43 protein-coding genes (2 of these 43 running past the window's edge) are annotated in these 57,671 nt (G+C 65.6%); 19 read left to right on the forward strand and 24 right to left on the reverse strand.

The features are described 5' to 3' along the window. Positions 1 to 102, forward strand: the 3' end of a protein-coding gene (locus LDO41_RS25295; RefSeq protein ID WP_377743177.1) for an AMP nucleosidase. It extends 1,386 nt beyond the left edge of the window; only the last 102 of its 1,488 coding nucleotides appear in the window; its start codon lies off the left edge, out of view; it ends in the stop codon at positions 100 to 102. Here LDO41_RS25295 and LDO41_RS25300 read toward each other — a convergent pair. Continuing rightward, positions 99 to 770 (reverse strand): OmpW/AlkL family protein, encoded by a 672-nt coding sequence (locus LDO41_RS25300; RefSeq protein ID WP_223993313.1) that lies wholly within the window; start codon positions 768 to 770, stop codon positions 99 to 101. The two genes, LDO41_RS25295 and LDO41_RS25300, sit on opposite strands and share 4 nt — an antisense overlap. Before the next feature lie 261 nt (positions 771 to 1,031). Beyond that, positions 1,032 to 2,735, reverse strand: a complete 1,704-nt coding sequence (gene leuA / locus LDO41_RS25305; protein WP_223993315.1) for a 2-isopropylmalate synthase — start codon at positions 2,733 to 2,735, stop codon at positions 1,032 to 1,034. A 561-nt stretch (positions 2,736 to 3,296) separates the two neighbouring features. Here leuA and LDO41_RS25310 point away from each other — a divergent pair. From LDO41_RS25310 to LDO41_RS25320, 3 genes are all read left to right on the forward strand, one after another. After that, positions 3,297 to 4,694, forward strand: coding sequence for a hypothetical protein (locus tag LDO41_RS25310; protein ID WP_223993317.1), 1,398 nt, complete (start codon positions 3,297 to 3,299; stop codon positions 4,692 to 4,694). A 126-nt stretch (positions 4,695 to 4,820) separates the two neighbouring features. Further along, a complete protein-coding gene (locus LDO41_RS25315; RefSeq protein ID WP_223993322.1) occupies positions 4,821 to 6,092 on the forward strand; it encodes a filamentous hemagglutinin N-terminal domain-containing protein in 1,272 nt (423 codons plus the stop codon). 103 nt (positions 6,093 to 6,195) lie between these two features. Next, a complete protein-coding gene (locus tag LDO41_RS25320) occupies positions 6,196 to 7,947 on the forward strand; it encodes a filamentous hemagglutinin N-terminal domain-containing protein (protein WP_223993323.1) in 1,752 nt (583 codons plus the stop codon). On the opposite strand, the gene LDO41_RS25325 is transcribed toward LDO41_RS25320, so the two are convergent. The 10 genes from LDO41_RS25325 to LDO41_RS25370 all read right to left on the reverse strand — a co-directional run bounded on the left by LDO41_RS25325 (position 7,934) and on the right by LDO41_RS25370 (position 19,236). Next, a complete protein-coding gene (locus tag LDO41_RS25325) occupies positions 7,934 to 8,716 on the reverse strand; it encodes a heme ABC transporter ATP-binding protein (protein ID WP_223993324.1) in 783 nt (260 codons plus the stop codon). The genes LDO41_RS25320 and LDO41_RS25325 overlap by 14 nt on opposite strands. Positions 8,717 to 8,737: 21 nt before the next feature. Beyond that, complete coding sequence (locus LDO41_RS25330; RefSeq protein WP_223993325.1) at positions 8,738 to 9,739, reverse strand: FecCD family ABC transporter permease; 1,002 nt, start codon at positions 9,737 to 9,739, stop codon at positions 8,738 to 8,740. Between the two features lie 11 nt (positions 9,740 to 9,750). Next, positions 9,751 to 10,629, reverse strand: a complete 879-nt coding sequence (locus LDO41_RS25335; protein WP_223993326.1) for a heme/hemin ABC transporter substrate-binding protein — start codon at positions 10,627 to 10,629, stop codon at positions 9,751 to 9,753. Between the two features lies 1 nt (position 10,630). Beyond that, the gene (locus tag LDO41_RS25340) at positions 10,631 to 11,677 is read right to left on the reverse strand and encodes a hemin-degrading factor (RefSeq protein WP_223993328.1); all 1,047 of its coding nucleotides are present in this window, start codon (positions 11,675 to 11,677) and stop codon (positions 10,631 to 10,633) included. Between the two features lie 60 nt (positions 11,678 to 11,737). Continuing rightward, positions 11,738 to 13,042: an HmuY family protein gene (locus tag LDO41_RS25345; protein WP_223993329.1), complete on the reverse strand. Its 1,305-nt coding sequence runs from the start codon at positions 13,040 to 13,042 to the stop codon at positions 11,738 to 11,740. A 22-nt stretch (positions 13,043 to 13,064) separates the two neighbouring features. Continuing rightward, positions 13,065 to 15,074 (reverse strand): TonB-dependent receptor plug domain-containing protein, encoded by a 2,010-nt coding sequence (locus LDO41_RS25350; protein ID WP_223993330.1) that lies wholly within the window; start codon positions 15,072 to 15,074, stop codon positions 13,065 to 13,067. Between the two features lie 299 nt (positions 15,075 to 15,373). Next, positions 15,374 to 15,718 carry a DUF6587 family protein gene (locus tag LDO41_RS25355; RefSeq protein WP_223993331.1) on the reverse strand — a complete coding sequence of 115 codons (345 nt, stop codon included), beginning with the start codon at positions 15,716 to 15,718 and terminating at the stop codon, positions 15,374 to 15,376. Positions 15,719 to 15,761: 43 nt separating this feature from the next. Continuing rightward, entirely contained in the window at positions 15,762 to 17,621 is a 1,860-nt protein-coding gene (gene feoB, locus LDO41_RS25360; protein ID WP_223993332.1) for a ferrous iron transport protein B, read from the reverse strand. A 57-nt stretch (positions 17,622 to 17,678) separates the two neighbouring features. Beyond that, positions 17,679 to 18,002, reverse strand: a complete 324-nt coding sequence (locus tag LDO41_RS25365; protein ID WP_223993451.1) for a FeoA family protein — start codon at positions 18,000 to 18,002, stop codon at positions 17,679 to 17,681. A 328-nt stretch (positions 18,003 to 18,330) separates the two neighbouring features. Further along, positions 18,331 to 19,236: a LysR substrate-binding domain-containing protein gene (locus tag LDO41_RS25370; RefSeq protein WP_223993333.1), complete on the reverse strand. Its 906-nt coding sequence runs from the start codon at positions 19,234 to 19,236 to the stop codon at positions 18,331 to 18,333. A 132-nt stretch (positions 19,237 to 19,368) separates the two neighbouring features. Here LDO41_RS25370 and LDO41_RS25375 point away from each other — a divergent pair, with 132 nt between their 5' ends. From LDO41_RS25375 to LDO41_RS25390, 4 genes are all read left to right on the forward strand, one after another. Then, complete coding sequence (locus LDO41_RS25375) at positions 19,369 to 21,171, forward strand: acyl-CoA dehydrogenase family protein (protein WP_223993334.1); 1,803 nt, start codon at positions 19,369 to 19,371, stop codon at positions 21,169 to 21,171. Between the two features lie 44 nt (positions 21,172 to 21,215). Then, on the forward strand, positions 21,216 to 22,208 hold the full coding sequence (locus LDO41_RS25380; protein WP_223993335.1) for a Bug family tripartite tricarboxylate transporter substrate binding protein: 993 nt from the start codon (positions 21,216 to 21,218) through the stop codon (positions 22,206 to 22,208). A gap of 16 nt (positions 22,209 to 22,224) precedes the next feature. Then, positions 22,225 to 23,370 (forward strand): CaiB/BaiF CoA transferase family protein, encoded by a 1,146-nt coding sequence (locus tag LDO41_RS25385; RefSeq protein ID WP_223993337.1) that lies wholly within the window; start codon positions 22,225 to 22,227, stop codon positions 23,368 to 23,370. A gap of 135 nt (positions 23,371 to 23,505) precedes the next feature. Next, on the forward strand, positions 23,506 to 32,700 hold the full coding sequence (locus tag LDO41_RS25390) for an autotransporter outer membrane beta-barrel domain-containing protein (RefSeq protein ID WP_223993342.1): 9,195 nt from the start codon (positions 23,506 to 23,508) through the stop codon (positions 32,698 to 32,700). A gap of 4 nt (positions 32,701 to 32,704) precedes the next feature. Here LDO41_RS25390 and LDO41_RS25395 read toward each other — a convergent pair whose 3' ends face one another. Beyond that, positions 32,705 to 33,760: an AI-2E family transporter gene (locus LDO41_RS25395; protein WP_223993343.1), complete on the reverse strand. Its 1,056-nt coding sequence runs from the start codon at positions 33,758 to 33,760 to the stop codon at positions 32,705 to 32,707. A 180-nt stretch (positions 33,761 to 33,940) separates the two neighbouring features. On the opposite strand from LDO41_RS25395, the gene LDO41_RS25400 reads away from it, so the two are divergent. Continuing rightward, positions 33,941 to 35,323, forward strand: coding sequence for an ethanolamine ammonia-lyase subunit EutB (locus LDO41_RS25400; RefSeq protein WP_223993344.1), 1,383 nt, complete (start codon positions 33,941 to 33,943; stop codon positions 35,321 to 35,323). 9 nt (positions 35,324 to 35,332) lie between these two features. After that, positions 35,333 to 36,109 (forward strand): ethanolamine ammonia-lyase subunit EutC, encoded by a 777-nt coding sequence (gene eutC, locus LDO41_RS25405; protein WP_223993345.1) that lies wholly within the window; start codon positions 35,333 to 35,335, stop codon positions 36,107 to 36,109. Here eutC and LDO41_RS25410 read toward each other — a convergent pair. Both LDO41_RS25410 and LDO41_RS25415 read right to left on the reverse strand, forming a co-directional pair. Then, complete coding sequence (locus LDO41_RS25410; RefSeq protein ID WP_223993347.1) at positions 36,095 to 37,012, reverse strand: LysR family transcriptional regulator; 918 nt, start codon at positions 37,010 to 37,012, stop codon at positions 36,095 to 36,097. The two genes, eutC and LDO41_RS25410, sit on opposite strands and share 15 nt — an antisense overlap. Positions 37,013 to 37,081: 69 nt before the next feature. Continuing rightward, a complete protein-coding gene (locus LDO41_RS25415; protein ID WP_223993349.1) occupies positions 37,082 to 38,410 on the reverse strand; it encodes an MFS family transporter in 1,329 nt (442 codons plus the stop codon). A gap of 305 nt (positions 38,411 to 38,715) precedes the next feature. Between LDO41_RS25415 and LDO41_RS25420 the strand changes: the two genes are divergently transcribed. Continuing rightward, positions 38,716 to 39,069 (forward strand): hypothetical protein, encoded by a 354-nt coding sequence (locus LDO41_RS25420; protein ID WP_223993351.1) that lies wholly within the window; start codon positions 38,716 to 38,718, stop codon positions 39,067 to 39,069. 286 nt (positions 39,070 to 39,355) lie between these two features. Then, positions 39,356 to 40,204 (forward strand): IclR family transcriptional regulator domain-containing protein, encoded by an 849-nt coding sequence (locus tag LDO41_RS25425; protein ID WP_223993358.1) that lies wholly within the window; start codon positions 39,356 to 39,358, stop codon positions 40,202 to 40,204. Positions 40,205 to 40,285: 81 nt separating this feature from the next. Here LDO41_RS25425 and LDO41_RS25430 read toward each other — a convergent pair whose 3' ends face one another. From LDO41_RS25430 to LDO41_RS25440, 3 genes are all read right to left on the reverse strand, one after another. Further along, entirely contained in the window at positions 40,286 to 41,035 is a 750-nt protein-coding gene (locus LDO41_RS25430) for a flagellar brake protein (RefSeq protein WP_223993359.1), read from the reverse strand. Between the two features lie 276 nt (positions 41,036 to 41,311). Then, positions 41,312 to 41,848, reverse strand: coding sequence for a methylated-DNA--[protein]-cysteine S-methyltransferase (locus tag LDO41_RS25435; protein ID WP_223993361.1), 537 nt, complete (start codon positions 41,846 to 41,848; stop codon positions 41,312 to 41,314). Beyond that, positions 41,845 to 43,350 (reverse strand): DNA-3-methyladenine glycosylase 2 family protein, encoded by a 1,506-nt coding sequence (locus tag LDO41_RS25440; RefSeq protein ID WP_223993366.1) that lies wholly within the window; start codon positions 43,348 to 43,350, stop codon positions 41,845 to 41,847. The genes LDO41_RS25435 and LDO41_RS25440 overlap by 4 nt, the downstream gene beginning before the upstream one ends. A gap of 175 nt (positions 43,351 to 43,525) precedes the next feature. On the opposite strand from LDO41_RS25440, the gene LDO41_RS25445 reads away from it, so the two are divergent. Then, on the forward strand, positions 43,526 to 46,369 hold the full coding sequence (locus tag LDO41_RS25445; RefSeq protein WP_223993367.1) for a M16 family metallopeptidase: 2,844 nt from the start codon (positions 43,526 to 43,528) through the stop codon (positions 46,367 to 46,369). Between the two features lie 264 nt (positions 46,370 to 46,633). After that, positions 46,634 to 47,056: a PHA-granule associated protein 4 gene (locus LDO41_RS25450; RefSeq protein WP_223993369.1), complete on the forward strand. Its 423-nt coding sequence runs from the start codon at positions 46,634 to 46,636 to the stop codon at positions 47,054 to 47,056. Here LDO41_RS25450 and LDO41_RS25455 read toward each other — a convergent pair. The 3 genes from LDO41_RS25455 to LDO41_RS25465 all read right to left on the reverse strand — a co-directional run bounded on the left by LDO41_RS25455 (position 47,008) and on the right by LDO41_RS25465 (position 51,217). Beyond that, positions 47,008 to 47,568 (reverse strand): hypothetical protein, encoded by a 561-nt coding sequence (locus LDO41_RS25455; protein WP_223993371.1) that lies wholly within the window; start codon positions 47,566 to 47,568, stop codon positions 47,008 to 47,010. The genes LDO41_RS25450 and LDO41_RS25455 overlap by 49 nt on opposite strands. A 28-nt stretch (positions 47,569 to 47,596) precedes the next feature. Further along, a complete protein-coding gene (locus LDO41_RS25460; protein WP_223993373.1) occupies positions 47,597 to 48,754 on the reverse strand; it encodes an acyl-CoA dehydrogenase family protein in 1,158 nt (385 codons plus the stop codon). A gap of 135 nt (positions 48,755 to 48,889) precedes the next feature. Next, positions 48,890 to 51,217 (reverse strand): patatin-like phospholipase family protein, encoded by a 2,328-nt coding sequence (locus tag LDO41_RS25465; RefSeq protein WP_223993374.1) that lies wholly within the window; start codon positions 51,215 to 51,217, stop codon positions 48,890 to 48,892. A gap of 68 nt (positions 51,218 to 51,285) precedes the next feature. Between LDO41_RS25465 and LDO41_RS34310 the strand changes: the two genes are divergently transcribed. From LDO41_RS34310 to LDO41_RS25480, 3 genes are all read left to right on the forward strand, one after another. Continuing rightward, the gene (locus tag LDO41_RS34310) at positions 51,286 to 51,642 is read left to right on the forward strand and encodes an oxidoreductase-like domain-containing protein (RefSeq protein ID WP_318036302.1); all 357 of its coding nucleotides are present in this window, start codon (positions 51,286 to 51,288) and stop codon (positions 51,640 to 51,642) included. Further along, positions 51,639 to 52,499 carry an NAD-dependent protein deacetylase gene (locus LDO41_RS25475; RefSeq protein ID WP_223993375.1) on the forward strand — a complete coding sequence of 287 codons (861 nt, stop codon included), beginning with the start codon at positions 51,639 to 51,641 and terminating at the stop codon, positions 52,497 to 52,499. Before LDO41_RS34310 ends, LDO41_RS25475 begins: the two co-directional genes overlap by 4 nt. Positions 52,500 to 52,868: 369 nt before the next feature. Next, complete coding sequence (locus LDO41_RS25480; protein WP_223993376.1) at positions 52,869 to 53,810, forward strand: DMT family transporter; 942 nt, start codon at positions 52,869 to 52,871, stop codon at positions 53,808 to 53,810. Here LDO41_RS25480 and LDO41_RS25485 read toward each other — a convergent pair whose 3' ends face one another. The 3 genes from LDO41_RS25485 to LDO41_RS25495 all read right to left on the reverse strand — a co-directional run bounded on the left by LDO41_RS25485 (position 53,811) and on the right by LDO41_RS25495 (position 55,174). After that, a complete protein-coding gene (locus LDO41_RS25485) occupies positions 53,811 to 54,344 on the reverse strand; it encodes a DUF1439 domain-containing protein (protein WP_223993454.1) in 534 nt (177 codons plus the stop codon). 117 nt (positions 54,345 to 54,461) lie between these two features. Continuing rightward, the gene (locus LDO41_RS25490) at positions 54,462 to 54,665 is read right to left on the reverse strand and encodes a SlyX family protein (protein ID WP_223993377.1); all 204 of its coding nucleotides are present in this window, start codon (positions 54,663 to 54,665) and stop codon (positions 54,462 to 54,464) included. Positions 54,666 to 54,742: 77 nt separating this feature from the next. Continuing rightward, positions 54,743 to 55,174: a VOC family protein gene (locus tag LDO41_RS25495; RefSeq protein ID WP_223993378.1), complete on the reverse strand. Its 432-nt coding sequence runs from the start codon at positions 55,172 to 55,174 to the stop codon at positions 54,743 to 54,745. A gap of 205 nt (positions 55,175 to 55,379) precedes the next feature. Between LDO41_RS25495 and argG the strand changes: the two genes are divergently transcribed. Further along, positions 55,380 to 56,705, forward strand: coding sequence for an argininosuccinate synthase (gene argG, locus LDO41_RS25500; protein ID WP_223993379.1), 1,326 nt, complete (start codon positions 55,380 to 55,382; stop codon positions 56,703 to 56,705). 99 nt (positions 56,706 to 56,804) lie between these two features. Continuing rightward, positions 56,805 to 57,671, forward strand: partial view of an aldo/keto reductase gene (locus tag LDO41_RS25505; RefSeq protein WP_223993387.1) — the 5' portion only. Its footprint extends 144 nt past the window's final position; 867 of the gene's 1,011 nt are visible here — the first part of the coding sequence; it begins with the start codon at positions 56,805 to 56,807; its stop codon lies beyond the right edge, outside the window.

A 57,671-nucleotide genomic window follows, 5' to 3' on the forward strand; every position in this document is an offset into this window, starting at 1 on the left:
ATGACGATCGGGCTGGAAGCCGTGCGCATCCTGCGCGAGAGCGGCGTGGAAGCGCTGCATTCGCGCAAGCTGCGCAGCTTCGACGAGCCCGCGTTCCGCTAGAACCGGTAGCCCACGCCCGCGCTGAACAGCCACGGATTGAGCTGCACGGCGGACACCTTCGTGCCGCCCGCATAGACGTTGCTCGAGATCCACGACTTCTTGGCATCGAGGTTCAGGAACCAGTTCTTTGTGAGCTTGTAGTCCATGCCGATCTGCAGCACCGGACCCACGCTCCAGCGATCGAGCGTCAGCGAATTGTTGGCAAGATTGGCGCCGTAGATGCGCGTCACGTTCACGCCGGCCCCCACATATGGCCGGAACGTGCCCTCGGGCAGGAAGTGATACTGCAGCGTGAGCGCCGGTGGCAGATGCCGGAACGTGCCGATCTTGTTGCCGTCCAGACTCACGTCCTGGCTTTGCGGCACCGTGGCCATCAACTCCACCGCGATATGCGGCACGATGAAGTAGGTCACGTCGATCTCGGGAATCCACTTGTTGTTGACGCCGATCCGATCGGCTGCGCCCACGCCGCCGATTGGATCGGACTTGTCCGCCATGTTGAGATACGTCGCGCGCAGCCGCACCAGCCAGTTGCCCTGCGTGGCGTCATCGGCCGCGTTGGCGCCCAGAGGCAGCGCGCCAATCAGGGCGGCAACGAGTGAAAAGGCAATGCGGGAAGGACGGCGAGAATTAACGCGAGAAGAAAAACCCTGAAGAGAGATGGTCATTTTGGTCTTCGCTTTTTATCGTAAAACAGCGAGACCAGTGTGGCGCGATCGGCATTCGCCGATATTGACCCAACTCAACTGCGTGTGATGTCGTGGTAATTCCGCTTCTATTCACATGCGGAATTATTCGTGGCGCGGCCACGTGGCGGCCGGTACGCTGTGTCCACGTGGTCTTGTACCGCGCATGTCGTGGGCGTCCGCAAGGGCGTCTTTCGCGGTGTGCCCCATGGGGGTGGGGCACACCCGTTTTTCTGACACAACCTACGCGGCCTTCGCCTCGGCAGATTCGGTGATCTCGGACGCCGTCGTCGCCAGATGGCGATTGACGCCCGATATCACCGCGCGCAGCGAAGCCGTAACGATGCTCGCATCGACGCCCGCACCGAACCCGGTCGGCGACGTCCCGACGCGGACTTCCACATAGCAGGCCGCCTTGGCATCGGCACCGGCCGACAGCGCATGCTCGTGATAGTCCATCACGCGCACTGGCACATCGAGTTCTCGCACGAACGCATCGACCACCGCATCGATCGGACCATTGCCGGCGCCGCGCACGCGTACCGTCTCTCCATCGCGCACCAGCTCGATATCGATCTCCACCGCGCCGTCCGCGGCCGAGGTCATCTGGTGCGTCACGTAACGCAGCGGGGCCTCGCGATCGAGGTATTCGCGGCGGAACAGCGCATAGAGATCCTCGGCACTTGCCTCGAGACCGGTCTCGTCGGTCATCGCCTGTACTGCGCGGCTGAATTCGATCTGGAGGCGGCGCGGCATGTAGATGCCATGCACCTGTTCGAGCAGATAGGCCATGCCACCCTTGCCCGACTGGCTGTTGACGCGGATCACCGCATCGTAGCTGCGGCCGAGGTCCGCCGGGTCGATCGGCAGGTACGGCACCTCCCAGATGGCATCGGGCCGCTGCTGCGCGAAGCCCTTGCGGATCGCGTCCTGGTGCGAACCCGAGAAGGCCGTGAACACGAGATCGCCAACGTACGGATGACGCGGATGCACGGGCAGCTGATTGCAGTGCTCGACGCACTGGCGCACCTCATCGATATCCGAGAAATCGAGGCCCGGTGCCACGCCTTGCGTATAGAGGTTCAGCGCGAGCGTGACCAGGTCCACGTTGCCGGTGCGCTCGCCGTTGCCGAACAGGCAGCCCTCGACGCGATCGGCGCCCGCCATCACGGCCAGCTCGGCCGCGGCCACGGCGGTGCCGCGATCGTTGTGCGGGTGCACTGACAGTACGATATGTTCGCGCCGCGCGAGATGGCGGCTCATCCATTCGATCTGGTCGGCGAATACGTTGGGCGTGCTGCATTCCACCGTGGTCGGCAGATTCAGAATCATCTTGCGGCCTGGGCCCGCACCCCACGTCTCGGCCACCGCGTCGGACACCTCGAGCGCAAAGTCGAGTTCGGCCTGGCTGAAGGTCTCCGGCGAATACTCGTAACCCCAGTGCGTGCCGGGCTGCGCGTCGGTCAGCTCGCGAATCAGCCGCGTGCCGGTGACCGCCACCTCGCGAATTTCTTCGCGCGACGCGTTGAACACGATGCGGCGCCATGCGGGCGCGATCGGGTTGTACAGGTGCACCGTGGCGCGGTGGGCATCGCGCACCGACTCCACGGTACGGCGAATCAGGTCTTCGCGCGATTGCGTCAGCACGATGATCGTCACGTCATCGGGAATGCGTTTCTGCTCGATCAGCATCCGCACGAAGTCGAAGTCGGTCTGCGAGGCCGACGGAAAGCCCACCTCGATCTCCTTGAGCCCGATCTTCACGAGCTGCTCGAAGAAGCGCAGCTTGCGCTCGGCGCTCATGGGCTCGATCAGGGCCTGGTTGCCGTCGCGCAGATCGGTGCTCATCCAGAGCGGCGCACGCGTGATCTGGCGCGAAGGCCAGGTGCGGTCAGGCAAATCTACGGCGGTGGCGGGGCGGTACTTGACGGCGGGATTGGACAGCATGAGTTTTCCTTCCTCGCGGAAGCTCCATGACGGAAACGGGATATCGGGGATGACGGGTACAGCGGATAACGCAAACGCGTGGCGACAGGTTGCCGAACTGCCACAGGCACTAGGCCCGGCAACCGATCACTAGGGTTAGCGATAGCGCGAGAAGGAGGGGGAATGCCGCACCGCCGCATGACGGCTCACCAGACGCGCGCGCGTTCGCCACGATGCGTGGAGCATCGGCGAAATCTGCAGCGGCGGCGTGCTTGCGGTTCATCTGGGGGGCATGGATCGAGCGAATGGAGGAGCGTAGTCCAAAACTGCCGGATGCGTCAACCGGGTCGGTGCGGCACCCCACGCCACCTCACGCAGGCGGATCGGGCAAATGGATGAGCGCGCGCGACAGACGACGGGCTTACGCCCGTTGTGTGGCATAGCGCTCAGTCCTCTGACTGGTACTGCCACGCGCGCATCGCGCATAGGCTGGTAACGGCAGGACGGTATGGGAAACGGAAGGGGTAACTAAAAAGCGGGCGGGGCGCGACAGCGCTGCTCCCGAGACCGAGGGGACGCATCATGAGAACACAGACATGGACAACCTGGCTGCTGGCCATCACCACCGCGCTGATGCTCGCGGCCTGTGGTGGAGGCGGCGGCGGTAGCTCGGGAGCAGGCACCCCGACGACGAGCGGCACGGGCGGCGGCGGAGGGAGTGGCGGTAGCGGCGACGGTAGCGGTGGCAGCGCGGCGTCGAAAACTTACGTCATGCAGCTGGGGCTCACTGCCGGGCAGGTCGCCGTCGGCGGCACGCTGCCGATCACCGCGACCGTGGTCGATGGCAATGGCAACGACGTCACCATCTCCACGCAGTTCACCTGGTCGTCCTCGGATAGCGGGATTGCCACGGTCTCCAATGCGAGCGTCCCCGGCAGCGCCAACGTGCGCGGCACCGGTATCGGCGTGGCCACCATCAGCGTGGTCGCAACTGTGACTGCAGCCGATGGCGCGGTGACGCAACTGCCGCTGCAATCCGCGAGCGTGACGGTTCTCGCCGCCGGCGCCACCACCTACAACCTCGCGCTGCCGTATCCGGCGCTGTCGATGACGCATGGCCAGATGCTACCGGTCACCGCGTCGCTGATCGACAGCCACGGTGCCGACCGCTCGGCCGCGGGTACGGGCTGGACGTGGAACAGCAACGGTGCCGCGGTGCAGATCACCAGCGTCGGCAATGTCGGCACGCTGAGCGCGTTCAACACGGCCAGTACGGTTGCGCAGGCACTCGTCAGCGTATCCGTGACGGCGCCGAACGGCGGCGCGCTGTCGGGCATGTTCCCGGTTTCGGTCGTCGCTGCCGGTGTGGCGAGCTATCGGCTGGTGCTGTCGCAGGGTGGCGCGCAGATCAACGCGATCTCTGTGCTCAACGGACGGCCGCAATCGTTCGCGTCGCGCGTGATCCGCAACGACGAGACCGATACCACGAGCGCGTTCGATGGACTGTGGACCTTCACCACGACGTCGCCGACGCTGGCGGTGCAGCCCAATGCCAGCACGCGCATCACGACCATCGGCACCAGCCTGCCGAACGGCGCGGATGCGTACCAGAGCGTGCTATCGGTCAGCGCGGGCAGTCTTACGCTGACGCCGCGGCCGCGCGCGAGCCTGTTCGTCACCGAGCAGCCAACCTGGGCGCTGATCTATAACGGCCCGCAGCCGCTGACGCTGGTCAACCCGATTCCGGCGACGGTGGCGGTGCAGGTGGTCCATCGCGGCATCGACGAAGGCATCATGCAATGCGCGGGATGGAGCTGGACCGCGGGCACGGGCAACATCGTGCTGCTGCCGGTGTTGTTCGCGCCCAACGCGATTCAGATCCAGCCAAGCGCGCCGGGACCATTCTCGGTCACGGTAACGTGCACGGCCGGCGCGGAGGCGGTACCGCTGTCGATGACGATCGCCGGTACTGTGATGTAACGGGTCGTCAGCAGTTTCGGCGTTCGGCTACAGCCGGGACGAGGCATCCATGAGACCGTAGGGTTCCTGACCCAACGGAGCAGTGAGATGCCTCGATCCTTTTCAGTTCGCAGATTCTCCTTTCGTATGGCGGTCCCCGGTCGCATCGCGGCACGGTCGATCCCGCTCGCCGGTCTGCTTGGCCTGACTGCGGCGACTGCACACGCCGTGTCGCCGGCCGACCGCAACACCGGCGTGCGCCACGCGGGAAACGGCGTGACGATCGTCGATATCGCCACGCCCAATACCGCGGGGGTTTCGCACAATCGCCATCATGCCTACGACGTGGCCGCCTCCGGGCTCGTGCTCAACAACGCCGCGCCGGGCCAGGCGCACCAGCCGTCCGTGCTGGCCGGCGCGCTGCAGGCCAATGCGCGACTGCATCGCCCGGCGGACGTCATCCTCAACGAAGTCGTCTCCACGAACCGCAGCCTGCTGGCGGGACCGACCGAAGTGTATGGCGGGCGTGCCGACGTCGTCGTGGCCAATCCGAATGGCATCACGTGCGCCGGTTGTGAGTTCCTGAACACCGAACGCGTCACGTTGACCACCGGTGCGCCCCAGTTCGACGCGGTGGGGGCGCTGGTGGGACTCGATGTGACACGGGGCGACGTTGCGTTCGAGCGGAGCCCGACGGGCACGGGCATGATGCGAGGGCCGACCACGCTCGATGTGGTCGCGCGTGTCATCACGGTAGACAGCACGGTGCAGGCGCGTGACCTGAGCCTGCTCGCCGGCACCAATCGCTACGATTATCGCGCGCGTCAGCTGGTCGGTACGACCAGCCCGACGGACGGGCACGCGCAACCATTTGCGATCGATAGCACCTCACTCGGCGGCATGTACGGCGAACGGATCCGGCTGGTCGCCACGGAGCAGGGCACCGGTGTACGCACGCGTGGCGCCGTGGGTGGCTGGCATACCGAGGTGACGGTGCAATCGAAAGGCGAATACGTGCAGCAGGGGCTGCTGTGGGGCGCGAATCTCGCATTGTCCAGCGACGGACATATGAAGCTGGAGAGTCTGATCAGGGCGGGCAACACATTGCGCGTCAGGGCAAAGGGTATCTTCATTGGCGGGCAAGCCTCGGTGTGGGCCGGCAACATTGACTTTGCGGCGGAAGGGCGTCAGCCAGGGGTTATGCCGCTGCTTGGCGATGGCAAGCTCCTGAACCTGGGAGACGTCGTCTCGGCCACGCGGATTCAGGTCGCGGCGGACCTTGGGGTGTATAGCCCCGGCAGGTTGTTTGGCTTTGGCGATGTCCGCGTCCAGGCGCCCTGGGTAATGGGCGATCGCAGCAGGATGGGCATGCTGTACGTGAACGGATCGCTCACGGAGCGATCTGGAGGAATCCGATGATTGCATTTCAGTAATCGGTGACAGCGCCGCAGTCATCCGGGTGCCACATTGATTGAGGAGCGTCCCGCTTTGGACGCTCCGCCAATCAACCGGAGATGCAAGCATGGATCGTGTCTATCGCGGGGGCCACGGACTCGTTGTCGTGATGGCGTGTCATTTGGGGATGATGCCCTTCTTAGCCGCCGCACAGTCGGCGGTGGTCGCGGAAGGGCGTACGAATACCAGGGTGACGGTGGCAGATACCGGCGCCACGGTGATCGATATCGCCACGGCTAATGCGGCGGGGCTGTCGCACAACCGGTACGCTCGCTTCGATGTCGATGCGGCGGGCCTGGTGCTTAATAACGCCGTGCAGGATGTCGCGCAGGTCCGCGCCCGGGTTGGCTCCGAAGCCACGGCTCTCGCCGGCGGTCTGGTGCCCAACGCCAATCTGACGGCGCCCGCCAGCGTGATCCTCAACGAGGTGATGGGCCCCCATGCCTCGCACTTGCGCGGCATGTTATCGGTGCATGGCGCCACCGCCGACGTGATGGTCGCCAATCCTTACGGCATCACATGCTCGGGCTGCAGCTTCCTCAACACGGATCGTGTCGTGCTGACGACCGGAGTGCCACAGATCGACGATAACGGTGCCGTCGAGACATTCCTCGTCCGGCAGGGCACCGTGACCGTCGACGAAGGGGGGATGGACGCCAGTGGGCAGAAGTCGCTCGACATCATTGCGCGCGCCATCAATATCGAAGGCGACATCCAGGCGCAGGCCCTGTCGCTCCATGCCGGCAGTGGCGAGGATGCCGCCCAGGGAGAGATGCAGGGGGACGCGGGTCGTCCGGCGCGCATGATCGGCAGCGCGCCGTTGGGAGGTGCCCACGGCGATCGGATTCGATTGTCGGTGTCGCGGCTGGGGGTGGGCGTGCGTGGCTCCGAACAGGCACCACAGGATGTGGAGAGTGAGGACGGGCTGAACGCCCCGGGCAGTGAAGGCCGCCTGCGCATCGTTCGCAAGATCACCGCGACGGGCGACGTATCGCTGAGTGGCGGAGCAATCGGCAACTCCGGACGCATCGAAAGCAAGGGGGATATCCGAGTGCTGGGCCGATCCTTCGTCAATCGAGGGGATGTGGTGGGAAACGGGCACGTCCTCCTGTCCGCTACTGCCATCGTCAACGGGCTAAAGCAGCCCCGCCGCTTATGGCTGCCTCCGTCCCACCGACGCACCTTCAGACTCGCGCGACCTTCGGTGATGTCACGCCTGTCGCTGTACGAGCCGGTCGAGCGACACTGGCGGGAATCGCAGGTTTTTGCGGAAGCGGACCGCGTTCAGGCACCAGTGATCTCTGCGGGCAAGACGATGCGGATGACGTTCTTCGTCGGCAAGAATGTCGGCGGGAGACTGGAGAGTGCCGGCACGATGTCCCTCACGGGCCTTGGCCGCGGCATCATCCAGCCGGTGTTCCATAACAACCCGCTATTGCTGGAGACCCGACACTTCGTCGAGCGCGCATGGCGCCCGCGCGGGTGGCTGAGATTGTTCATGCCGCAACAGCCCTTTCATCAGGCAGGTATGCCGCCGCCGCCCCGGCCGGAGCCAGCTTCGGTAGAGACACACAACACGCTCGCGGCCGGTATCCGCGCGCCTGTGTTGCAGACCACGGACTTCGAGCTGAGCAACATCGGGGGTATCGAACAATCGGGAGAGCAGGCAGGCGTCGTGACCGACAAGCTGATCGTGGGGAAAGTCGCGGAAGCGGACATGCGTGTCTTGAAGCGCGGAGAGATCCCACCGCCCGAAGCCGATGCGGAAATGGTGCCCAAGGTGCGGACCGGGACGAGGGTGACGCTCAATCCAACGTAAAGGTCACCGAGGGGCCCGCATCGCTGTGCGTCACCTGTGCGGGAAGCCCATACACGTGACTGAGTGCATCGGGCACCAGCACCTCGGCGGGCGTGCCCTGCGCAATCGCACGTCCGTTTGCGAGCAGCAATAGCCGGTCGCACCAGCGCGCGGCAAGGTTGACGTCGTGCAGCACCACAAGCACCGCCAGCCCTTCGTCGCGCGCGAGCGTGCGCACGGCACGCAACAGCAGCAACTGGTGACGCGGATCGAGACTCGAGGTCGGTTCGTCGAGGAACAGCACGCGATACTCGTTGCGCGTGAGGCCAGTCAGTGCCTGCAGCAACGCGCGCGCGAATTGCACGCGTTGCTGTTCACCGCCAGAGATGCCCAGATAGCGCCGATCGCGCAGCGCGGTGACATCGGCCAGTTGCAGCACCTGATCCATGCGAACGGCAACATCTTCAGCATCGACCTCGGGAAACGGGTAAGCGCCCATCTCCACGACCTCGCGCACCGACAGATCGAAGGCGAGGCTCGGCGATTGCGGCAGTACCGCGCGCCGGCGCGCGAGCGCCTGCGTGGACCACCGTGCAAGTGCCTGCGCGTCGAGCGTGACGGCGCCACCGGTCGGCGCAAGTTCACCCGCAAGCGTGCCAAGCAAGGTTGACTTGCCAGCGCCGTTGGCGCCGAGCACGCCCACCACTTCACCGGCATGCAGGTCGAGGTCGATCGCATGCAGCACCGTGCGATCGTCGCGCGCGCATGTCAGTTGTCGGGTCGATAGCATTCGCGCCCCAATGACGTCATATTATTTTCGCGTGAGCATCCACAGCAGGAACGGACCGCCGACGAGACTGGTCACGATGCCAATCGGTAACTCCGCCGGAATCACCACGATTCGTGCGAGCCAATCCGCGAGCGTCAGTGCCATCGCACCGCCGGCGATCGTATTGGGCAGCAGCCACCGGTGATCGGCACCGAGCGGTAGCCGTACCAGATGCGGCACGACAAGTCCGACAAAGCCGATCGTGCCGGTCACCGCAACCAGCGGGCCCACCAGCAGCGCCGTCAGCACGATCAGGCGGCGTCGCACGCGGCGGATGTCGAAGCCGAGGTGATGCGCCTCGCGTTCACCAAGCAGCAATGCGTTCATCACGCGCCAGTCACGCAGCAGCAACACGCACAGTACGGCGACCAGGGGCACGATCCACGCAAGCATGCTCCACGTGGCACCGGCCAGGCTGCCCATGTTCCAGAACGTCAGGTTGCGCAACTGCACGTCGCTGGCCTGATAGGTGAAGAACCCGACCACACTTGCGCAAATCGCGTTGATCGCGACGCCCGCCAGCAACAGGTTGGCCACGCCGGGCCGGCGTGTTCCGAGTTTGTAGGCAAGCGCGGTGGCAATCAGGCTGCCGAGAAACGCCAGCGGTGCCACGCCCCAGAGCCCTTCGGCACCCAGCACGATGGCGATCACCGCGCCGGCGGCACCGCCGAGTGAAATGCCAACGAGGCCGGGCTCCGCCAGCGGATTGCGAAACAAGGCCTGCATGACCGCGCCCGATAGCGCCAGCGCGGCACCGACCACCACCGCCAGCACGATACGCGGCAGCCGCACTTCGATCAGCACGTTGCGCCAGATCGTGGCATCCGGGTCCAGATCGGTCGACCACAGCAACGACAGCAGTCGGCTGCGTGGAATCGCGAGCGCGCCGCTGGCCGATGCGAGCAGCGCGACCAGCACCACGAGTGCGCACAGCACGAGGAAGACCTGGGCCGGCGACAGATATCGCAAGGCCCGCAGTTTCATCACAGCTTGGATCATCGGGCCGCGAGCGGTGCGAATCCCGCCTGCAGCTGGCGTAGCGCTTCGGGCAGGCGCGGGCCAAAGCCGAGCAACAGCAGATCGTCCATCACGACGATGCGCTTGTTGCGGGCCGCGGGCGTCGCGTTGAGGCCGGGCTGCGCGAGAAAGGCTTCCACGCTGCCCGAGGCCTGAATCGACATCGTCGTGGTGACGATCACGTCAGGCCGCAGTGCGGCCGCGGCTTCGGCCGAAAAAGGCTTGTATCCAGTCTGGTCGCCGAGCACGTTGGTGGCGCCGACAAGCTTGAGCATGGCGGCACCCGCGGTGTCTTCCCCGGCCGCCTGCATCTTGCCGGTGTGCGCGCTGACCATCAACACGCGCGGAGGTTTGACTGTGGGTTTGATTGCATCGAGCTCGGCATGGATCCGATCGACCAGCGCCTTGCCTTGCGTGCCGCGCTCGAGCGCGGTGGCCGCGCCGAGAATGCGTTGGTCGAGCGCCGCCACCGTCGGTGCGGATGGCAATACCACCACCTTGCTGCCCAGCCGTTTCAGCTGCTCGAGCGATTGCGGCGGACCGCTCTGGTCGGAAGCCAACACGAGATCCGGCTTCAGGCTTGCGACGCCCTCGACCGAGAACGTGCGGTAGTAGCCGACCTTCGGCAGCTTGAGCGCGGCAGGCGGATAGATGCTCGAGGCGTCCGCGCCCACGAGGCTGTTGCCCGCATCGAGCGCGTAGACGATCTCGGTGACGGCGCCACCGAGGCCGACCACGCGTGCCGGCGGCGCGGCTTGCGCGACAGGGATGACGAATGCGACATGAGCGAGCCCCGCCACGCACAGCAGCGAAAGCAACGCGTGGCGCGCGGTGCGCAGGGTGACAGCGCGCTTCATGTCAGGCCGCCAGTGCATGGTTGCACAGCGACTGCAGCAACGTGCGCCACGCCGGCAGTTCAGGCTTGCCGGGTTTGCGCTCGCCGAAGAACTGGACGATCAGTTCACCATTCGCGCCATACAGTTCGAGCGATGTCACCCAGCCATCGGTGGTGGGCTTGTTGACCACCCAGCTGCTCGTCACGGCCTGCGTATTCAGGTGCAGGTTGAACGTCGGGTCGAGCACGTTGAACCAGGGGCCGGTGCGCACCAGCTTCTGGACCGGCCCGGTGTGGATCTGCACGATGCCGCGATTGGCGACGAAGCACATGATCGGCAGCTTCGTATCGGCCGCGCGTTGCAGCATGGTTTCCACAGTGACGTTGTCGACCGCCTGGGCCAGATCGTCGCCAGCGGCGCGCAGCGCGCCAAGGCGCGACACCTTGTACTGTCGCAGCATGCCGAAAAAATCGTGCGTATCGGTCAGGCCACGCCAGTGCGCGCGGAAGGCCGAGATATCGGCGGGCGCGTCGGCCTCGTTGGCCGCCTGCGGAGCCTCGACGATGACCGGCGTACGCGCATCGCTGGCATGGCGCTCGACGTATGCCTGCCACGCAGCCGCGTCGGTGGCTTCCGTGCGGTAGACCTTGTGCACCGCCTCGCCGCTCTTGTCGAAGAATTGAATGCTGTCGCGGCCGTTTTCGGTGACCGCATAGAAATACTTCCAGCTGCTGAAGAACATACGCAGGTCGATATCGGGCCCGAGCACGATGCCAACCGGGCCTTCGGCCTGGATATCGGTGTAGGTGCCATGACGCTCGTGCACGGCAGCGTCGTTGCGCGACAGCGCCATGACGGGACCGAGCGTGCCGAGGTCGCGGAACAGTGCCTGCGCGGGACCGTTCAGCTCGCGTGCGGTCACGCCGCATTCGGCGGCGACGAGCGCGGCTTCCGTTGCGCCGAGCTTGCGCGCGCGGTCGCGAATGCGCAGACCGGGTTCCTGGTCGATCAACTGCTGATGTTGAGCCCGCAGGGTGTCGAAACTGTCTTGTTGCATAGTGGCTTGCATGGTGTCAGGTCCGGCGTGCCGCGGCACACGCCGCGGCACGCTGTGGAGCGCGTCGGAAAATCAGGGCTGCACGTCGTACTGGATGGTCCAGGTCTGCGCGCTGCTCGCATTGCTCGGATCCGCGTACTGGATCTGCGTTACGTGGAAGCGAGCATACGTCGTACCCTCGCCACCGCGCACCAGCGATGCGCTCGCCGCGTTCGCCGCGATCAGATGCGCGACCGCCGGCAGGCCTGCGGCGGTGGCCGCGGCTGCAGTCGGATAGTACGAGAACCAGCCATAGTTTAGGGCGTTCGGGTACGTACCGGTGTACTTCGGATTGAGTGACGATGCCGTCGCATCCTTAACCCATGCGCTTGCCGTGGCCGGGACGGATAGCGTGGTGTCGCTCAGGTCGGCCAGCCTTGTGGTGGCGTTCGTCGCGTCGGTGAACTTCGCGGCCACGGGCTTGTTGCTCGTGTCATAGAAGCCCGCGGGCGTGCGGCCCACGAAGCCGGCCACGGTACCGGTGCCCGATTCGCCGCCGTTCAGCTTGAAGTTATAGCGATTGAAAGCGATGTGCCACGTGCCGGTCGCGGTCGACACAGCACCCGCGTTCAGGTCGTAGTACACCCAATCGGCGGATGCATTGACCTGCGCGGTGCGTACGGTGCCTGGTACCGCGCGATCGACCCATCGGAACGACGGGTTGCCCGAGGTGGTACCGCCGGCGCCGCCGTAGTAGCCGGTGACCTGCAGCGCAAACACCTGCGCGCCCGCGCCGGTCGCGTCCGCCACGGCGCTGTTGGTCGTGATCAGGAACGTGCGCCAGGTCGGGTACAGCAGGTGGTCGGTGGCGCCGCCCACGCCGTATTCGAATGCGGCCGACTGAATGTCGTTGGTGCTGGTGAACACGCCGCTGGCCGCATCCTTGAAGAACAGCGTGGACGGGATCGCGCCGCTGACCGGATCGGTCGTCGCGTTTTTCCACGCCTGCAGTTCGGTCCAGGTGTGGTCGAACGGGCCGCCAAACGCGCCGCCGGCACCGGTGCCGCTCGTGCCGCTGTTGGTCCACAGCGATGCGGTCATGTTGCCGCCCTTGACCTTCAGGTCCCACGCGGTGCCCGTGCAGTCCGCGGTCTGCGCCTGCGCGTTGAAGTCGTAGCAGACCGAGGTGCCATTGGCCGGCAGCGTGAAGGTCCATGTGCCCGACTGCGTGAACGCCGTGGTCGGCGTGACCGGGGTGGTCGGTGTGGTGGGCGTGGTCGGCGTCGTGGTGGCGGGCGCATCGTCGCCACCGCCACCGCAGGCCGCGAGGACCGCGGTTACCAGAGCCAGCATGACGGTGCCAGCCGTCGATGCCGAAAACAATCCATTCTTTTTCATTTGAGTTTTCCTCCCAGTTGAACTAGCGCACCACGTCGACGTTGACGCGCGCGCCGAGGTACACGAATCGGCCTGCCACCGGCCCAAAATCATTGGCGTTCGAAAAATCGCGCTGGCGATCGAACAGGTTGTTCACGCCCACGAAGGCGGTCACGTTGCGTCCGATCTTCTGGTTCAGCACGAGGTCGAGCGTGCCCCAGCCCGCTGAGCGGACGTTGCTCGTGGAGTCGACCAGCTCGCTGCTCTGAAAGCGCGCGCGCGTGGTCAGTTCGGTACCGGGCAGCACGCGCCAGTCCATGCCGACGCGGCCCATGTTGCGTGGCCGACGGGTCAGCTCGGTGCCCGTGTTGAGGTCTTCGGTGTCGGTGTACGTGTAGGCAAAGTTGAAGCGCAGCGCGTCGGTGGCGACCCAGCGCAATGCCGTCTCCGCCCCCTGCGTGCGTGCGCGCGCCACGTTGCGATAGGTGTAGACCGCAATGCCATTCACGAGCGTGAAGTTGGTCATGTCGGTCTGGATCAGATTGCTGACGTGGTTGTAGAACAGGTTCGCGTCGAACACGAGGCGATCGCGCCAGTTCAGCGTGCCACCGAGCTGGAAGCTGTTCGACGATTCGGGTTTCAGGTTCGGGTTGCCGAGCACCATATAGCCGAGCGAGCTGTGGTCGAACAGGTAATAGCGTTCCTTGAGGTTCGGCACGCGATAGCCCTGGCCATAGTTCGCGCGCACCACGCCCTTCCAGTCGTCGGTCTGCAGCAGGTTGCCGCGCACGCCGACCTTGGGCGCGAAGTGGCTGCCGAAGTCGGAGTCGTGCTGGCCGCGCAGGCCCACGATCATTTCCCAGCGTTCGCTGAACAGGATGTCGTTCTGCAGGTAGAGCTCGCCATTGCGGCGCTCGGCGTTGCCGGCGATCTCGGAGACGTTGTTGCTGGTCTGGTCCAGACGCTCGCGATGCAGATCGGCGCCGAACTGCCACAGTTGCGAGTACCAGGCGGGCAGGTCGAACTGCATGGACAGATGATCCGTGCGCTGCGACGACACACGGGTGCCGGTCTGCACCGCGCTCGAGTACTCGCGCGTGGTGCTGTCGTAGCTCTCGGTCATGCCCGCGACGCGCGCGCGCACGCCGCTGTCGAACTTCCACTGGCCGCCACCGGTAAAGCGATTGCGGTCGATGTCCTCGGACTTGCGCTGCGGTACGTAGTTGGGCGGTGCGTAATATTGGTAACGCTGCTCGTCGGTCTCGCGATAGGCGCTCGCATCGACCCAGAAATTGCCGGCAGTGGTGGGCAGCCATTCCAGCCGTCCCGAATACTGCTGGCGGCGCACCTTGTCGCCATGCTGCGTCCAGCCGTCCGGATCGACGGCGAACCCCTTGTTGTCGAGCGCGTCGGCGACCACGCGCGCCCGAAGCTTCTCGGTACCGCCCTCGACGCGCATGCTGCCGTGGAGCAGGCCCGGCGTGCCATCGGCGTTCTGGCCGCCGTAGGTACCGCCATCGGCGACGGCCGCGGCAGAGAGTCCTTTGCCGATCGGCCGGGTAATCACGTTGATCACGCCGCCCATGGCGGAGCTGCCGTACTGCGCGGAACTGGCCCCCTTGACCACTTCGACGCGGTCCACGTCGGCAGTCAGGTACTGCGACACATCGACCGTCGAACCGGTGCTGGCGCTGATCGGCAACCCGTCGATCAGGATCAGGACCTGATCGCTGGTCATGCCCTGCAGCGACACCTCGTATCCGGACTTGCCGTGGATCTCGCGCAATTGCAGGCCCGGCACGTTCTCGAGGGCGTCCTTGAGCGTGCGCGCATGGGTGCGTTCGATTTCCTGCCGGGTCACGACTTCCGTCTTCACCGGCGTCTCGTCGATGTCTTTTTCGGAGCGTGTGCCGGTCACCACGATCGACGGCAGGAGTGGGGCGTCTCCAGTGGAGAACTGCGCCCAGGCTTCGGTCGCGAAGGCGGGACAGAGCAGCGCGCCGGCGACAGCCGCGATACAGCTTCGACGCAGGTTACATGGCGGTACGAGCACTTTGGAATCGTTCTTTTACGAATGGAGGTGCAAATGATAATGGTTAACATTCGCGTGTACAACAGCTTACAAATATAGACATTTCGATACATGAGGCGTAACCGGCTCACCACCGTGTGGTGCGACGCATCGGAAAGGGCCCGCAGAAATGGGTACGCTCTACGCAGAAACGGGTACGCTTGGCGACGCGGCAAGCTTGCGGGTACGCAGAAACGGGTACGCACGCACCCCGCTGTTACTGGCGCGGGGCAACAAAAAAGCGACCTCGAGGGTCGCTTTATCTTGGAGATGACTGGGGGTCAGGGCCGTCGCATAAACCGGATCACCTGCTCGTCATTGCCGCCCGAGGATGGCACGGTGTTCGACGACGCGCTCGACGACCCGTTCGACGACGTGTTCGACCCGCAGCTGCCGCAGCCGCTGTTGGTGTCGCATCCCGTCGCACAGCCCGCTGCCGCGGTGGGGCTCAGCCGCCGGGCGATCCATCCACGCCAGCCCGTTGCCATGGCGCCGCCCAGCATGGTGGCAAGGCTGGCCTTGACCCGCTCACGGGTCCGCGGCAGATAACGTGACGCCACCGAGAGCGCGCACGCAATCACGATCAGCGGGACCAGCAGGGTTTCGAAGGCATGGTAGAGCGTCATGGTCGGTTTGACCGGCGACGGAGTCGCCGGTTCAGGTCAACAGTTAACTCAACATCAGGGCGACACGGTAGGTAACAAACGACGCCAGATACGCCAGACCGGTCAGGTAGGCGGCCGATAGCGCCATGATCTTCCACGAGTTGGTCTCGCGGCGGATCACGGCGAGCGTCGACACGCATTGTGGCGCAAACACGTACCAGGCGAGCAGCGACAGCGCGGTGGCCAGCGACCATTGCGCGGCGATCATCGGTGCCAGTTGCGTGGCCACGGTATCGTCGCTGCCGGACAGCGCATAGACGGTGGCCAGCGCGCCCACCGCTACCTCGCGCGCTGCCAGGCCCGGCACCAGTGCGATGCAGATCTGCCAGTTGAAGCCGATCGGCGCGAATACGTGCTCGAGCGCTTTCCCGATCATGCCGGCAAAGCTGTAGTCGATCGCCGGTCCGGTTGCGCCATCGGGCGGCGCTGGGAACGTAGCCAGGAACCACAGCAGCACCGTCAGCGCGAGGATCACCTTACCCACGCGCGACAGGAAGATGCGCGCGCGTTCCCACAGGCCGATGGCCACGTCGCGCGGGTTCGGAATGCGGTACGACGGCAGTTCCATCAACAGCGGATGATCGGTGCGGTCGCGGCGGAAATACTTGAGCACGTAGGCCACGATCAGCGCGCTGAGGATACCCGCCACATACAGCACGAACAGCACCAGGCCCTGCAGGTTGAAGATGCCGCCCACCGTGCGCTCGGGAATAAACGCGCCGATCAGCAGCGCATACACCGGCAGCCGCGCGGAGCAGGTCATCAGCGGCGCCACGAGGATCGTGGTCAGGCGGTCACGCGGATCCTGGATCGTGCGCGTCGCCATGATGCCGGGAATCGCGCAGGCGAAACTCGACAGCAGCGGAATGAACGACCGGCCCGACAGGCCCGCGCCCATCATCAGACGGTCCAGCAGGAACGCCGCGCGCGGCAGATAACCCGACTCCTCGAGCGTGAGGATGAACAGGAAGAGGATCAGGATCTGCGGCAGGAACACGATCACGCTGCCAAGGCCCGCGATCATGCCATCGACGATCAGGCTCTTGAGCATGCCGTCCGGCATCCAGGTGCCGACGATCTCGCCCAGCATGTGCACGCCGCCCTCGATGCCGTCCATCAGAGGTTCCGCCCACGAGAACACGGCCTGGAACATCAGGAACAGCAGCACGGCCAGGATCACCAGACCGAACACGGGATGCAGCAGGATGCGATCGAGGCGATCGTCGAGACGCGCCGTGCGCGCCGGCATCGTTACGGCGGCGGCCAGCAGCTTGCGAACCTCCGCGTGCGCATCGAGGTCCGACAGTGCCTCGAGCGGCTGCGCGGGCAGCGCCTTGGGCAACTCCCCTTCGAGCAGGTCGACCAACGCGGCGGCCCCGTCGCGCTTGACGGCAACAGTCTGCACGACCGGCACGCCCAGCGCGGCCGAGAGCTTGTCCCGATCGATCAGGATGCCGCGCTTGGCCGCGGCGTCGCTCATATTCAGCACCACCACCATCGGCAGGCCGAGGCGACGCAATTCCAGCACGAAGCGCAGATGCAGCCGCAGGTTGGTGGCATCGACCACCGATACCAGCAGGTCGGGGCGCGGCTCGTCGGCGCGCTGCCCCAGCACGACTTCGCGCGTCACCACCTCGTCGAGGCTCGCGGCGCGCAGGCTGTACGCGCCCGGCAGATCGAGAATCCGCACGACGCGGCCGCTCGGCGCCACGAACTGGCCTTCCTTGCGCTCGACGGTGACGCCCGCGTAGTTGGCCACCTTCTGGCGGCTGCCGGTCAGGCGATTGAACAGCGCGGTCTTGCCGCAGTTGGGATTACCGACAAGCGCGATGCGCAACGCGGAAGAATTCGGGGCAACGGACATAGGCAGGAAAGGGACCCGTGCGGCGTGATGGGGTAAGCAGGAGGAGGCGTGCGGTCTTCAGGCCTGACGCTTGGCGGCCGCTTGCTGCGCCAGCTGTTCGGCGGTCGCATCGTCGGATGCCGGCGCGATACTCGACACCGTCGCGCTGGCCACCTCGACCGTGATGCGGGCGGCTTCGGCGCGCCGCAGCGCGAAACGCGTAAAGCCGACCTGCACGACCATCGGATCCTTGCCGAACGGACCGAACGCGATGATCTGCACTGCCTCGCCCGGCACGAAGCCGAGATCACGCAGCCGGCGCGCGATCGCATCGTCGGACGACAGATCCTCCACCGCTTGCACAACGGCGGCAGTACGCAGGGGAAGTTCAGACAACCGCATCATGCTTTGGCCCTGGTTGGGTCGTAAATAAAAATCGTTCTCGATTGTATAGCAATTGCCGGCTGATCGCCGCCGAACGGCCGTGCTTGGCGCACCGGACAAGGCTTCCAAGGCGGTGAAAAAATGTAGCAGGAATCGCTTCGATATAAAGGAAGCGTAAAAAATTCCATATCGAACGCACGTCTTTATTGGATTACCACAATTGCGTTATTGGTACCTCGATCACAGAGCGCTAAGCTGCAAGCACGCTGAACACCCCGTTCCACGCGTACTTTCCAAGCCACTGCCCCTCGGGACCGGTGGCTTTTTCTTTGGCGAGCGGCGGATTCTACGGCTGCTCGGGGTGGCTCGCCAATCTCATGCGTAGTTTTACGCTATCGACGAAATGATCGCGTGCGGGATCGTCCGGGTGCTGCCGCCACACGCAGTAAACCTCGGACGGCACGTCGGTATCGCTGAGCGGCCGGAAGGCCGCGCCGGCCATGCCGGAGCGCGCGAGGGCGGCCGGCACGACCGCCACGCCCATGCCCTGCGCCACCAGCGAGACCACCGACAGCCAGTGGCGCACTTCGTGACGGACCTGTGGATAGAAGCCCTGCGCGACACACATCTCGAAGATGCGGTTGTAATAGTCGGGCGACGCCTGGCGCGAGAACAGCACGAACGGTTCGCCACGCAGGTCGGTCAGCGCCACGCTGTCGCGCGCGGTCAAGGCATGCGCCGCGGGCATGCAACATACGAATTGTTCGCGATGGGCCAGCACCGTGACCAGTTCGTCTGGTACCCGGTTGGTGTGGACGAAGCCCGCGTCGAGTTCGCCGTGCAGCAGCGCATCGATCTGTTCCTGCGAGTTCAGTTCGGTCAGCGCGACCTGAATACCGGGAAAGCGTGCCTCGAAGTCCTGCAGAAGCTGCGGCATGCCGCGATACAGCATCGAGCCAACAAAGCCGACCCGCAACCGCCCCACGGCGCCGGCCTCGATCTCGCGCGCAAGCTGGCGGGCCGCCTCGGCTTGCGCCAGCAGCGCCGTGGCCGATTCCCGAAATGCGCGCCCTGCGGCAGTAAGCCGCACGCCGCGGCTGTCGCGCTCGAACAGGCGGGCGCCCACGGAGGCCTCCAACTGCTGGATATTCAGCGACAGCGGCGGCTGGGAGATCGATAGCCGCCGCGCGGCGCGCCCGAAGTGCAGTTCTTCGGCGAGCACGAGAAAGTAACGCAGGTGACGGAATTCCATGGCGATACAAAAATTATATGGATCGAGCCAATTTTAGAATTAGACACGAATCGTTGCCATCCGAATAATGAAGCCCAAACCGATCCGGTCGCCGCGCGCAGCGAGGGACCGACAAGCTTCAGGAGACGATTCATGCCCACCAGCGCCCTGCGCGAGGCTTCGGCCGCCCCGACCTCCGACGTTATTCCTCCCCTGAGCCATCCCGTGCCCGATCGGCACGGCGGCAGCCTGTTCACCGCCGACCCCGACCTGCGTGCGCTGCTGCCGCTGTATCTGCCGGCCGACCTGTTCCATCACCTGCTGCCGCACCTCGAACGGATGGGTGCGCTTGCAGGCGGCGTGCTCGACGAACTTGCCAACGTGGCCGATCACGCGCCGCCCACGTTGTCGCATCGCACCCGTAGCGGGTTGGACGACCAGCGCATTCACAAGCATCCCGCGTATATCGAGCTCGAGCGCGTGGCCTTCGCCGAGTTTGGCCTCGCGGCCGCCTCGCACCGCGGCGGCGTGCTCGGCTGGGACAAACCGATGCCGCCGGCTGCCAAGTACGCGCTGACCTATTTGTTCGTGCAGGCCGAATTCGGGTTGTGCTGCCCGCTGTCGATGACCGACTCGCTCACGCGTACGCTGCGCAAGTTTGGCGATTCGGCACTGGTCGAGCGCTACCTGCCGAACCTCACCACGCAGGTCTTCGACGATCTCTATCAGGGCGCGATGTTTATGACCGAGCAGGGCGCTGGCTCCGACGTCGCGGCCACGGCTACGCGCGCGGTGCGCGATCCCGCGGCGGAAGGCGGCTGGCGTCTGATCGGCGACAAGTGGTTCTGCTCGAACCCCGATGCCGCGCTTGCCATGGTGCTGGCCCGCGTGGAAGAAGCGGATGGCAGCGCGGTCGCCGGCATCAAGGGCGTGTCGCTGTTCCTGCTGCCGCGCACCCTCGCGGACGGCAGCGCCAATCACTACCGAATCATTCGGCTCAAGGACAAGCTCGGCACGCGTTCGATGGCGAGTGGGGAAATCCGGCTCGAGGGTGCGCACGCGTGGCTCGTCGGAGAGCCGGGCCGCGGCTTTGTGCAGATGGCCGACATGATCAATAACTCGCGGCTCTCCAACGGCGTGCGCGCGGCGGGTTTGATGCGCCGTGCGCTGACCGAGGGCTTGTTTATCGCGCGCGAGCGGCAGGCCTTTGGCAAGCGATTGATCGACATGCCGCTGATGCGCCGGCAGTTGCTCAAGCTCACGCTGCCCACCGAGCAGGCGCGCACGATGGTGTTCCAGACTGCGGAAGCGCTGCGCCGTGCGGATGCCGGCGAGGCCGACGCCTATGCGCTGATGCGCGTGCTTACGCCGCTGATCAAGTTCCGCGCCTGCCGCGATGCGCGCCGCGTGACCGGCGATGCGATGGAAATGCGTGGCGGCTGCGGCTATATCGAAGAATGGAGCGATCCGCGCCTCGTGCGCGATGCCCACCTCGGATCGATCTGGGAAGGCACGAGCAATATCGTGGCGCTGGACGTGCTGCGCGCGATTCGTCGCGAGAACTCGCTGCCGGTGCTGCGGGCTCACTTGCAGGCGCTGCTGGACGATACGCCGCTGCATGCGGTGGCGCGCCAGCAATTCGAGCGCGTGCTGAGCGGCGCGATCGCACAAGCGCAACGCGCGGCCGATGCCCAGGCCGAAGGCGACGTGCTTGCGCGTCAGGCGGCCTCCGCGCTGTATCACGTGACCAGCGCTGTAGCGATGGCTTGGGAAGCGGGCCGCATCGGCTCGGCTCGACGCATGCGACTGGCGCAGGCGGTGCTGATTCATCGCGTGCTGCCGCAGGACCCGCTCGGTGGCGAGATCGAACCCGCGTGGCTCGCGGAGACCGTGCTGCCTGCCGCCGAAGCGTCCGTGCGCGATGCGGATGCGGTGGCCGACGTCAACGTGTTCTGACCGCAGACAACAAACAATAAACAGAAAGTACCGGAGACATCATCATGCAATTCTGGAAACGCGTGGCGGCGGCAGCCGCCTGCACGCTGTGCCTTGCCGTGGCCCCCGCTTACGCGCAAGAAGATTATCCGAGCAAGCCGATCATGCTCGTCGTCACCTATCCGCCGGGCGGACCGACCGACGCGATGGCGCGCACGCTCGCGGCCGCGCTCAAGAACAGCCTGGGCCAGACCGTGGTGGTCGAGAACCGCGCGGGCGCGGGCGGCAACATCGGTGCCGAGGCCGTGGCGCGCGCCGAGCCCGATGGCTACACGCTGATGTTCGGTACCTCCGCGCCGCTTGCCATCAACGTAAGTCTCTACCGCAAGATCAACTACGATCCGATCAAGAGCTTCGCACCCGTGATTCAGATCGGTCTGCTGCCCAACGTGCTGGTGGTCAATGCGAACGTGCCGGTGAAGAACGTGCAGGAATTGATCGCGTACGGCAAGGCGCATCCGGGCAAGCTGACCTATGCCTCGTCGGGCAACGGCGCCTCATCGCATCTGGCCGGCGTGCTGTTCAACAACCTTGCGGGCACGGACTTCCAGCACGTGCCTTACAAGGGCACCGGCCCCGCGCTCAATGACCTGCTCGGCGGCCAGGTCAGCATGACCTTCACCGACGTGCTGACCGCGCTGCCGTTTATCAAGAGCGGCAAAGTGCGCGCACTCGGCGTGACCACGCGTGGCCGTTCCCAGGCGTTGCCCGATGTGCCGACCGTTGCCGAGCAGGCCGGCGCGCTCGGCCTGTCCACCTTCGACGTTTCCGTGTTCTTCGGTGTGGTCGCGCCGGCCGGCACGCCGCCTGAGATCATTCGCAAGCTGAACACGGCCTTTGCCGACGCGCTGCAACAGCCGGAGGTCCGCAAGACGCTGCAAGGCCAGGGCCTCGAGTTCGCGCCGTCGACGACGCCCGAGCAGCTGGGTGCGTTCGTCAAGTCGGAGGTCGGCAAATGGCGTACCGTGGTGCAAAAATCCGGCGCGCAGCTGGACTGAACACACAGGAGACTCCATGACGATCAAGACGCCCCCTTCCACCGGCGCGCTCGCCGGCATTCGCGTAGTCGATCTGTCGCGCATTCTCGGCGGCCCGTTCTGCGGACAGATCCTGGGCGACCATGGCGCCGACGTGCTCAAGATCGAACCGCCGCAGGGCGACGACACGCGTACGTGGGGGCCGCCGTTCCGCGATGGCGTGGCCTCCTATTACTTCGGCCTCAATCGCAACAAGCGCGTGATGCGGCTCGACCTGACGACCGAGGCCGATCGCGAGGTCCTACTGGCGCTGTTGGCCGATGCGGACGTACTGGTCGAGAACTTCAAGACCGGCACGCTCGAGAAGTGGGGACTGGGCTATGACGCGCTGTCGCAGCGCTTTCCGCGCCTCGTGCATTGCCGCGTGTCGGGCTTCGGTGCCGACGGTCCGCTTGGCGGATTGCCCGGCTACGACGCGGCGATCCAGGCGATGGCCGGCATCATGAGCATCAATGGCGAACCCAACGGCGACCCGCTGCGCGTGGGGTTGCCGGTAGTCGATATGGTCACTGGTCTCAATGCCACGCTGGGCGTGCTGCTGGCATTGCAGGAGCGCGAGCGCAGCGGCCGCGGGCAATTCGTCGAGGCCGCGCTGTACGACTCTGGCCTGTCGCTGCTGCATCCGCATGCGGCCAACTGGTTCATGAGCGGCAAGGCGCCGCAGCGTACCGGCAACGCGCATCCGAACATTTACCCGTACGACACGGTTGCCACGGCCACTGATCCGATTTTTCTTGCCGTGGGTAACGACCGACAGTTCCGCATCCTGTGCGAGCGACTCGGTCTGGCAGCATTGGCAGACGATGAACGCTACGCCACGGCCGGCGCGCGTTCGGTCAATCGCGCCACACTCAAGGTCGAGCTCGAGGCGCGCATGCGCGAGGTCGATGGCAAGTCGTTCGCCGACGAGCTCGCTGCGGCAGGTGTGCCGTGCGCACCGGTGTTGTCGGTGCCGGATGCACTCGAGCATCCGCACACCGCGCATCGCGAGATGGTTGTCGAGATGCCGGGCGGCTACAAGGGACTCGGCGCACCGGTGAAATTGAGCCGCACGCCGGCCACCTATCGTCACGCGCCGCTGACCGAAGGCGACACGTTCCTGCCACGCGAATCGGAGGACTAGCGTACCCATTTCTGCGCGGTCTCTGATGATGAGAAAAGCGTTTACTGATAATCGTAAAGTGCCGAATTCACATCTTTTGGCGTGATTCCTGCCTATATTGAGGAGCGTAAAAACTAAAACAGAGTGGTGGCGATCATGCAGGCTCGCCTGGCCAAAGCGCTTCCCCCACTGATCGCGGCCATCGGTTCGGCCCACACATACGCCCAGTGTTCGATAACTGGCGGCACCATTTCCGCATCGGTCACGGCGAGCTGCACGATTGGCACCGCGGGTAGCACGGTCACGGTGCAGAGTCCCGCGACGTATACGGGCTGGATGAATTTCACGTCTGATAATCAGACGCTCACGATCGACGCGGGTGCCTCGTTTGTCGGCAGCGACGCCGCGCCGGGACGTCCCTATGAAAAGACGATCGGTGTCAGAGGGGCTGGCATCTCGACCTGGACGCTGATAAACAATGGGTCAATGGTCAGTTCGGTGAACGCCGATCTGGTGGGACGTAGTGGCGCCCCCGGGCTCAGCATCATCCGCAATACCGGGCTGATGCAAAACAATACGACAGGCAATCGGACCGCGATCGCCTCGACCAACAACAACACCAGTCTCGATCTGGTGAATAGCGGAACGATCTCCGCCAACGGCGGCCCGGCGATCTGGGCCGACGGTTCCGGCACGACGACCATCGTCAATCAGAGTGGGGGCCAGATTAGTTCGCGCGCGAACTGGTCGATCTATCAGCCCGCCATCACCAGCCTCAGCATCACCAATGAGGCGGGCGCCACCATCGAAAGTCTCAGTCCCTCGCTAGGCGCCATTCTTTCGGGTGGGGCCACCACGCTTCGCAATGCCGGCACACTGGCCACCGCCGGCGGCGCGGGCCAGTCAGCGGTGACGCTGGGCGGCTCGGCCGATACGCTGATCCTGGAGCCCACGTCCGTGATCACCGGGTGGGTAACCGGGGGAGGCGGGGCCAACGTCCTTGCGCTTGGAGGGCAGAGTGGCAGCGGAAGCTTCGCGCTTGGACAACTGGGTTCCAGTGCGCAATACCGGCTCTTCGGCACGTTGCAGAAGATTGAAGGCAGCAGCTGGACGCTGACAGGCAATGCCAGCAACCAGACGCAGAACTGGCAGTTGCTCGGTGGCACGCTGCAGCTCGCCAGCGGCGCGTCGTTGCTTGGTGGCAGCTTCACGAATCCGGCCACCGCAACGGGTCCGGTCACGCTGCGCATCGCCGGCGCGCTGACGGGTACCGGGGCTGGCATCACCATGGCGGGTCCTTATACCAACTCGGTGGTGCTGGACACCGGCGCCACCTTTGGCTCGCGCACGTTCGTCAACAGTGGTGGCGTGACTGTGCTCACAGGCCCGGTGCCGTTTCCTAACGCAGTGACCATTTCCGGCGGATCCCTTCAGATCGGCAATGGCGCTACCGGAACCGGCGGTTTCGTGACGGGTGCCATTACCGACAATGCCGCGCTGGTATTCAACCACAGGACCGACCTGGTTCACAGCGGCCCGATCAGCGGTACCGGAACGTTGACGCAGGGCGGCCTCGGCACAACCACGCTCACAGCCATCAATACTTACGGCGGCACGACGTCGGTCACTGCCGGCACGCTGCGAACCACAGGCATCGGCACGATCGGCCCGGGAGCGGTGTTTATCGATATTGGCGCCTCGTTATTCATCGACGGGCCCGCATCCGGTGATTACACCTTCGGCAATGCATTGTCCGGTATGGGGACGCTGCAGGCGGTGCTGTCTGGCGCAACCAACACGTTCGCGTTCGGCAGCAGCGCGGGTACGGCATTCGGTGGCACGCTGGTACTGGGGACCAGTACGTTCGCGCTATCCGGTACCAATACGGCGAGCCTGACGGCCGCCACGCTGCAAAGCGACACCGGCAGCTTCACCAACGTTGGCACGGGCACACAGACCATTGGCGGGTTGACGCTCAATGGCGGCACGCTGGCTTATAGCGCGGCGCCGACCGGACGCATCGCCACGGGCGTGCTCGCGCTTGGCGCCGGGCAGGTCCGCATCGATCCGGCCACGCTCGGCGCGGGCACGCTGCTGACGCAGGACGATGGGATTAACGCGCAACTGGTCAGTGCCACGGCGGTAAACGGCACCGCCGCCGCGCTGTCGCTGTACGATCTGAGTGGCAACCCGCTTGGTGGCAACAGCGCGGTCAATATCGTGCAAGGCGGCAACACCGTCGCCGTCGGCACCTTCAACGCAGGACTCTCGACGGGGGCCGGCGATGGACTCTATGCCACCAACCAGCTGATGCAACTCGATTTGCAGGCCGCGCAAACACTGTCACTGTCGGGCGACACGACCGGGACGGCCGGGGCCGATGAAATGCGTGCCCGCATTACCGGCAGCGGCGCACTGCGAATCGATGCCACCGCGGCGATCACGCTCAACAACAGCGCCAACGATTACACGGGCGCGACCAGCGTCAACACGGGAACGTTGCGTCTGGGCAGCGATGCGGCGCTTGGCCAGACCGCAACACTCAACATTGCGAGCGGCGCCACGGCTGACCTCGCCGGTCATGCGCAGCGTATCGGCACGTTGACCGGCACCGGCAACCTGGCCATGGGCAGCGGCGCGCTCGATGTCGCCGGCGGTGGCGCATTCGACGGTGTGATCGGCGGCAGCGCCGGTATGCTGAACGTTCAGGCAGGCACGCTCACGCTCGGCGGCGACAGTACCTACACCGGCGCCACCACGGTGGCGGCGGGCGCCACGCTGCAAATCGGCAGCGGCGGCACGGCGGGCAGCTACGCCGGCAATGTCACCGACAATGGCCTCGTGGTGTTCAACCGCAGCAATGCTTACACCTACACCGGTGCGCTGACGGGCAGCGGCGCACTCACGCATGCCGGCGCGGGCACACTCGTGTTGACCGGCGATCATGCGCATACGGGCGTTACGACCATCACCAGTGGCACGCTTCAACTCGGCGATGGCGGCAGCACCGGCAGCGTCGCCGGTGACATCGCCGATAACGGCGCGCTCATCGTCAACCGCGGCAATGCCTACGCGTATGCAGGCACCATCAGCGGCGCAGGCACGCTGACCCAGGCGGGCGCGGGCGTGCTGACGCTGAGCGGTGCAAACACCTATACGGGGACGACCAGCGTCAACGCGGGCACGCTGCTGATCAATGGAAATCAGAGCGCCGCCACCGGCGCGGTGAACGTAGCCTCGGGCGCCACGCTCGGCGGCACGGGCACCACTGGTGGCGATGTGACCATTGCCGATGGCGGGCATCTGCTTGGCGCGCAGGGCCAGATGCTCACGATGCATGGGCTGTTGCTCAATGCCAATGCGCAGATGGACATCGCGCTGGCTGTGCCGAGTACCGCAGGGCTCTTCAATGTGACCGGCGACCTCACGCTCGGCGGTAAGCTGAATGTCACGTCGGCCGGCGCGTTCGGCCCCGGCGTCTATCGAGTCGTGCAGTACAGCGGCGCGTTCATTGATAACGGAATGACGTTGGGCACGGTCCCGGCCGGCTCGACCGCCAACGTCGACCTGCTGTTGCAGACCTCGGTGCCGAATCAGATCAACATCGTCAACGCGGTGGGAGCGGGCCCGCTTACGTTCTGGGATGGCGTTGTGCCAACTCTGTTCAACAATGGCGCGGTCAATGGCGGCGCGGGGACCTGGCGTGCCGGCAACGATGCATGGACCAACAGCGCGGGTGCCATCAACGCGCCGTGGCAGATGGGCGGATTTGCGATCTTCCAGGGCACGCCGGCCGTTGTGACGGTGGACAACAGCGCGGGCGCCGTATCGTTCGGTGGCGCGCAATTCGCGGTCGATGGGTATCGGCTTGCCGGCCAGCCGCTGACGACGGACACTGCCGATACCATCATCCGGGTCGGCGATGGCACGACGGCCGGCGCCGCGATGACCGCCACGATCGATGCTGTCATCCAGGGTACGGGAGGGCTCGACAAGACCGATCTTGGCACGCTGTCGCTGACGGCCGCCAACACTTATGCGGGCACCACGGCCGTCAACGCCGGCACGCTACGCCTGACGGGTGCGGGCACGATCGGCGTCGGTGCCGCATCGATCGCGAGTGGCGCCACGCTGTTCATCGACGCACCGGCCAGCGGCAATTACACCTTCGGCAAGGCGCTCACGGGCACCGGCACCCTGCGCGTGTCGCTTGGGGCTCCAGCCAATGCATTCGCCTTCGACAGTGGTGTGGGTGGTGCGTTTGCCGGCACGGTGGCATTGAGCACCGGCACGTTTGCGCTGTCGGGCACCAATGCGTCCAGCCTGGCGGCTGCGACGCTGCGGCTCGATGCGGGCAACGTCACCACCGTCGGTACCGGGGCGCAGGCGGTTGGCAACTTCACGCTGAATGGCGGCACGCTCGTCTACGGTGCCTCCGCCGCGGATTTCGTGTCGACCGGCGCGCTGGCGCTGAACGGCGGCACAGTGCGCATCGATCCGACGTCAACGGCCACCATCGGCACCTTGCTGGCGCAGGATGAAGGCGTCAGCAGGCCGCTGATTCGCGCCGGCATCGTGACGGGCGCCGCGACGTCGATCGCGCTGGCGGACGCCAGCGGCGTGCCACTCACCGTCCGCACCGCCGATATCGTTCAGGGTGGCAATGTCGTTGCGGTGGGAAGCTATGGCTACGCGCTAACCACTGGCGGCATCAACGATGGTCTGTATGCCGCCGCTACGCTGAGTCAGCTGAGCCTGCAATCGGGGCGGACGTTGACGCTCTCGGGGGACACCGCCAGCCCGGCAGGGGGCGATGAACTGCACGCGAGCGTCACAGGCAGCGGTGGCCTGCGCATCGATGCCACCAGCGCCATCACGCTCAACAATGCTGCCAACAACTATAGTGGCCCGACCGAGGTGGCCGCCGGCACGTTGCGCCTGGGCAGCGATGCGGCGCTTGGGCAGACGACATTGCTCGATGTGGCCAGCGGTGCCGCCGTCGATCTGAACGGAAGGGCGCAGGCCATCGGCACGCTCTCCGGTGCCGGCAACCTCCACATGAATGTGGGCTCGCTCGCGGTCGCGGATGGCGGTACCTTCAGCGGCACGATCGATGGGACGGCGGGCAGCCTCAACGTAAATGGCGGCACGCTCGTCCTGACAGGCGCCAATACGTACACGGGCGGGGCAGCGATCGGCAGCGGCGGCGCGCTGCGTATCGGCGCGGGTGGCACGGCCGGCAGCTATCTTGGCAATATCACCGACAACGGCCAGCTTGGCTTTCATCGTAGCGACGATTATCTTCATGCCGCCACGATCGCGGGCGGCGGCACCGTGACGCAGGCGGGCACTGGCAATCTGACCCTGGCGGGCAGCAACGTTTATACCGGTGGCACCGCCATCGAGGCGGGTACGCTGACGCTGCCGCATGGGAGTGGTGCCGGCACGGGCGCGATCGCCAACAGGGCCGCGCTGCGGCTCGACTTCGCCGCGGATAGCGTGCTCGCCAACGAACTGTCGGGCAGCGGCACGCTGACCAAGACCGGCACTGGCACCGCTACGCTGACGGCCGCGGGTTCGGCACAGGGCGATATCGCGGTGGAGGCGGGCACCCTGCGCTGGGCGCAGGCCGGCGCATTCAACGCGGCGAGCTATACGACCGCGAGCGGCGCCAAAACCGCGATGACCGGGGATGCCGCGCTTACCATCACCGGCGCGCTGACCCACGCTGCGGGGGCGATGCTCGACGTCGCGGTGGGCAGCACGGAACCCGTGATTACCGCGAACAGCGCAAACCTGAGCGGTACCCTCAATGTGACGGGTTTTATCGCTGGCGCGCCCAACACCGCAAGCGCGCTGACCAGCACGGACTTCACCATCGTGCACACGACCGGCGGCATCACCGGCAACTTCAGCGGCGTGACACTCGATCGTGGCAGTCAGGTCGACTACCTTGTGATCGGCGGCAAGGTGACCGGTGGCGTGGACTACAACGTGGGCTTCGGTCTGACATGGACGGCCGGCAACGCCCTCGGCAACGGTGCCTTCACGCTCGCCGGCGCGGCGGATACGTTCGATGTCGACGTGACCCTCTTCAACCAGACGGGCACCTTCACCAGCGGATGGGATGGCAAGACCCTGACCAAGGCCGGCGCCGGCACGCTGGTCCTGTCCACGGCCAATGCGTACAGTGGTGATACGCGTATCGATGGCGGTACGCTCCGCGCTGGCATTGCCAATGCCTTTGCGGCGAGTGCGAATGTGGGCATTGCGGCGGGGGCGACACTGGATCTCAATGGCTTCAACCAGCGCGCCGCCAATCTCTCCGGCGCAGGCAGCATCGTACTGGGCAGCGCGACACTCGACGCCGACCAGATCTCCGATACGGTGTTCGCCGGTACGATCGGCGGCGCCGGCAGCCTCGTCAAGAGCGGGGCGGGGAGCCTGACGCTGAGCGGTGCCAACGCGCATGCCGGCGGCACGACGATCCTCGCTGGGATACTGGTGGCGCCGCGCGCCGCAGCCTTGGGCACGGGTCCCATCGAGAACGCGGCCACGCTGCGTCTCGACTTCGCCACCGACGATACGCTGGCCAACTCGCTCGCCGGTGCCGGGGCCCTCACCAAGACAGGTGCCGGCACCGCGTTGCTCACCGCGGGAGGCACACAGGGCAGCGCCACAGTCAGCGCTGGCACCCTGCGGTTCGGCCAGACCGGAGCATTCAACGTGACCGGCGACTATGTCACGGCAGCTGGTGCCACCACGGCACTCGCCGCCGCGGCATCGCTGAATGTGAGCGGCCGGACGACGATAGATGGCAGGCTCAGCGACGTGGTCGGTCCAGGGCAACCTGCGATCACGGCAACGACGATCACGCTGGGGGCGGGGTCGACATACAACCTTGCCGGCTACAGCGCACCAGCCACCGCCAGCGCAAGCGAACTCGCGCTGACCATCTACAACGTCCTCCATGTCTCTCAGCCGGGCGGCATAACGGGTACGTTCGGCGGCGTCAACATCGGCGGTGCACCGGGCCTCGCGGATTACCTCTCGCTGACGAGCGCCTACGGTGCGCAGGACTACGATGTCGGTCTGGGATTGCGCTGGTACGCTGCAGCGACCACGGCGCCGCAGCAAGCGCACGGCACGTTCACGCTTGCGGACGCGGCAGGCGTCTTCGACATGGACGCGGTGCTGGCGGACCAACCCGCCAGTCCGGCGACCGGATGGGACGGCCGCACGCTGACCAAGGCGGGTCCAGGCACGCTCCAGTTGTCGAAGCCAAACACCTACACGGGCGCCACATTGATCGATGGCGGCACGCTACGCGCGGGCGCGGCCAATGTGCTCACCACCAGCGAACGTGTGCAGGTGGCGGCCGGCGCCATGCTCGATCTGAACGGCTTCGATCAACGCATCGGCAACCTTTCGGGCGCGGGCGCCGTTGCGCTGGGCGCCGCCGCAATGACCGCAACCAGCACTGCCGATACCGACTTCGCCGGCGTGATCGCGGGTCCGGGTCGCCTGCTCAAGACCGGTGCCGCGACGCTGATCCTCTCGGGCGACAACAGCTATGCGGGTGGCACCACCATCGAACAGGGCGTGCTGCAACTCGGCAAAGGCGGCGCGACCGGCAGCGTTGTCGGCGATATTGCCAACCGGGCGAGCCTCGTCATCAACCGTGGCAATACGTATGCGTATGACGGCGTGATCAGCGGCACCGGCGATCTCGTCAAGCAAGGCGCTGGCGATCTGATCCTGTCGAAGACGCAGACCTATGCCGGCCCGACGCAAGTCAACGCAGGCGCGCTGACGTTGATCAACGGGGCACAGCTTGCGAGCACGCAACCGGTCACGGTTGCCGCAGGCGCCGCACTCGGGGGCTACGGTGGCGTCGCCGGCAATGTCGTCAACCAGGGACTGCTGGCCGTGGCCGATGCGGCGCCGGGCTTCGCGACCGGCCCGGCCGGCCAGTTCATCGTCGGTGGCTCGCTGACCAATGCCGGCGAGATCCGCATGGCCAGTCCGCTGCCGGCGAGCACGCTGACCGTCAAGGGTGATTACGTCGGCAGCAATGGGCTGCTCACCCTGAGCACGGTACTCGGCGGCGACGATTCGCCAACCGACAGGCTGGTCGTGGAGGGCAGCACCTCGGGCAGCACGCGCGTCGCCGTCAACAATTCCGCGGGGACCGGCGCGCAGACGGTCAAGGGTATCCAGCTCGTGCGCGTTCAGGGCACCTCGGCGGGAACGTTTACGCTGCAGGGGCGCGTGGTGGCCGGGCCATACGAATACCGGCTCACGCAGGGCACGCCGGCCGGGAACGATGGCAACTGGTACCTGTTGTCGGCCGACACCACCCCTGCGCCGACACCCGTACCAATACCGAAGATTCGACCCGAGGCCGGCTCATATCTTGCCAACCAGAGCGCCGCCAACACGCTGTTCGTCCATACGCTCCACGATCGCCTTGGCGAGCCGCAGTTCATCGACGACAGCCGCGCGGATCGACCGCGTGCCAGCAGTGGATGGGTGAGGCTGGCTGGCACCTCCACCGACTCCACCGCCGCCGGTGGCAGGATCGATCAGTCCGCACGCGGCGGTCTCGCGCAATTCGGCGGCGATCTGATCCGCTGGCAGGGCGCGGACCAACCCTCACGCATCCATGCGGGCGTGATGGGCGCGGCGGGCCGGATCTCGAGTTCGTCGTCGGTGCAGGGCCTGTCGGCCGCCACTGGCACCGTCGACGCCTATGCCGTTGGCGTCTATGGCACGTGGTTCCAGAACGAGGATGTCAAGCGCAGTGGTTTCTATCTGGACTCTTGGTTGCAGTACGGCTGGTACAACAACGAAACGCGCGGCAGCATGCTGCCCACCGAGCGCTACACCAGCCACAACTGGACTGGCTCGCTCGAAGGTGGCTACACGTTCCTGCTCGGCGAAAGTGCGGGGAGCAGGCTCTATCTCCAGCCGCAGTTGCAACTGCTCTATAGCGGCTACTACCAGGGAGACATCTTCGAGGCCAATGGCACGCGTGTGCAGACGAAGGATGTGGGCGGCTGGCTGAGCCGGATGGGCGCCACGGTGTTCGGTCAAGGGCAGCTGGCCGGCGGGCAGACCGTGCAACCTTACATGACACTGAACTGGTGGCATGCACAGAACCAGCCCTCGGTCGTCATGTCCGGCGCCAGCGTGAAGGATGGTACGCCGAAGGATCGCTTCGAGATGAAGTTCGGCGCCCAGGCACGGCTGAGCCGCAACTGGCATGCCTGGGGCGATATCGGCTTTCAGGTCGGCTCGAACGCCTATTCGAGCGCGCAGGGGCAGATCGGCGTGAAATACGTCTGGTGAGCGGTCACACCAGCCCGGCCGCCACCAGCTCGCGCTTGATGTACGCGTAGAAAATCGGCCCGGCGATCACGCCCGGAATGCCGTACAGCGTCTCCATGATCAGCATCACGGTCAGCAATTCCCATGCGGCGGCTTGAATACGCGCGCCGATGATGCGCGCATTCAGGAAGTACTCGAGTTTGTGGATCACGATCAGGTACAGCAGCGACACCACCGCGATCGGCAGCGACACCGACAGCGATGCCACCACGATCGCGGTGTTCGAGATCAGGTTGCCGAGCACCGGCAGCAGGCCCGCGAGAAAAGTCACCGCCACCAGCGTCTTCGACAGTGGCAGGTGCTGGCCGAACAGCGGCAGCACCACGAGCAGGTAGATCGCGGTCAGCAGCGTATTGATCGACGAGATCTGGATCTGCGCGAAGATGAACTGCGCGAACGCGGTCTGCAGTGTGCGCGCGCGCGTGACCAGCGCCGCCGCGAGCGGCCGGCGGTTCGGCCGCGAGGTCGCCCGATACAGCGCCACCATCGCACCGATCACGAAGCCCAGCAGGATATGCAACAGCGCGCGCACGATATCGGTGCCGAGCTTCTGCGCCATCTGCGCGTGCGTGCGCAGCGCGGCGATCAGCGCCGTGGCCAGCTCCTCCACGCCATTGGGCAGCGAGTCGCTGAGCCAGCCCGGCATCTGGTTGCGCGAGCGGTCGATGATGTCCGCCACATGGTCGAGCAATCGCTCGAGCGTATTGCCATCGCCACCGACGAGCCGCACCAGCGCCCAGATGCCGACGGTGAGCACCAGCAGCGTCGTGACGGACAGGATGGCCACCGCCAGCGCGTCGTGGCGCGAATGCACGCGAACCAGCCGCGGTGCCAGTACGTCGACCAGCGAGTACAGCAGCAGCCCGGATAGCAACGCGGCCACGAGGTTGGCCTGCATCACGAGGAACAGCGCGGCGGCGGTCAGTACGAACGAGACCGCCGTCACGTTGAGCCATCGGGCGGTGCCGGGTGCAATCGGCTTGGTGGATTCCGGCGTACGTTCTGGTTCCGGCGGATACATGGTGTCGAGGGCGCGTTAGTGTTGGTATGGGCGAGGATGTTTCTCGCGCACGATTGTCTGCAACATGCGGGGGCTTGGCAAGCGAATGGCGCCTGCGGGCCTGAAACTTGCATCAAGTTGCCATGATCGTCGCCTATAGTGAGGCTGTCGACACGGTACACGCCCCCGGAGAGCGCGCCCATGGCATTCACCCATACCGTCGGTTCGCGACGGCATGTCTTCGCGGATCTGCGCACGTTGCTGGCCAAAGCCAGCCCGGCCCGTTCCGGCGATGCGCTCGCCGGCGTGGCCGCTGCCAGCGAGGAAGAACGCATGGCCGCGCGCATGGCGCTGGCCGAGGTGCCGTTAGCCCGCTTCCTGTCGGAAGTATTGATCCCCTACGAGCAGGACGAGGTCACGCGTCTCATCATCGATCGCCACGACGCGGCCGCGTTTGCCGAGATCGCCTCGCTTACCGTCGGAGACTTTCGCAACTGGCTGCTATTGCATGAGACCGGCGAGGCCGTGCTGGCACGCGTCGCGCCCGGCATCACGCCCGAGATGGCGGCCGCGGTCAGCAAGCTGATGCGCAACCAGGATCTGGTTGCCGTCGCGCGCAAGTGCCGCGTGGTGACGCGCTTCCGCAATACCATCGGTCTGCCGGGCCGCCTCTCGGTACGCCTGCAGCCGAATCACCCGACCGACGATCCGCGTGGCATTGCCGCGTCGATCATCGACGGGCTGCTCTATGGCTGTGGCGACGCGACCATCGGCATCAACCCGGCGGGGGACAACCTCGCGACGATCGTCGCGCTGCTACGGCTGGTCGACGAAGTCCGCACGCGTCACGATGTGCCCACGCAGTCGTGCGTGCTGACCCACGTCACTAACACCCTGCGCGCGATCGAGGCCCGCGCGCCCGTCGATCTAGTGTTCCAGTCGGTAGCCGGCAGCCAGCAGGCCAACGCGGCATTTGGCATCGACCTCGCGCTGCTGGCCGAGGCCCGCGCGGCGGCGCTCTCGCTGCAACGCGGCACGATCGGCGATAACGTGATGTACTTCGAGACCGGTCAGGGCAGCGCGCTGTCGGCCAACGCGCATCATGGTGTCGACCAGCAGACCATGGAGGCACGCGCGCACGGCGTGGCGCGCGCGTTCTCGCCGCTGCTGGTGAACACCGTGGTTGGTTTTATCGGTCCCGAGTATCTCTATGATGGCAAGCAGATCATTCGTGCCGGGCTTGAAGACCATTTCTGCGGCAAGCTGACTGGCGTGCCGATGGGATGCGACGTCTGCTATACGAACCACGCGGAAGCGGACCAGGACGACATGGACAATCTGCTCACGCTGTTCGGCGTGGCCGGTATCAATTTCATCATGGGCGTGCCGGGCGCGGACGACATCATGCTCAATTACCAGAGCACCGCGTTTCATGACGCGTTGTATCTGCGCGAGGTAATGGGTCTGCGCCCGGCGCCCGAGTTCGAGGCGTGGCTGCAGCGGAGCGGCATCGTCGATGGACAGGGCCGGCTGCTGACGCCCACCGCGTGCCAGCCGCTGCTGGCCATGGCGCACGGACTGTGAGGAGACCGCATGAGCGACGAGCTGAAACCTGCAACGACCGTGCAGAGCGATCTGTGGGCGCGGCTGCGGTCCTTCACGCGCGCGCGTATCGCGCTGGGCCGCAGCGGCCATGCGCAGACCACCGAGACCATTCTGGCATTCGGGCTGGCCCATGCGCAGGCGCGTGATGCCGTCCATCTGCCGCTCGATGCGGAGGCGCTGGCGGTGGCGCTGCGCGCGGCGGGCCACGACAGTGTGCGGGTACACAGCGCCGCCGTCGACCGCGCGCACTACCTGCGGCGTCCCGATCTGGGCCGCGTGCTCGACGACGACAGCGGTGCGCGGCTCGACGCGTTACGGCCCGCGCGCACCATTGACGTAGTGTTCGTCATTGCCGATGGCCTCTCCGCGCTGGCTGCGCAACGTCACGTCCTGCCATTGCTCGACGCGATTTGCGCGCGCCTGCACGACGTCGCGATCGGACCGGTGGTGATCGCGCTGCAGTCACGAGTCGCGCTCGGTGACGACATCGGGCAGCGACTCGGCGCTCGTCAGGTGGTCATGCTGATCGGGGAGCGGCCGGGGCTCAGTTCGCCTGACAGCCTCGGCATCTACCTCACGCACGCGCCACGGCTCGGGCGCACCGACGCGGAGCGCAACTGCATCTCCAACATCCGGCCCGAGGGGCTGTCGTATGCGCAGGCCGCAGACCGTCTTGTGTTCCTGATGCGCGGTGCGCTGGCACTCGGACGATCGGGCGTGGACCTCAAGGACGACAGCAGCGAGAGCGGATCAATGCTTCCGTAGTTGCGGCCAGATCGCCTGCAGCTCGGTCCGAAGAAACGTCAGCAGATAGCGCGTCGCCATGGTCTGGTAACGGTTGGGCATCGTCAGCAGGTAGAGCTTGCTGCCGAACACACTGATGCGGTAATCGGGGAGCAGCGGCACGAGCACGCCCCTGTCGAGTTCGTCGCCGATGGCATACATCGGAAAGATGCCGACGCCAAGGCCACCGATCACGGCATCCTTGAGAAAAGCAAAGTTCTCCGAACTCAGCGTCGGCGTCAGCACCACCTGTTCCCGCGCCGTTGCGCCCTCGCGCGTACCGGACGCCTTGAGCTTCTGGCCGATCGGCGCGGCACAGACGATGGCGTGCGTCGCGAGGCCGGCCAGCTCGACGGGCGCGGGCCGATCGCGCAGATAGGACGGTGCCGCGCAGACCACCCAATCGACCACACCGATCTCGGTGGCGACCACCGCGTCCGGCGGCGTCGAGATGATGCGCAGCGCCACCTCCACGTCCTCCGCCACGAGGTTGTGGATACGGTTGTCGAACACCACATCGAGCGTGATATCCGGATAGCGCTGCTTGAACTGCACCAGCAACGGCGACAAAAGCGCGTGGCCGAGTCCGGTCGGCACCGACAGCCGCACATGGCCATGCAGGCTCTTGCCCATACTGCTGATCAACGCATTGGCCGCGGCCACTTCGCCGAGGATATTGCGGCCATGCTCGTAGAGCCCGGCGCCCACGGGCGTGGGTTCCACATGCCGCGTCGTGCGGCGCAACAACTGCACGCCAAGCTCGGATTCGAGTGCCTTCAGGTGATAGCTGACATTGGCGCGCGTCATCCTGAGCTTGCGCGCGGCGGCACTGAGGTTGCCGGCATCGACGATATCGACAAACAGACGCAGGGCGTTGAGATCCATGGCAGCGGTCGTAAACAGGAAAGGGGCCCGAAGGCCCCTTAGTGTATGCGCAAGGCGACTGATCTCAGATCAATGCTCGTGGTGCAGGTACCTGGCTTGCCGCGGCAGCCGCAGCGCAACGAGGAAGGCGATCGCCATCATCACGGTCACGTACCAGTAGAACGCGCTCTCGTGGCCCGCCGATTTGAGGGCCAGCGCCACGTATTCCGCGGAGCCGCCGAAGATGGCGTTGGCCACCGCATAAGCCAGGCCCACGCCCAGCGCACGCACTTCGGGCGGGAACATTTCCGCCTTCACGATGCCGCTCACGGACGTGTAGAAGCTGACGATCGCCAGCGCCGCGCCAATCAGCACGAACGCAAGTTCCGGGCTCGACACGGACCCCAGTGCGGTGAGGATCGGCACCGTGAACAGCGTGCCGAGCGCGCCGAACAGCAGCATGTTGCTGCGGCGGCCGATGCGGTCCGACAGCGCACCGAAAATCGGCTGCATGCACATGTACAGGAACAGGCAACCGGTCATCACGTAGCTGGCGGTCTTGATCGACATGCCAGCCGAGTTGACGAGGTACTTCTGCATATACGTCGTGAACGTATAAAAGATCAGCGAGCCGCCGGCCGTGTAGCCCAGCACCGTGAAGAACGCGGCCTTGTGATGACGGAACAGCCCGGCGATGGTGCCCGCTTCTTTCGAATTGCGCGTGGCGGCCGTGGAGGTTTCGTGCAGCGTGCGGCGCAGCAGCAGTGCCACGACCGCGGTGATCGCGCCGATCACGAACGGAATGCGCCAGCCCCATGCCTTGAGCTCGGCCTCGTCGAGCAACTGCTGCAGGACAACGACGACGAGCACGGCAAGCAACTGGCCGCCGATCAGCGTCACGTACTGGAACGACGAGAAGAAACCCCGGCGGCCTTTCAGTGCCACCTCGCTCATGTACGTCGCGGTCGTGCCGTACTCGCCGCCAACCGACAGCCCCTGAAGCAGGCGCGCGAGAAGCAGCAGCGCCGGTGCCAGGTTGCCGATCGTTGCATAGGTCGGCAGCGCCGCGATCAGCAGCGAGCCGCAGCACATCATGATCACCGAGATCACCATCGAGTTCTTGCGGCCGTTGCGGTCGGCAATGCGGCCAAACAGCCAGCCCCCGATCGGTCGCATCAGGAAGCCGGCCGCGAACACGCCCGCGGTGTTCAGCAACTGCGCGGTGGGATCGGCTTTCGGGAAGAACGACGGCGCGAAATAGATCGCGCAGAACGCATAGATATAGAAATCGAACCACTCGACCAGGTTGCCCGACGAGGCGGCAACGATGGCGAAGACACGCTTGCGTGTTTCCTCGGGTGTGGGGGGCGGGCCGATGTCGGGTGATGCGGTGCTGGCGGAAGAGGAGAGGTCAGTCATGTATGTGTTCTGATCATGGCGGCAGGCGCGTTACCGCCGCGCTTGCCGTTGAATGGTCGCGAGCAGTGCGCTCGCGCCCGGACAGGCTACACGCGGTGCCGGTCGTCTGCCCAGTATGCCCGGGCAGATAATTCTGCGTACTTTGCAGATAGGCACGGTTGCATGGGGACTTGCCGCCCATTGTTCGGATCGGTGGATAGAGTGTTCCGATAGTCGGACGGGTCACCACTTCCGATGAGGACTTGCACTGTTCACATTGCTTTGCAATGATGCAGACGAAACTTGCCACCTCCCCCTATCGAACCATGTCTGCCGCGTCTCGATTACTGCTCGGTCTGCTGCTCGCACTGCCGCTCTGCGTGCCGGCGCTGGCAGTGGCCGAGCCCGATATCGCGCACTGCGAGCGCGTGGACGCGGCGCAATTGCGCACCGCCTCGGAGGAAACACTGCTGTTCCTGCGCTGCCGCGCGCGCCGGCTTGCCTATGAGGCGCCCGACCTCAGGGGCGTTTCACAGAGGACGCGCGACGACCTCGTATTCGCGTGCATGGACCAGGCCGAAGCGGTCGAGCATCAGCTGCGCGTGGGCCGCGGCTATTCGCGCGAGGCGCTGTCGCGCAAGAAATGCGACGACTGGCAGAACACGGGCAAGGGCGGCTGAACGACGCGGTCGCGGCCGAAAGCCTCTCCGAAACCTTCAAAGGCAAACCTCGGAGGGTACTCAGCCGTCACCCCACCGAAGTCGTATGTGACGACTATGTGAGGCTATCTATACTTGAGTCGTCGCCAAGACCCCCGTCTTGTACGGCATCCTTCCCAAAGTCGCCGCCTGCATGGGTCACCCATGCGCACCAGCGGCGACATTTTTTTTGTGCGAAGGGGCGATCGCATGGATCAAGACGTTAAGATGCGCGATTATCGAACGCCTCCAGGCCACGCCCCCTCCCATGGACGCCCCCCATCCGATTCGCCTCCAGCCCGCGCATGCCGACACCGTGCGTGCCGCCCGTCCCCCGTCAGATTTGCTGACCGGCTTTGCCGGCGATCCGAACTTCATGCTGTCGCTCGCGCGCGGGCTGACGGTGCTGGAAGCGTTTTCCGAGCGCAAGCGGCCGCTGACGATCTCTCAGGTCGCCCAGCGGACCCAGCTCTCGCGCGCTTCGGTGCGCCGGTGCCTCTATACCCTCGAGCAACTCGGCTACGTCAGCCAGCAGGACGGGCATTTCGCGCTGCGGCCGCGGGTGTTGCATCTCGGCCATGCGTATTTCTCCTCGACCTCGCTGGTCTCCGCCGCGCAGCCGATCCTCGATACGCTGAGCACACGGATCCACGAAACCTCGGCGCTGGCGATTCTGGACGGCACCGACATTCTTTATCTGGTGCGATCCGAGGTGCAGCGCGTGCTGACGCATTCGTTGGGCATGGGCAGCCGCCTGCCCGCCTATTGCACGTCGATTGGCCGGCTGCTGCTGGCCTATCAGCCTGAGGCCGTGCTCGAAGCGTTCTTCGAGCACGCCGAACTGCGCCCGCGCACGATGCAGACCAAGGTTTCGCGGACGGAGCTCGAGGCGGCTTTCGCGCGGGCGCGCGAGGTGGACTATGTGCTGATCGACGAGGAACTGGAGCCCGGCCTGCGCGCGATCGCGGTACCGGTGCGGGCGCTGTCCGGCGCCGTGGTGGCGGCTGTCAGCGTGAGCGTCAAGGCGGCGAAGGTGTCGGAAGCAGAGATGATCGCGCGCCTGTTGACGCCGATGCGCGAAGCTGCGGCGGCTATCGGCAAGCTGATTGCCAGCTGAGGGCCAGAGGAAGGGGCGGCTTGCCCTCATCCCCGGCCCTTCTCCCGGAGGGAGAAGGGAGCAAGGGCGGGGGGTGGTACCTTAGCCGCGGGCGGCCAGTTCGAGGGCGAATACGAGCCGCTGCAGGAAGTTTTCCATGCGCCCGTCGGGGTTCAGGAACGCGCAGCCGTAATGGTGGACGGTGTTGTCGTCGTAGCCGACCATCCAGTGGCCAACTACCTGCATATCCAGCTCCAGACGGCCAAGTTCACCGAAATCGAGCAGGCAGCGCTTGGCCGTGGTCCCGACCGGCAACTGCTCCGACCCCACGGCGCGCGACCGCAGGCCGACGCCGGACAGCGACAGGTCGGCAATATCCATCTGCATGACGCGCGTCTCCGCACCTTCCTGGACGCGGATCTCGCAGCGATAGCCCTTGGTCAGCAACGTACGTGCGCGGAAATGGCGGCGGCGCTGGAAGTGATAGAGCTTGCCCGGAAAATCGGCAATGAACGCGGGACCGCCTTCGAAACGCGTCGCGCCGGGGGTGCCGACGAGGAAGTTCACGGGCACGCCACGCAGCAGGCCCGAGAACGCGTTCTGATCGGAGGCCATCAGCGCCTGACGCTCGCCATCGGCGCGGCACCAGTCGAAGATGAACGTGCGATTGGCGGGATCGACGTGAAGAATCGATGTCACGATCTCCGAGCCGTTGCGCGAGCGCACGCTCAGCAGGCATTTCTGCCACGCCAGATCGCGCAGCACCGTGCCGATCTGCGAGACATGGGTCAGGCGGTAGCGTTCGTCCGAGTGCGACCCCTCCTGTTCTAGTTCTTCTTGCTCGTCGTCCATCGGTGGAACCTGATGGAGGGATTGTTCCGGGTCGGACCCTTTGGAATCTCGGAGGCTCATGGCATTACGGGGATTACGCTACATCAGTGTGGGATTTGCGCCGCAAAAGAGCAGGTTTGCGACCAACGCGGCATGGTACGCGTGGCGGACGGCGCGGCGCAAGCGCTTGCTTTGGCCTTCGGCAAAATGTTGCATAACTTGAGGCACAGACTAACGGGGGGTAGCTAGCAAGGCACAATCCCCGGTCAAAAGCGCAGCAAGCGCTTCCCCTACCGTTTACTGATGGAGCGGATGGCGCGCCAGCGCCGGCACGCCCTCCAGGCCCAGCAACGCCCGTTTGCGATCCACGCCCCCGGCGTAGCCAGTCAACGCGCCGCTGGCGCCCAGCACGCGATGGCACGGCACGACCACGGACAATGGATTGCGCCCCACCGCCCCGCCCACGGCCCGCGCGTGCGACGAGGGCAGATTCAGCGATGCGGCCAGCTCCCCGTACGATACCGTCCCTCCGAACGCGATGTCGCGCAGCGCCTGCCAGACCTCGCGCTGAAACGTGCTGCCGGCGAAGCGCACCGGCACGCGGAACGTCTGCAGCGTGCCGGCAAAGTAGGCCTCCAGCTCCTCGGCGGCCTGGTCGAAGACGCGCGCATCGGCTGCCCCGGTCGCTTGCAGCACTGCGGCATCGATGCCCGGCGGGTAATACTTCTGACCCGCGAAGAATACGCCGGTCAGCGCCCCATCGGCCGCGCGCAGCAGAATGTCTTCAAGGGGACTGTCGACCATGCGGAAGGTCGTGGCGGAAGTCGTGGTCATGCTGGCTCCTTGACGGTGTCGTGGTCCGCGTCCGCGCGCAGCTTGCGCTGTTCGTACCGGTACCAAAGATGAATGGCGGCATAGGCGCGCCACGGCGCCCATTGGGCGGTGCGCGCGTTCATGTCGCGGATGGTCTCCACGCCCAGCACCTTGCGCAGCGCGTAATCGGTGGCGGGAAACGCATCGGGCCATCCGAGCGCGCGCATCGCGATGTACTGCGCGGTCCAGTCGCCAATGCCAGGCACCGCGCGCAATGCCGAGATGGTGTCTTCCGGCGGGGCCTGCGGCTCGAGCCGCAGCGAGCGCGCGTCTACCTGCTCCGCCAGCGCCCGGATCGCGCGCATCTTGCCGGCCGGTACCCCGGCCGCGCGATAAGCATCGTCGGACAGCGCGGCAAGCGCGGTGGCGGTAGGGAACGCATGCGTCAGTGGCGCCGCCGCATCGGCCGCGGGCACTGCCACGCCAGCTGGCAGCGGGATGCCCGCGATGGTCACCAGCCGCGCGAGGATCCGCCGGGCGTGCACGACCGAGATCAGCTGGCCGACGATCGCGCGCACGGCAATTTCGAGCCCGTCGAACGTGCCGGGCAGACGAATGCCCGGCATTTCCGCGGCCAGATCGCCGAGATGCCGGTCCACCACATCGGGCCGGCAGCCCAGATCGCATAGCCGCCGCACCTTGCCCAGCGCCTGCGGAATCGCGTGCGCGAGCGAGGCGGACAGCGTCACGCGCAACACCAGCCGGCGCGGCACATGCTCGATTCGTACCCACCCGACATGCAGGCGTCCGCCGCTCTCGACCGCGATGGTGCGCAGGTAGGTCTCGCCCTGCAGGTGCTCGACGCCATCGACCGCGCGCGTGCCCAGAAAGCCGAGCAGCGCGTCCCAGGCGTACGGCGGGCGATAGCCGAGCTCGAACACGAGCCGGTCCGCCATGCCGTCCGCCGCGCGCTTGCGCATGGCCAGCGGCGTCAGCCCATAGCGCGTCTTCAGCACATCGTTGAAGCGCCGCACACTGCCGAAACCGGCGGCATGGGCCACTTCGGCAACCGGCAGGGCCGTATCGGTCAGCAGCCGCTTGGCCAGCAGCAACCGCTGCGTCTGCGCGTACTCGAGCACCGACACGCCGAACTCGGCATCGAACAGGCGCCGCAGGTGCCGCTCGGTCACACCGATGCGGGCGGCCAGTTGCGCCACCCCGCCATCGGCCATGAAGCCTTCGTCGATCAGCGTCGCGGCGGCCTGCGCGAGCCGGCCCGAGATATCGGCCAGGCCGTGGCCGGGCGCGAGTTCCGGGCGACAGCGCAGGCACGGGCGATAGCCGTTCTTCTCGGCCGCGGCGGCAGTCTCGTAGAACGAGCAGTTCTCGCGCCGGGGCGTGCGCACCGCGCAGACCGGCCGACAGTACACGCCGGTGGACGATACGCCGACGAAGAACCGGCCATCGAAGCGACGGTCATGCGACGCGACAGCGCGGTAGCAGGTATCGGGATCAAGTTTCATGCGGCCATCGTAGCGCGCGAGGGGCGATGAAATGCGCTGGAATCGGACATTCTCCTCCATTCCACGAAAAGTACGGCGCCGCGCTTATCGCCGTGCCCACTCGCAGCTAGAATCGGGCTCACATCGTAGCCATGCGGCCCGGTTATCGTGATCGCGGACCGCTGCCGGAGACTCCATGCCTCGCCTGACCGTTGCCGGCCTTCTCATGACGGCCATCCTGACCACCGCGTCAACGCTGACGCTCGCCGCACCAAGCGCCGCTGCGCCTGTGTCAGCCACGCCGGTTGCCGCGGCGACGCGCGTCACCGAGGTCGAAGGCATCACCGAATATCGCCTGCCCAATGGCCTGCGCATCCTGCTGGCGCCCGACGCGGCCCAGCCGACCACGACCGTCAACGTCACCTATCTGGTCGGCAGCCGTCACGAGAACTATGGCGAGACCGGCATGGCCCACCTGCTCGAGCATCTGCTGTTCAAGGGCACCCCGTCGCTACCGGCGCGCACCATCCCGACCGAATTCGCGCGGCGTGGCATGACCTCGAACGGCACCACCGCGCAGGACCGCACCAACTACTTCGAGACCTTCGCCTACAGCGAGGACAACCTCGACTGGGCGCTGCGCATGGAAGCGGACCGCATGGTCAACAGCGTGATCGCGCGTGCGGACCTCGACAGCGAGATGACGGTCGTGCGCAACGAGATGGAGATCGGCGAGAACAATCCGATGCGCATGCTGATGCAGCAGATGAGCGCGGCTGCCTATCGCTGGCACAGCTATGGCAAGGCACCGATCGGGGCGCGCAGCGACGTCGAGCATGTCGGCATCGAGAACCTGCGTGCGTTCTACCGACGCTACTACCAGCCCGACAACGCGGTGCTCGTGGTGACCGGTCAGTTCGATCCAGACCGCACGCTCGCGCGCATCGAGCAGGCGTTCGGCACGATTCCGCGGCCCACCCGCGTGCTGCCCGCCGAACACACGGTGGAGCCGCCGCAGGAAGGCGCGCGCGAGCTCACGCTGACGCGGCCCGGCGACAGCAGCATCATCGCGGTCCAGTATCACGTGGCGCCCGGCGCGCACCCCGACAGCACCGCGCTGGGGCTGCTGTCGGTCATTCTGGCCGACACGCCGGGCGGGCGGCTCGAGCAGTCGCTCGTGCAGACGCGCAAGGCGGCATGGCAAAGCTCGTCGCTCGAAGCGCGGCACGATCCCGGTGTGATGATGTTCGCCGCAGGGACCAGCAAGGACCGTCCGCTCGAACCGCTGCGCGCGGCACTGCTGGCCGAGGTGGAAGGCGTGGCCGCGCGCCCGGTCACGGCCGAAGAACTCGAGCGTGCGCGCGTGCGCATGCGCAATGCCTACGAACATATCCTCAACGATCCCGCGCGCTATGGCGTGGCGCTGTCCGAGGCAATCGCCAAGGGGGACTGGCGCCTGATCTTCGTCGCCCGCGATCGCGTGGAGACCACCACGCTGGAGGATGTACAACGCGTGGCGGAAAACTATCTGCGGCCGACCAATCGTACGGTGGGCCAGTTCCTCCCGGGTGACAAGCCGCAACTGGCGGCGATGCCCGCCACGCCGGACGTGGCCGCGCTGACCCGCGACTATCGTGGCAAACCCGCGGCGGCTGCCGTGGCAACGTTCGACCCCAGCCCCGCCAACATCGACGCCCATACGACGCGGCAGACGCTTGCCAACGGCATGCAACTGGCGCTGCTGCCCAAACCCACGCGCGGCGAGGCCGTCAACGGCACGTTGATCCTGCGCTTTGGCAATACGGAGTCGCTGCAGGGCAAGCGCGCGGTGGGCAACCTGACCGCCGGCATGCTGCGACGCGGCGCCGGCGCGTTCGACCGTCAGCAGATCGCGGACCGGCTGGAAGCGCTCAAGGCCAACGTGTCGATCTCCGGCGGCGCCGAAAGCCTGACCGTGTCGTTCGAGACCCGGCGCCAGTACCTGCCCGACCTGCTGGCATTGCTGCGCACGGTTCTGCGGATGCCAACCTTCCCCGCCAGCGAGTTCGAGACGCTGCGTGCGAGTTCGATCGCCGGCATCGAAAGCCAGCGCAGCCAGCCCAACGCAATGGCGCCCAATGCGTTGGGACGCCATGGCAACCCATACCCCGCCGAGGATCCGCGCTACACGCCGACCTTCGACGAAAGTCTGGTGGAACTGCGCGCGGTGACCCCTGCCGAAGCGCGCGACTTCCATGCCCGCTTCTACGGCGCCGACCATGCCCAGCTGGCGCTGGTCGGTGATTTCGACGCCGACGAGGCCAAGCGGCAGGCGATATTCCTGTTCGGCGACTGGCGCGCGGAGGTGCCGTTCGCGCGCGTGGATCGGCCGTTCGTCGCGATTCCCGGCGCAAACTTCACGCTCGAGACACCGGGCAAGGCCAATGCGGTGTACATGGCCACGCAACCGATCGATCTGCTGACCGACTCGCCGGACTATCCGCTGCTGATGATCGCAACCCGCGTGTTCGGCGGCACCGGCATGCGCAGCCGCATGGCCGACCGTCTGCGGCAGCAGGACGGCATCAGCTACGGCGCGTCCAGCTATCTGCAGGTGGGATCGCTCGACCGTGCGGGCCGCTTCGGCTTATATGCGGTCTACGCGCCGCAGAATATCGAACGCCTGCGGCGCGCGCTCGACGACGAACTGTCGCGCTTTATCCGTGATGGCATCAGTGCCAGCGAACTCGCGGAAGCGCAAAGCGGTTTGCTGCAACAGGCCACGGTCAGCCGTTCGCGCGATGGCGTGCTGGCTGGCACGCTGGCCACCCAGTTGTTCCTGAATCGGACCATGGCATTTACCGCGGAGCTGGACGAGCGCGTGCGCGCCGCCACGCCGGCTACGGTCAATGCGGCAATTCGCCGCTATCTGTCGCCGACAACGATTGCCCAAGCCTATGCCGGCGATTTTTCAGCGGCCGCGCCCGCGGCATCGTCGCCGGGCGCGGTGCAGGCCGCCTCGGCCGTGCCGGAGGCAACGCGACCGGAGACGCGACCCTGAGGTGAGTACTCGCACGGCAGTGGCGCCGCATCCATGGCCTATCGCAGGCATCACACTGCCGTGCGTTTTCGAAATCTCTGATGGCAACCACATGCAGGTGCCAAGGCAGGCCGCGCTACGCTACCCTTGAAAAATGCGAAAACAGCCGCATCTGACGACCGTGGCGGCCTGTCGGCCAGCCCAGGCGTGGTCCCGGAAGTGGTGCTTGTAGGTCCACGTCGATCACTGTATATTCATACAGTATCGTTGAGACAAGAGGGGTGGATGTCAATCATGCGGGCTGGCAGCAAGGCAGAAGCGTTGCGCTTCCTGGCCTCGGGGAAGTTAGCCCCGGGGAATCTCGCCTCGGGGAACACACCGGGCAAAGCCACCGCGGCCACGTTTGCGGTGGAGCTGGACTATGAGACGGGCTGGCAGGATGCCGTCGAGCTCGGTCGGCTTGGTGAAAAGCGTGGCATCAAGGTGCAGTACCGCGGGCAGGAAAGCATTGCGGTACGGTCGCGCGAAGCGCTGATCGAAGGTCTGGCCACGCCGAAACCGACTTTCCGGCAGCGCAACCTGTATTGCCAGTTCGATCTCGGCACGCTGGCCGATCACGAACTGGTGGAACTCGAAGCCAAGGCGACGCGTCTGGGCGACTACATCCTCGCGGGCCACTTGCTCCGCGATGTGGACGAGGTCTGGTAAGGGACGAGCGTATCCGCCGAGGTATCGAGGGTGATATCCATAGCGGTGTCGGCCTTAGTGTCGACTCTGATGTCGGTTTTGGTGTCGATGACCGTATGACACAACACCGCCGTCACCAGCGTCTTGAAATGGCTGCGTTCTCCGCGCGCCAATTGCTCGAGCCGATCATGGCCTTCGAGCACGATCAGCGTATCTCCGGCATTGGGCCGCATGTCGAGGGTATAGAGGTGATCGGACTCGCATTGCATGCGACCGCCCGACACCGCTACCACGATCGCGCTGGGTAGCGCGAGGCCACACGCCATTACCGCATCGCGCAGGCGAACCAACTGAGGGTCCGTACCGCCGGATGCCACATCGCCGCGCAAGCGGACCAACTCCGCTGGCGAGATCGCCAGCGTAAATGCCTGCAACGCCGACCGGTACGTCGCCACCACCGCGCGCAGACGGCAGGCGCCGTCCTCCACGCGCTGGGGCACGCACGGCTCGCTGATCTGCCGGGCCTCGCTCATGCTGTCTCCTCCTGCTCGGTGCCTGACGTCAGTCGCGCAGCAATTGCTTGGCAATGATCAGTTGCTGGATCTGCGTCGTGCCTTCGTACAGGCGCAGCAGGCGCACGTCCCGATAGAAGCGCTCCGCCTTGTACTCGGCGATATAGCCGGCGCCACCATGGATCTGCACCGCGCGGTCCGCCACCCGGCCAACCATCTCCGTGCAGAACATCTTCGTGCACGAGGCCAGCATGCTGACTTCGGGATCGGCTTTGCCCGGCGCCTTCGCGTCGTAGCGTTGCGCGCAGTCCCGCACCATCGACATCCCCGCGTACAACTCGGCCTGGCTGTCGGCGAGCATGGCCTGAATCAACTGGAAATCGCCGATCGGCTTGCCGAATTGCTTGCGCTCGCGGGCATACGCCACCGCATCCGTGATGAGCCGATGCGCCATGCCGCAGGCCAGCGCCGAGATATGGAGGCGGCCGCGGTCGAGCACCTTCATCGCGGTCTTGAAACCCACGCCCGGCACACCGCCGATGATGTTGGCGGCCGGCACGCGTACGTTTTCCAGCACCACGTCGCAGGTCTTGGTGCCGCGCTGGCCCATCTTGCGATCCGGCTTGCCAAGCGTGATGCCCGGCGTATCCGCGGGCACGATAAACGACGAGATGCCCGATGCGCCGGCATCGCCGGTACGTGCCATCAGCGTGAAGGCACCTGCGCGCGGGGCGTTGGTAATAAAGCGCTTGGTGCCGTTGATCACGTAATGATCGCCTTCGAGCACAGCGCGCGTCTGCACCGACGCCGCATCCGAACCGGCTTCCGGCTCGGTCAGCGCGAAGGAAATGATCAGATCTCCGCTGGCGATGCGCGGCAGATAGGCCTGTTTCTGTTCCTCGGTGCCGTCCATCAGGATGCCCTGCGAGCCGATACCGACATTGGTGCCGAACACCGAGCGGAACGCGAACGCCGTATGGCCGAGGTCGTAGACCACCTCGCACTCCTGCGACATCGACAACCCGATGCCGCCGTATTCCTCGGGGATCGAAATGCCGAACAGCCCCATCTCCTTCATGTCGGCGACGATCTCGGCCGGCACGTCGTCGAGCTCCTCGAGCGTGTCCTCGGCGGGCTTCAGGCGTTCTTCAATGAAACGCTGCACCGAAGCGCGCAGCAGGGAAAAGGATTCGTCGTCCAGGGCCATGGGGGTGTCTCCATTCGATCAGGCTGTCCATCCTACGCGCCACAGCCGATTTGACAATCCCTCTCCGGTTGGACAGATATGAAAGTTTTATTTGACAGCGGGGGCAGAGCCCGACCGGGCACCCGTTGGCCATGCTTACGGTTTTCCAAGAAACAGGTACCACGAATACTGGCCACCGCTCGCGCGCCCGTAGCCGACGTAGAGCGGTCCGACTGGACTATCCAGACCGAGGAACATCGCCGCCGACTTCAGCAGTCCAGTCGGACTGCCCGCCACCAGTGGCGCGCCGACGCGGCCGGCTTCGAGTGAGACCCCTGCATAGACACCCTCCAGCAAAGTTTGGCGGAACAGCTTGTTGTAGTACACGATCCGCCCGAACTCGATATTGCCGCCCATCAGTTGCCCGGTGCTGAAGCCCGACTGCTGCAGGAAGCCGCCCCACTGGAACAGGTCGTAGCGCGGCAGCGGCGGCCCCACGTTGCTGCCAAAGCGGAAGCCCATGTTGAACGTATGCGGCCCGAGCGAGAGGACGTACGTGCCGGTGAGTTCGGCCTTGGTATAGGTGGTGTCGGCTCCCAGTCCCGCCTGCGAGGAGTAGACGTTGAGCGTCGCGCCATAGCCATCGCGCGGGAAATTGATGCTGTCGAGCTGGTCCACCAGCACCCGGCCCGTCACGGCGCGGCGCGCGATGCCGCCCGAGCCCGGATCGAGCGTGCTCGGGCCCGTGCTCAGCGTCGCGTTCTCATGCCCGATCAGCATGCCCAGCCTGGCCTCGCCGTACTTGGTGAACTGGCTGCCGATATCGAGCGCCGCGTCGAAGCGCCGCACGTCGTACGCGGCAATCCGCGTGTCGCCACTGAAGATATTGATCGTGCGCCGCTGCGCCTCGAGGCGTGGCGCGATAAAGAACAGCTGCCGGGTATCGAGCGGCTGGTAGAACTCGGTCACGATGCTCGACGTCTGGCCCACCTGCACGTCAGTGCGCCATTCCGCGCCGAGCTGGTTCAGCCAGGTGCGGCGATAGCTGGCCAGCACGTTGAAGTAGGCGTCACCGCGAAAATCCGAGCTGAGCCCCAGCCCGAAGCGCAGATAGTTGGGCCCATACGATTTCTCGATCGCGTCGACCGACAGGATGCGCTTGCCTGGCTCCTCTAGGAAGCGGTAGTTGACGTGCTCGAAGTCACCCGTGCCAAACACGCGACGCAGGTCGCGATCGAGCGCCTCCTGACTGATCGGCGCATTTGGCTTGGTCTCCATGGTCGCGCGCACGTAGTCCGGATTGACGCGTTCCAGCGGCGCGAGGCGAATCTCGTCGACAGGCCTCAGGTCGGGCGGCGGCAATGCCTGCTGCGAGGCGCGCAGCTGTGCGTATTCGGCGGGCGGCAGCGCCAGTGGGGCCAGCCGATCGGCAACTTTCTGCGCGGCCGCCTCGCCGATCGGAATGGTCTTGGGCAGGTGATCGAAGTCGCCGGCGGAGAAGTCGCCGAGCTCGGGCAGGATCAGGACATCGGTGGGCCGCAGCGAGGCCAGCGACGTGCGCACGTTCTGCTCGGTCAGGATATTGAGCATCTGGCTGGTGACCCCCAGCAACGAGGTCAGACTCTCGCGCTTCATCAGCGGCGTGCCCAGATTCACCGCGATCACGATATCCGCGCCCATGGCGCGTGCTACATCCACCGGCAGGTTGTCGGTCAGGCCTCCATCGACGAGCAGCTTGCCCTGATATTCGGTGGGCGCCACCGCGCCGGGCACCGACATACTGGCGCGCATCACGTTGGCCAGCTCGCCCTTGCTGAACACGACGGCGGTGCCGGTAACGAGGTCGGTTGCCACCGCGCGATAAGGAATCGGCAACTCGTCGAAATCGCGATAGCCGGGCACATTCGAGAGCTTGCGCAGCACCGTTTCCAGCTGCACGCCCGACACCGCGCCCTTGGGCAGCATCAGACCATCCGAGCGCACACCGATCTCGGGTGTGAACAGATTGGTCTGATCGTCGAGCTTGCGGCGAATGGCCAGATCCTGTCGCGGTGGCCGTTCCTTGAACAGCGCTTCTGTGGAGATATTTGCCACGAGCGCTTCCATGGCCTCGAGGCTCATGCCCGATGCGTACGCCCCGCCCACGAGCGAGCCCATGCTGGTGCCGGCGATGCAGTCCACCGGCACGCGCATGGACTCGAGCACCCTGAGCACACCAATATGCGCGGCACCCCGCGCGCCGCCGCCGGATAGCACGAGGCATATGCGCGGCCGCCCGAGCGGGCGTGGCGCAACGCTCGCGGTGGTGTCTGTGGCGGTGCTGCTGTCCGCCGGGATCAGGACGGCCGGCGCGGCGGGTGGTTGGTGCGGTGCCGGCGCGAGTTCCGGAGTGCCTTGCCCGGCGGCAGGCGTGACGAACGCCAAACAGGCGGCCGCCAGCAGGGCCACCAGAGAAAAGCCGAAGCGATACGCAGGTCCATGCATGAACAGCTCGCCGGAAACACGCAAATTCGCACGCAAAAGCGTGCCCAAAATGTGCGACAAGGCTAGCAGTGCAACGCGCCCTTTCGTGCCGCGCGCAGCTTCTGTCGAAACAATTCAGCATGGCGCGCGGAAGCGTGCAGATCGCTTTTGTCCTGCCGTGCGTGCCGGCAGGGAGGCAGGCGCAGGCATATACTGGCGCAGTATCTGCAAACAAAGATTTCTACGTGTCACAAAACTCTCTCGAAGACAGCCGCCCGGTGCCTCCGGAGCGTCCCGGCGACAACGAGTGTTGCCAAAGCGGCTGCGACCCCTGCGTGTTCGATTTCTACGCCAGTGAAATGGTTCGCTACCGGCAGGAACTCAAGGCGTGGGAAGCGCGCCAGGCCGCCCGCGAGGAACGCCACGATCGCAAGGCCGACGCGTGAGCGATCTGCTCGACTTCGTGTTGCGGCATCCGCGCCTGTTCGTGCTGACCGGCGCGGGCATCAGCACGGACTCGGGCATCCCCGGTTACCGCGACGAACGCGGCCAGTGGCAGCGCTCCGCACCCACCACGCTGCAGGCATTTCGCGGCTCGCATGCGGCGCGTCAGCGCTACTGGGCGCGTAGCATGCTCGGCTGGCCCATCGCGGCCGGCGCGCAACCCAACGTCAGCCATCGCGTAGTGGCCGGACTTGGCGAGCAGGATCGCCTGGCCGCGTTGGTCACCCAGAACGTCGATGGCCTGCACCAGCGTGCGGGCAGCCCCGACGTGGTCGAACTGCACGGCAGCCTGCGCGGCGTGGTGTGCCTGTCGTGCGGTACGGAGTACGAGCGCGCGGGCGTCCAGCAATGGCTGTGGGACCAGAACGCCGCGTTGCGCGATGTCATCGCCAATCCGCTCGCCGATGGCGACGTCGAACTCGAGTCGCCGCTGTTCGCCGAATTCCGCGTGCCCGTGTGCGAGCGCTGCGAGGGCATGCTCAAGCCCGATGTCGTGTTCTTCGGCGAGTCCGTGCCGCTCGATCGCGTGGAGCACGCGCGCGCCGGCCTCGCACGTGCCGATGCCATGCTCGTGATCGGCTCCTCGCTGACGGTACGCTCGGGCTACCGCTTCTGCCTATGGGCGCACGAGACCGGCAAGCCCATCGCCGCGCTCAACCTCGGCGTGACGCGCGCGGACCCGCTGCTGTCGCTCAAGGTGGAGGCGCCGATCGGCCTCGCGCTCGCAACGCTGGCCGCGCAGATCGGCGTCGAACTCCCTGCTCAGGACGGCGTTGACGGGCATGGGCACCGGGCGTAGTATCGGCACTCGTTGTTCATCATCTTTCTTGCGCCGCCACATGCTGCTGTCCTTCACGCCCGTCACCGTTGTTGCACGTCCGGTTTCCGGATCGGCGCAGCCGTGGGCGCGTGTCCGTGACGCACGTTGTGGTGTCGTTCGTCCTGTCGTGGCGAATTTGGGCCAAGCGGGCCATGTGGTCGTAACGCGAGCCGTTGCGGCTGGCGTCAGCCCGCCCCTGTCCCCGCCGCTCTCGCCTCCGCTGTCCCCGCCGACAGCACCGCCGCGCGGCTGATCGCCGCCGCTGCGTCTTCCTCCGGTTGTTCGTATTGCAGGGGTGCGTGATCGCACCATGCGCCGGAGGCTATTCGTTTCCCGACAGGACACATCATGACTTCCGACAGGAATGTTGCCGCGCGCTCGTCCGCCACCTCGTCCGCGGCGTCTACTCGTGCTGCACACGGCGCCACGCTGGCTGCCTATGCCCCCCACGGCGCCACTGCATTGTTCGTGCTGCTCTGGAGCGCGGGCGCCATCTTCAGCCGCCTCGGCCTTGCGCACGCGTCGCCATTCGCGTTTCTCACACTGCGGTTCGCGCTCGCGTTGAGCGTGCTCTTCGCCATTGGCATCATGCGCCGGCGTCTGCTGCCCGCGCGCGGCACGCGCCTGCGCGTGGCGGCCACGGGACTACTGCTGATTGGCGGCTACACCATTACATATCTGCTCGCGCTCGAGCATGGCATCTCACCCGGCGTGCTGGCCACGCTGCTCGGCGTCCAGCCGATCCTCACGCTGCTTTGGGTGGAGCGCCGGGTCTCGCCGGCGCGGCTCGCGGGACTGGCCCTCGCGCTCGGCGGTCTGGCGCTGATCGTCGCGCACAGCATCGCACTGGCGCGCTTCTCGTGGAGCGGCTTGCTCTGCGCGGGTGCCGCGCTGCTGTGCATGACGTCGGGTGCGATCCTGCAAAAGCGCATCGCGCAGGCGCCGGCCGACGTGCTGCCGCTGCAGTACGCCGTCAGCTTCCTCGCGTGCCTGCTGGTGGTGCCGTTCCAGCCGTTCACGTTCGAGTGGAACGTGGGCTTCCTCGTACCGCTGGTCTATATGGGCGTCGTGATCTCGGTCGTGGCCACGCTGCTGTTCTATCGGCTGATTGCCGCTGGCAATCTCGTCAATGTGACGAGCTTGTTCTACCTGGTGCCGCCGGGCACGGCACTGCTCGACTACCTGTGGCTCGGCAATCGGCTGTCGATCGCCTCGCTGGTCGGCATGGTCGGCGTGCTGGCAGGTCTCATGCTGGTGTTCCGCGCGGACGCGCGGCCATCGCGTCAATAATTACCGTTGCTTGATCTGCACGCGAATGCCTTCGGGCGCCATGGTGATGGCGCCCGGTTCGATCTCGGTGCCGTTGACCCGCAGTTCCTCGGGTTTGAACGTATAGAGCGGGTAGTCCTTGAGCAACTGTTGCGCGACCACCGCCCCGATGGCATTGAGCTGCTGGTTGTATTGCGGCATGCCTTGCACCTGCACCTGCTCGACAGTCGGATTGTCGAGCAGCACCGCACGCCGCGTGGCGTCATAGCGAACGCCGCTGATGAGCGCGAGCGAGCCGTTGATCGGCGGTGACGGCAGCAGCGTATTGGTGAGCGCGGCATCGACGAGCGTGGTGACGCGGTTGGTATTGCCGTCGAGCGTCAAGCGCGGGTGCGAGAGTTGCACGTTCACCAGTTCGCCATAACGGAGCGAGGCGGGAAAGCGCTTGTCGACAGCGCTCTGCAACTCGTCCTTCGAGAAGGTGAACTCGCCGGTCCAGATGTTGTAACCAGCGTGGGCGGCACCGCATAGGGCAGCAATGCACACGCCCAGCATCAGCGCGCGGGGGGATGTCAGCGGACGGCCTAAGGCGGGAAGGATGTCGCGTAGGGTCGGCATGGCGAAGTTGGGTAGCGTATATGACCAGTCAGACTCCGCGCCTTCGTCGATCGTTCAGTAATGCGGCGGAATCTCATGCTGCGGATTGCTCTCCGCGGCGGTGGCGGCACTCGCGCGCATCTGGTGATACAGCGCGCGAAACTGCTCCTGCAGCAGGTCGAGTTGCTGCTGCTGGCGGGCCACCGTCAGGTTCAGGGTTTCGATCAGGTCTTCCTGAAAGGCGAGCTTGATCTCGAGGTCGATCAGGCGGGATTCCATGGCATCTCTCCGGTTGGCCGCGCATTGTAAGCCACGGCCCGCACCGAGCGATGGTACGCGTCAGGCGACGGTATGCGTCACATCTTTGGCACGACCAGGACCATCCACGTTACGCCAAAGCGGTCGGTCACCATGGCGAACAACTCGCTGAAGAAGGTTTTGGCGGGCGCCATCTGCACCTGGCCGCCGACCGCAAGCGCGTTGAAGGCCTTCTCGCACGTCTCTTTGTCGAAGACCGAATACGAGAGCGCCACCCCCTTGAACTCCGCCTTGCCGGCATTGTTGCCATCGGACGCCATGATCAGCGAATCGCCCACCCAGAACGCCGCATGCATGACCTTGTCCTCGCTGCCGGGCTTCTGCACGCAGCCTTCGCTGGTTTTCTGCGGCTCCGGATTGTCACGGAACCGCATCAACATCTCGACGCGCGCGCCAAGCGCGCCCTTGTAAAACTCGATCGCTTCCTCGGTACGACCTTCGAAGAACAGGTACGGCTGGATCTGTGCCATCGATATCTCCTTGGTGGGCTGGACGCGGCGTGACAAATTTGTGTACGCCGTCCACAAAAGCCTAGCAAAGAATCTGGATAACGTCCACGGCACGATGTTTGGCGCGCGCGCCCCGACATGTCACAATTCACGGTTTGCAAGACTTGGAGCGATGCCTGCGACCCTATGTGCGTCCGGCGCCGCTTAATTTACCTGGATTCTGGCGATGACTACCATCCTGCAGCACATTCCCTCCGGCCAACGCGTCGGTATCGCTTTCTCGGGCGGCCTCGACACCAGCGCGGCTCTCCTCTGGATGCGCCAGAAGGGCGCGATTCCTTACGCCTACACCGCCAACCTCGGCCAGCCGGACGAGCCCGACTACGACGACATCCCGCGTCGCGCCAAGGCTTACGGTGCCGAGGAAGCGCGTCTGGTGGACTGCCGCACGCAATTGGTGGCGGAAGGCATCGCCGCGCTGCAATGCGGCGCTTTCCATATCTCGACCGCCGGCGTCACGTACTTCAACACCACGCCGATCGGCCGTGCGGTGACCGGCACGATGCTCGTGGCCGCGATGAAGGACGACGGCGTCAACATCTGGGGCGATGGCAGCACGTTCAAGGGTAACGACATCGAGCGCTTCTACCGCTACGGTCTGCTGACCAACCCGGGTCTGCAGATCTACAAGCCGTGGCTCGACCAGCAGTTCATCGACGAACTGGGCGGCCGTGCCGAGATGTCCGAGTTCATGCGTCAGAGCGGCCACGACTACAAGATGTCGGCCGAGAAGGCGTACTCGACGGACTCGAACATGCTGGGCGCCACGCACGAGGCGAAGGACCTCGAGCACCTGAATTCCGGCATCCGCATCGTGCAACCGATCATGGGCGTGCAGTTCTGGCGCGACGAGGTCGAGGTCAAGCGCGAGGAAGTCACCGTGCGCTTCGAGCAAGGCCAGCCGGTGGCCCTGAACGGCAAGACGTTTGCCAACAGCGTCGATCTGCTCATGGAAGCCAATCGCATCGGCGGCCGTCACGGCCTGGGCATGAGCGACCAGATCGAAAACCGCATCATCGAAGCCAAGAGCCGCGGCATCTACGAAGCCCCGGGCCTGGCGCTGCTGTTCATCGCCTACGAGCGTCTGATCACGGGCATCCACAACGAAGACACCATCGAGCAGTACCGCGACAACGGCCGCCGTCTGGGTCGTCTGCTGTACCAGGGCCGCTGGTTCGACCCGCAGGCCATCATGCTGCGTGAAACCGCTCAGCGCTGGGTGGCGGGTGCCGTGACGGGCGAAGTGACCATCGAGCTGCGCCGCGGTAACGATTACTCGATCCTCGACACGACGTCGCCGAACCTGACCTACAAGCCGGAACGCCTGACGATGGAGAAGGGCGAGTCGATGTTCACGCCGCTGGACCGTATCGGCCAGCTGACGATGCGTACGCTCGATATCGTCGATACGCGCGAGAAGCTGCAGACGTACGCCAAGTCCGGCCTGCTGTCGTCGAGCGTGAGCCCGGCGCTGCCGAAGCTGGAAGACTGAGCCAGTCTCCCCGCCCGATGAAAAAACCGACGCGTGAGCGTCGGTTTTTTTTTCGCGGCACAATACCGCGTTGCATAACAAACGCGAGACATAAACGCCATGCCAGACTTCACGATGCAGTACCGCCGCCTCGGCGCCAGCAATCTCAAGGTATCCACGCTGTGCCTGGGCACCATGATGTTCGGAGACCAGACCGACGAGGCCGAGGCCGGCCGCATCGTTGCGAGCGCGCACGCGCATGGCGTCAACTTCATCGATACCGCCGATGTCTACACGAAGGGCGCCTCCGAAGAGATGGTGGGGCGCCTGCTCGCCGGTAACCGGACCGATTGGGTGCTCGCGACCAAGCTCGGTAACCAGATGGGGAGCGGCCCGAACCAGTCGCACTATTCGCGCACGTGGATCATGAACGAGATCGACGCGAGCCTGCGTCGGCTGGCAACCGACTACGTCGACGTGCTGTACCTGCATCGCGATTTCATCGGCGCGAATCTCGAGGAGCCGGTACGCGCGATGGGCGACCTGATTCGCGCGGGCAAGATCCGTTACTGGGCGCTGTCCAATTTCCGCGGCTGGCGCATCGCCGAAATCGCGGGCCTGTGCGACAAGCTTGGCGTGCCGCGTCCCGTTGCATGTCAGCCGTATTACAACCTGCTCAACCGTATGCCCGAGGTCGAGATCCTGCCGGCGTGCAACCACTTCGGTCTGGGCGTGGTGCCGTATAGCCCGATCGCGCGCGGCGTGCTGACGGGCAAGTACCTGCCGGGCCAGCAGCCGGACGCCAACTCCCGCGCCGGCCGTGCCGACAAGCGCATGATGGAAACCGAATTCCGCGAGGAATCGCTGGTGATCGCGCAAACGCTCAAGGCCCACGCCGAAGCGCGCGGGCTCAACGCCGGCCAGTTTGCCACCGCGTGGGTGCTGGCCAATTCGTTCGTGAGCTCGGTCATCGCCGGCCCGCGCACG

The sequence above is a fragment of the Cupriavidus pampae genome, from assembly GCF_914271485.1.
GTDB lineage: Bacteria > Pseudomonadota > Gammaproteobacteria > Burkholderiales > Burkholderiaceae > Cupriavidus > Cupriavidus pampae.

What these genes read in the sequence shown, in the direction of transcription:
- LDO41_RS25300 (WP_223993313.1), bottom strand. Translation starts at nt 770, where the DNA reads ATGACCATCTCTCTTCAGGGTTTTTCTTCTCGCGTTAATTCTCGCCGT.
- leuA (WP_223993315.1), bottom strand. Translation starts at nt 2,735, where the DNA reads ATGCTGTCCAATCCCGCCGTCAAGTACCGCCCCGCCACCGCCGTAGAT.
- LDO41_RS25310 (WP_223993317.1), top strand. Translation starts at nt 3,297, where the DNA reads ATGAGAACACAGACATGGACAACCTGGCTGCTGGCCATCACCACCGCG.
- LDO41_RS25315 (WP_223993322.1), top strand. Translation starts at nt 4,821, where the DNA reads ATGGCGGTCCCCGGTCGCATCGCGGCACGGTCGATCCCGCTCGCCGGT.
- LDO41_RS25320 (WP_223993323.1), top strand. Translation starts at nt 6,196, where the DNA reads ATGGATCGTGTCTATCGCGGGGGCCACGGACTCGTTGTCGTGATGGCG.
- LDO41_RS25325 (WP_223993324.1), bottom strand. Translation starts at nt 8,716, where the DNA reads ATGCTATCGACCCGACAACTGACATGCGCGCGCGACGATCGCACGGTG.
- LDO41_RS25330 (WP_223993325.1), bottom strand. Translation starts at nt 9,739, where the DNA reads ATGAAACTGCGGGCCTTGCGATATCTGTCGCCGGCCCAGGTCTTCCTC.
- LDO41_RS25335 (WP_223993326.1), bottom strand. Translation starts at nt 10,629, where the DNA reads ATGAAGCGCGCTGTCACCCTGCGCACCGCGCGCCACGCGTTGCTTTCG.
- LDO41_RS25340 (WP_223993328.1), bottom strand. Translation starts at nt 11,677, where the DNA reads ATGCAAGCCACTATGCAACAAGACAGTTTCGACACCCTGCGGGCTCAA.
- LDO41_RS25345 (WP_223993329.1), bottom strand. Translation starts at nt 13,042, where the DNA reads ATGAAAAAGAATGGATTGTTTTCGGCATCGACGGCTGGCACCGTCATG.
- LDO41_RS25355 (WP_223993331.1), bottom strand. Translation starts at nt 15,718, where the DNA reads ATGACGCTCTACCATGCCTTCGAAACCCTGCTGGTCCCGCTGATCGTG.
- feoB (WP_223993332.1), bottom strand. Translation starts at nt 17,621, where the DNA reads ATGTCCGTTGCCCCGAATTCTTCCGCGTTGCGCATCGCGCTTGTCGGT.
- LDO41_RS25365 (WP_223993451.1), bottom strand. Translation starts at nt 18,002, where the DNA reads ATGCGGTTGTCTGAACTTCCCCTGCGTACTGCCGCCGTTGTGCAAGCG.
- LDO41_RS25370 (WP_223993333.1), bottom strand. Translation starts at nt 19,236, where the DNA reads ATGGAATTCCGTCACCTGCGTTACTTTCTCGTGCTCGCCGAAGAACTG.
- LDO41_RS25375 (WP_223993334.1), top strand. Translation starts at nt 19,369, where the DNA reads ATGCCCACCAGCGCCCTGCGCGAGGCTTCGGCCGCCCCGACCTCCGAC.
- LDO41_RS25380 (WP_223993335.1), top strand. Translation starts at nt 21,216, where the DNA reads ATGCAATTCTGGAAACGCGTGGCGGCGGCAGCCGCCTGCACGCTGTGC.
- LDO41_RS25385 (WP_223993337.1), top strand. Translation starts at nt 22,225, where the DNA reads ATGACGATCAAGACGCCCCCTTCCACCGGCGCGCTCGCCGGCATTCGC.
- LDO41_RS25390 (WP_223993342.1), top strand. Translation starts at nt 23,506, where the DNA reads ATGCAGGCTCGCCTGGCCAAAGCGCTTCCCCCACTGATCGCGGCCATC.
- LDO41_RS25395 (WP_223993343.1), bottom strand. Translation starts at nt 33,760, where the DNA reads ATGTATCCGCCGGAACCAGAACGTACGCCGGAATCCACCAAGCCGATT.
- LDO41_RS25400 (WP_223993344.1), top strand. Translation starts at nt 33,941, where the DNA reads ATGGCATTCACCCATACCGTCGGTTCGCGACGGCATGTCTTCGCGGAT.
- eutC (WP_223993345.1), top strand. Translation starts at nt 35,333, where the DNA reads ATGAGCGACGAGCTGAAACCTGCAACGACCGTGCAGAGCGATCTGTGG.
- LDO41_RS25410 (WP_223993347.1), bottom strand. Translation starts at nt 37,012, where the DNA reads ATGGATCTCAACGCCCTGCGTCTGTTTGTCGATATCGTCGATGCCGGC.
- LDO41_RS25415 (WP_223993349.1), bottom strand. Translation starts at nt 38,410, where the DNA reads ATGACTGACCTCTCCTCTTCCGCCAGCACCGCATCACCCGACATCGGC.
- LDO41_RS25420 (WP_223993351.1), top strand. Translation starts at nt 38,716, where the DNA reads ATGTCTGCCGCGTCTCGATTACTGCTCGGTCTGCTGCTCGCACTGCCG.
- LDO41_RS25425 (WP_223993358.1), top strand. Translation starts at nt 39,356, where the DNA reads ATGGACGCCCCCCATCCGATTCGCCTCCAGCCCGCGCATGCCGACACC.
- LDO41_RS25430 (WP_223993359.1), bottom strand. Translation starts at nt 41,035, where the DNA reads ATGGACGACGAGCAAGAAGAACTAGAACAGGAGGGGTCGCACTCGGAC.
- LDO41_RS25435 (WP_223993361.1), bottom strand. Translation starts at nt 41,848, where the DNA reads ATGACCACGACTTCCGCCACGACCTTCCGCATGGTCGACAGTCCCCTT.
- LDO41_RS25440 (WP_223993366.1), bottom strand. Translation starts at nt 43,350, where the DNA reads ATGAAACTTGATCCCGATACCTGCTACCGCGCTGTCGCGTCGCATGAC.
- LDO41_RS25445 (WP_223993367.1), top strand. Translation starts at nt 43,526, where the DNA reads ATGCCTCGCCTGACCGTTGCCGGCCTTCTCATGACGGCCATCCTGACC.
- LDO41_RS25450 (WP_223993369.1), top strand. Translation starts at nt 46,634, where the DNA reads ATGTCAATCATGCGGGCTGGCAGCAAGGCAGAAGCGTTGCGCTTCCTG.
- LDO41_RS25455 (WP_223993371.1), bottom strand. Translation starts at nt 47,568, where the DNA reads ATGAGCGAGGCCCGGCAGATCAGCGAGCCGTGCGTGCCCCAGCGCGTG.
- LDO41_RS25460 (WP_223993373.1), bottom strand. Translation starts at nt 48,754, where the DNA reads ATGGCCCTGGACGACGAATCCTTTTCCCTGCTGCGCGCTTCGGTGCAG.
- LDO41_RS25465 (WP_223993374.1), bottom strand. Translation starts at nt 51,217, where the DNA reads ATGCATGGACCTGCGTATCGCTTCGGCTTTTCTCTGGTGGCCCTGCTG.
- LDO41_RS25480 (WP_223993376.1), top strand. Translation starts at nt 52,869, where the DNA reads ATGACTTCCGACAGGAATGTTGCCGCGCGCTCGTCCGCCACCTCGTCC.
- LDO41_RS25485 (WP_223993454.1), bottom strand. Translation starts at nt 54,344, where the DNA reads ATGCTGGGCGTGTGCATTGCTGCCCTATGCGGTGCCGCCCACGCTGGT.
- LDO41_RS25490 (WP_223993377.1), bottom strand. Translation starts at nt 54,665, where the DNA reads ATGGAATCCCGCCTGATCGACCTCGAGATCAAGCTCGCCTTTCAGGAA.
- LDO41_RS25495 (WP_223993378.1), bottom strand. Translation starts at nt 55,174, where the DNA reads ATGGCACAGATCCAGCCGTACCTGTTCTTCGAAGGTCGTACCGAGGAA.
- argG (WP_223993379.1), top strand. Translation starts at nt 55,380, where the DNA reads ATGACTACCATCCTGCAGCACATTCCCTCCGGCCAACGCGTCGGTATC.